The 51,178-nt window shown below is 75.5% G+C and carries 45 protein-coding genes; 31 read left to right on the top strand and 14 right to left on the bottom strand.

The window, feature by feature from the left end:
* The 5 genes from ICW24_RS17900 to ICW24_RS17880 all read left to right on the top strand — a co-directional run.
* Positions 1-506, top strand: a 506-nt coding sequence (locus ICW24_RS17900; protein WP_226347091.1) for a hypothetical protein, incomplete at its 5' end; no start/stop codon positions are given.
* 102 nt (positions 507-608) lie between these two features.
* Positions 609-782, top strand: coding sequence for a hypothetical protein (locus ICW24_RS17895; protein ID WP_226347090.1), 174 nt, complete (start codon positions 609-611; stop codon positions 780-782).
* A gap of 11 nt (positions 783-793) precedes the next feature.
* Complete coding sequence (locus ICW24_RS17890) at positions 794-1,258, top strand: NUDIX domain-containing protein (protein WP_226347089.1); 465 nt, start codon at positions 794-796, stop codon at positions 1,256-1,258.
* A 238-nt stretch (positions 1,259-1,496) separates the two neighbouring features.
* Positions 1,497-2,060 (top strand): manganese efflux pump MntP, encoded by a 564-nt coding sequence (locus tag ICW24_RS17885; protein ID WP_226347088.1) that lies wholly within the window; start codon positions 1,497-1,499, stop codon positions 2,058-2,060.
* A gap of 58 nt (positions 2,061-2,118) precedes the next feature.
* Positions 2,119-2,835, top strand: a complete 717-nt coding sequence (locus ICW24_RS17880; protein WP_226347087.1) for a B3/B4 domain-containing protein — start codon at positions 2,119-2,121, stop codon at positions 2,833-2,835.
* A 204-nt stretch (positions 2,836-3,039) separates the two neighbouring features.
* On the opposite strand, the gene ICW24_RS17875 is transcribed toward ICW24_RS17880, so the two are convergent.
* From ICW24_RS17875 to ICW24_RS17835, 9 genes are all read right to left on the bottom strand, one after another.
* On the bottom strand, positions 3,040-5,946 hold the full coding sequence (locus ICW24_RS17875; protein WP_226347086.1) for an ATP-dependent RNA helicase: 2,907 nt from the start codon (positions 5,944-5,946) through the stop codon (positions 3,040-3,042).
* A gap of 420 nt (positions 5,947-6,366) precedes the next feature.
* Positions 6,367-8,208 carry an exodeoxyribonuclease V subunit alpha gene (recD, locus tag ICW24_RS17870; protein ID WP_226347085.1) on the bottom strand — a complete coding sequence of 614 codons (1,842 nt, stop codon included), beginning with the start codon at positions 8,206-8,208 and terminating at the stop codon, positions 6,367-6,369.
* Positions 8,205-11,993 (bottom strand): UvrD-helicase domain-containing protein, encoded by a 3,789-nt coding sequence (locus ICW24_RS17865; protein ID WP_226347084.1) that lies wholly within the window; start codon positions 11,991-11,993, stop codon positions 8,205-8,207. Before ICW24_RS17865 ends, recD begins: the two co-directional genes overlap by 4 nt.
* Positions 11,990-15,973 (bottom strand): exodeoxyribonuclease V subunit gamma, encoded by a 3,984-nt coding sequence (locus tag ICW24_RS17860; protein ID WP_226347083.1) that lies wholly within the window; start codon positions 15,971-15,973, stop codon positions 11,990-11,992. Before ICW24_RS17860 ends, ICW24_RS17865 begins: the two co-directional genes overlap by 4 nt.
* Before the next feature lie 178 nt (positions 15,974-16,151).
* The gene (locus ICW24_RS17855; protein WP_226347082.1) at positions 16,152-16,970 is read right to left on the bottom strand and encodes a DUF4190 domain-containing protein; all 819 of its coding nucleotides are present in this window, start codon (positions 16,968-16,970) and stop codon (positions 16,152-16,154) included.
* 156 nt (positions 16,971-17,126) lie between these two features.
* Positions 17,127-18,074, bottom strand: a complete 948-nt coding sequence (locus ICW24_RS17850) for an ABC transporter substrate-binding protein (RefSeq protein ID WP_226347081.1) — start codon at positions 18,072-18,074, stop codon at positions 17,127-17,129.
* Positions 18,075-18,115: 41 nt separating this feature from the next.
* Entirely contained in the window at positions 18,116-18,892 is a 777-nt protein-coding gene (locus tag ICW24_RS17845) for an ABC transporter permease (RefSeq protein ID WP_226347080.1), read from the bottom strand.
* Entirely contained in the window at positions 18,889-19,533 is a 645-nt protein-coding gene (locus ICW24_RS17840) for an ABC transporter permease (protein ID WP_226347079.1), read from the bottom strand. The genes ICW24_RS17845 and ICW24_RS17840 overlap by 4 nt, the downstream gene beginning before the upstream one ends.
* Positions 19,530-20,642: an ABC transporter ATP-binding protein gene (locus ICW24_RS17835; RefSeq protein ID WP_226347078.1), complete on the bottom strand. Its 1,113-nt coding sequence runs from the start codon at positions 20,640-20,642 to the stop codon at positions 19,530-19,532. The genes ICW24_RS17840 and ICW24_RS17835 overlap by 4 nt, the downstream gene beginning before the upstream one ends.
* A 208-nt stretch (positions 20,643-20,850) precedes the next feature.
* Here ICW24_RS17835 and ICW24_RS17830 point away from each other — a divergent pair, with 208 nt between their 5' ends.
* From ICW24_RS17830 to ICW24_RS17785, 10 genes are all read left to right on the top strand, one after another.
* Positions 20,851-22,137 carry an MFS transporter gene (locus tag ICW24_RS17830; RefSeq protein ID WP_226347077.1) on the top strand — a complete coding sequence of 429 codons (1,287 nt, stop codon included), beginning with the start codon at positions 20,851-20,853 and terminating at the stop codon, positions 22,135-22,137.
* Complete coding sequence (locus ICW24_RS17825; RefSeq protein ID WP_226347076.1) at positions 22,134-23,018, top strand: sulfite exporter TauE/SafE family protein; 885 nt, start codon at positions 22,134-22,136, stop codon at positions 23,016-23,018. Before ICW24_RS17830 ends, ICW24_RS17825 begins: the two co-directional genes overlap by 4 nt.
* Positions 23,019-23,147: 129 nt before the next feature.
* Positions 23,148-23,414, top strand: coding sequence for a hypothetical protein (locus tag ICW24_RS17820; RefSeq protein WP_226347075.1), 267 nt, complete (start codon positions 23,148-23,150; stop codon positions 23,412-23,414).
* 399 nt (positions 23,415-23,813) lie between these two features.
* On the top strand, positions 23,814-24,137 hold the full coding sequence (locus tag ICW24_RS17815) for a hypothetical protein (RefSeq protein ID WP_226347074.1): 324 nt from the start codon (positions 23,814-23,816) through the stop codon (positions 24,135-24,137).
* 79 nt (positions 24,138-24,216) lie between these two features.
* Positions 24,217-25,014 carry a purine-nucleoside phosphorylase gene (locus tag ICW24_RS17810; protein WP_226347073.1) on the top strand — a complete coding sequence of 266 codons (798 nt, stop codon included), beginning with the start codon at positions 24,217-24,219 and terminating at the stop codon, positions 25,012-25,014.
* A complete protein-coding gene (locus ICW24_RS17805; protein ID WP_226347072.1) occupies positions 25,011-25,973 on the top strand; it encodes an NUDIX hydrolase in 963 nt (320 codons plus the stop codon). Before ICW24_RS17810 ends, ICW24_RS17805 begins: the two co-directional genes overlap by 4 nt.
* 234 nt (positions 25,974-26,207) lie before the next feature.
* On the top strand, positions 26,208-27,536 hold the full coding sequence (locus tag ICW24_RS17800) for a S1C family serine protease (RefSeq protein ID WP_226347071.1): 1,329 nt from the start codon (positions 26,208-26,210) through the stop codon (positions 27,534-27,536).
* 92 nt (positions 27,537-27,628) lie between these two features.
* On the top strand, positions 27,629-28,267 hold the full coding sequence (locus ICW24_RS17795; protein ID WP_226347070.1) for a hypothetical protein: 639 nt from the start codon (positions 27,629-27,631) through the stop codon (positions 28,265-28,267).
* A 162-nt stretch (positions 28,268-28,429) separates the two neighbouring features.
* Entirely contained in the window at positions 28,430-29,341 is a 912-nt protein-coding gene (locus tag ICW24_RS17790; RefSeq protein ID WP_226347069.1) for an alpha/beta fold hydrolase, read from the top strand.
* A gap of 415 nt (positions 29,342-29,756) precedes the next feature.
* Positions 29,757-30,734, top strand: coding sequence for an acyltransferase family protein (locus ICW24_RS17785; RefSeq protein WP_226347068.1), 978 nt, complete (start codon positions 29,757-29,759; stop codon positions 30,732-30,734).
* Between the two features lie 254 nt (positions 30,735-30,988).
* Here the strand turns inward: ICW24_RS17785 and ICW24_RS17780 are convergent, their stop codons facing one another.
* The 4 genes from ICW24_RS17780 to ICW24_RS17765 form a co-directional block, all read right to left on the bottom strand.
* Positions 30,989-31,255 (bottom strand): HPr family phosphocarrier protein, encoded by a 267-nt coding sequence (locus ICW24_RS17780; RefSeq protein ID WP_226347067.1) that lies wholly within the window; start codon positions 31,253-31,255, stop codon positions 30,989-30,991.
* Positions 31,256-31,371: 116 nt separating this feature from the next.
* Positions 31,372-33,546, bottom strand: coding sequence for a PTS fructose transporter subunit IIABC (locus ICW24_RS17775; protein ID WP_226347066.1), 2,175 nt, complete (start codon positions 33,544-33,546; stop codon positions 31,372-31,374).
* A 102-nt stretch (positions 33,547-33,648) separates the two neighbouring features.
* Positions 33,649-34,719 (bottom strand): 1-phosphofructokinase family hexose kinase, encoded by a 1,071-nt coding sequence (locus tag ICW24_RS17770; RefSeq protein ID WP_226347065.1) that lies wholly within the window; start codon positions 34,717-34,719, stop codon positions 33,649-33,651.
* 49 nt (positions 34,720-34,768) lie between these two features.
* Positions 34,769-35,539: a DeoR/GlpR family DNA-binding transcription regulator gene (locus ICW24_RS17765; protein ID WP_226347064.1), complete on the bottom strand. Its 771-nt coding sequence runs from the start codon at positions 35,537-35,539 to the stop codon at positions 34,769-34,771.
* A gap of 269 nt (positions 35,540-35,808) precedes the next feature.
* Between ICW24_RS17765 and ICW24_RS17760 the strand changes: the two genes are divergently transcribed.
* From ICW24_RS17760 to ICW24_RS17750, 3 genes are all read left to right on the top strand, one after another.
* A complete protein-coding gene (locus ICW24_RS17760) occupies positions 35,809-37,506 on the top strand; it encodes a phosphoenolpyruvate--protein phosphotransferase (protein WP_226347063.1) in 1,698 nt (565 codons plus the stop codon).
* A 287-nt stretch (positions 37,507-37,793) separates the two neighbouring features.
* A complete protein-coding gene (locus ICW24_RS17755) occupies positions 37,794-39,011 on the top strand; it encodes a hypothetical protein (RefSeq protein WP_226347062.1) in 1,218 nt (405 codons plus the stop codon).
* A gap of 225 nt (positions 39,012-39,236) precedes the next feature.
* Positions 39,237-39,467, top strand: coding sequence for a hypothetical protein (locus ICW24_RS17750; protein ID WP_226347061.1), 231 nt, complete (start codon positions 39,237-39,239; stop codon positions 39,465-39,467).
* Here the strand turns inward: ICW24_RS17750 and ICW24_RS17745 are convergent.
* The gene (locus ICW24_RS17745) at positions 39,451-40,137 is read right to left on the bottom strand and encodes a GNAT family N-acetyltransferase (protein ID WP_226347060.1); all 687 of its coding nucleotides are present in this window, start codon (positions 40,135-40,137) and stop codon (positions 39,451-39,453) included. The genes ICW24_RS17750 and ICW24_RS17745 overlap by 17 nt on opposite strands.
* Positions 40,138-40,241: 104 nt before the next feature.
* On the opposite strand from ICW24_RS17745, the gene ICW24_RS17740 reads away from it, so the two are divergent.
* From ICW24_RS17740 to ICW24_RS17680, 13 genes are all read left to right on the top strand, one after another.
* On the top strand, positions 40,242-40,547 hold the full coding sequence (locus tag ICW24_RS17740; RefSeq protein ID WP_226347059.1) for a putative quinol monooxygenase: 306 nt from the start codon (positions 40,242-40,244) through the stop codon (positions 40,545-40,547).
* A gap of 34 nt (positions 40,548-40,581) precedes the next feature.
* Entirely contained in the window at positions 40,582-40,884 is a 303-nt protein-coding gene (locus ICW24_RS17735; protein WP_226347058.1) for an urease subunit gamma, read from the top strand.
* Between the two features lie 22 nt (positions 40,885-40,906).
* A complete protein-coding gene (ureB, locus tag ICW24_RS17730) occupies positions 40,907-41,275 on the top strand; it encodes an urease subunit beta (protein ID WP_307781373.1) in 369 nt (122 codons plus the stop codon).
* A complete protein-coding gene (locus ICW24_RS17725; protein WP_226347057.1) occupies positions 41,268-42,971 on the top strand; it encodes an urease subunit alpha in 1,704 nt (567 codons plus the stop codon). Before ureB ends, ICW24_RS17725 begins: the two co-directional genes overlap by 8 nt.
* Positions 42,958-43,740, top strand: coding sequence for an urease accessory protein UreF (locus ICW24_RS17720; protein WP_226347056.1), 783 nt, complete (start codon positions 42,958-42,960; stop codon positions 43,738-43,740). Before ICW24_RS17725 ends, ICW24_RS17720 begins: the two co-directional genes overlap by 14 nt.
* Positions 43,733-44,641 (top strand): urease accessory protein UreG, encoded by a 909-nt coding sequence (gene ureG / locus ICW24_RS17715; RefSeq protein WP_307781372.1) that lies wholly within the window; start codon positions 43,733-43,735, stop codon positions 44,639-44,641. The genes ICW24_RS17720 and ureG overlap by 8 nt, the downstream gene beginning before the upstream one ends.
* Positions 44,631-45,380 carry an urease accessory protein UreD gene (locus ICW24_RS17710; protein ID WP_226347055.1) on the top strand — a complete coding sequence of 250 codons (750 nt, stop codon included), beginning with the start codon at positions 44,631-44,633 and terminating at the stop codon, positions 45,378-45,380. The genes ureG and ICW24_RS17710 overlap by 11 nt, the downstream gene beginning before the upstream one ends.
* A 174-nt stretch (positions 45,381-45,554) precedes the next feature.
* The gene (locus tag ICW24_RS17705) at positions 45,555-45,914 is read left to right on the top strand and encodes a PadR family transcriptional regulator (RefSeq protein ID WP_226347054.1); all 360 of its coding nucleotides are present in this window, start codon (positions 45,555-45,557) and stop codon (positions 45,912-45,914) included.
* Positions 45,911-46,630, top strand: a complete 720-nt coding sequence (locus tag ICW24_RS17700; protein ID WP_226347053.1) for a hypothetical protein — start codon at positions 45,911-45,913, stop codon at positions 46,628-46,630. The genes ICW24_RS17705 and ICW24_RS17700 overlap by 4 nt, the downstream gene beginning before the upstream one ends.
* A 258-nt stretch (positions 46,631-46,888) precedes the next feature.
* Positions 46,889-48,337: a purine-cytosine permease family protein gene (locus ICW24_RS17695; RefSeq protein ID WP_226347052.1), complete on the top strand. Its 1,449-nt coding sequence runs from the start codon at positions 46,889-46,891 to the stop codon at positions 48,335-48,337.
* Between the two features lie 46 nt (positions 48,338-48,383).
* Positions 48,384-49,299, top strand: a protein-coding gene (locus ICW24_RS17690; protein ID WP_226347051.1) for an IS5 family transposase whose coding sequence is annotated in 2 segments (ribosomal slippage) — positions 48,384-48,758 and positions 48,760-49,299 — 915 coding nt in all. Because the reading frame shifts where the segments join, the coding sequence is not laid out codon by codon here.
* Between the two features lie 49 nt (positions 49,300-49,348).
* Positions 49,349-49,546, top strand: coding sequence for a hypothetical protein (locus tag ICW24_RS17685; RefSeq protein WP_226347050.1), 198 nt, complete (start codon positions 49,349-49,351; stop codon positions 49,544-49,546).
* Positions 49,547-49,742: 196 nt separating this feature from the next.
* On the top strand, positions 49,743-50,657 hold the full coding sequence (locus tag ICW24_RS17680) for a hypothetical protein (protein WP_226347049.1): 915 nt from the start codon (positions 49,743-49,745) through the stop codon (positions 50,655-50,657).
* Positions 50,658-51,178 lie beyond the last annotated feature (521 nt).

Below are 51,178 nucleotides of genomic sequence, written 5' to 3'. Positions count from 1 at the left end.
ACCCCATCATCGATCCGGGCAGCATCGGCCAACGTCATGGTCATCAGGTGTCTCGCTTCTCCGCCCCGTGCAGAGGGAAGGAACTCAGAAGTGGTGTCTCACCTCAGCCTGACGCACAGGGCGCCGACGAGCCCGAACGGATCGAGGCGTACCGGGACATGGAGCGAGCCCTGTCGGGGGTCGGCTACACGGTGCTCGGCCTGGCCTGGCGCCCAGAAGCGGCGAACGGAGGCGAGCTTGCGAGCCGCAGTGAGCGCGACAGAAAACTCCGAGCGGCGAACGCAGGCGAGCGTACGAGCCGCAGTGAGCGCGACCGAAGGCTCACCCGGGCGCGGGCGGCCGACCTGGCGGCGGCGGCCGGTCCGAGCCTCGAGCGGATCCGGAGTCATCCGGTGCGCTCGGGGCGGGCCGCGATCGAGATCCACGCCGACGTGCTCGCCCTCGAACGGGCGGTGACGGGGTGGGACCGGGCGAACCCCCGCGGCGGGCGCCGACCTCCCGCCTGAGGCACCTGGTCCCGCGTCGGGCGGGGGCCGCCGATGGCGCGGCCGGGCCGAGCGCCGAGGACGCGCGGGGGTGGGCGCCCGTCATCGCCTACGGTGGGCGCCATGAATCAGTCGGTGTCCCGGGAGAAGGAACCCTCCCCGTTCGCGTGGATCTTCAGCGGCGCCCTCGGCGTCGTGCTCGGTGGAGCGGCCTGGGCCGCGGCGCGGGCCGCCCTGCGGCGCAAGGACGGCGGCCCTGACGTCGTCGCCGAGAAGCGTCCCGACCGCCGGCCCTGAGGCGGTCGTCGGTGAGCGCCTGGACGCCGCCCGGCATCCCCGCGTCGGCGGGTGCCCTCGTCTTCGACCGCCGCGGGCGGCTGCTCGTGCTCGAGCCCACGTACAAGTCCGGGTGGACCGTTCCCGGCGGCGTCCTCGAGGCCGGCGAGACCCCGTGGGAGGGGTGCCGCCGCGAGGTGGCCGAGGAGACGGGGCTGGACGTCACGTCCGGCCGGTTGGCCTGCGTCGACACGCGCCCCGCCAAGAAGGGCCGGCCCCTCGGCCTGCGTTTCCTCTTCCACTGCGGAGTCCTGCCGGACCGGGCCCTGCGCCGCATCACGCTGCAGGCGGAGGAGATCGCCTCGCACCGTCTCATGCGCCCCGAGGACGCGCTCGAGGCGCTGCGGCCCCCGGTCCGGCGCCGCGTGGGCGCCGCCCTGGCCCACGACCGTTGCGTCTACCTCGAGAACGGCCGCGAGATCGACGGGGTCGGCTGACCCTCGCGCAAAGTCGACCGCCTCCGGCGAGCCTTCGGTATCGTGGAGGCCGAACGAAGGGGAGTAGTTCCGATCGCCTCGACAGCGGGGCGTGGAGCGTGCGTCGACACACTGGTGGGCCCGGCCCACCCGGCGCACCGTCCGCTCGGCGCGGGTGAACGAGACCTTCGACACCGTACGTGTGTCGAAGTCGCGATCCCGCCTTCGGCCGCCGTGAGACGAGAGGTCTTCGCGCCGCATGTCCCCGTTCACCGTCCTGCTCATCGCGCTCGGCGTGTCCGCCGACGCCTTCGCGGTCGCGCTCGGCAAGGGCCTGACCCTGCCGCGGGTCGACCGCCGCTCGGTCCTGGCCATCGCCGCGACCTTCGGCCTCTTCCAGGCGGTGATGCCGCTCGTCGGCTGGCTGCTCGGCGCCGCGTTCGCCGACTACATCCGGGCCGTCGACCACTGGATCGCCTTCGCGCTCCTGGCCGGCATCGGCCTGCACATGATCTGGGCCGCGGTCCGGCCCGAGCACGAGGACGACGAGGCGCCGGGTCGCCTGCGGCGCCGCGACCTCACGGTTCTCGGCCTCGCGACGAGCATCGACGCCCTCGTCATCGGGGTCAGCCTCGCGTTCATGGAGGTCGACATCCTGCCGACGGTGGCCGTCATCGGCGTCACGACGTTCGTGCTCAGCGCCGTCGGGGTGGCGCTGGGGCGCCGGATCGGTTCGCGCCTCGGCCCGCCCGCCGAGATCGGCGGCGGGCTCATCCTCATCGGCCTCGGCGTGACCACCCTCCTCGAGCACCTGCGCGCCTGACGAACCGCCCACCCGGCCCTCGACCGGCGGGTGGGCCGGCCCCGGATAGGTTGCCGGGGTGACGTATTCCGACTGGCTCGCCGCGGCGAGCATCTCCGAGCAGGTCGGCGACCTGCGCCCCGACTACCGCTGCGTCCTCGTCACCGCCACGGGCCTGACGCCCGGGCCGTCCGACGACGTGAGCGAGGCCCTGCTCGCGGGAGCCGAGGGCGAGGCGCGCGCGGCGATCGGCGACGGCAAGGCCGAGGACCTGCCCCACATCGCGGCCTGGCGCGAGGCGTTCCGGGCCTTCGGGGCCAAGCCGCAGCGCACCCGCAACAGCGCGGAGGCCCTGCTGCGGCGGGTGGAGGACGGGCTGCCGCGCATCAACCGGCTCGCCGACGCCTACAACGCCGTCTCGATCCGCCTCGCCACCCCGCTCGGCGGCGAGAACCTGCGCGCCTACTCGGGCCCCCTGCGGCTCGTCCGCGCGACCGGTGAGGAGGACTTCGGCACACTCGCGTCCGGCGCCGAGACGATCGAGCACCCCGAGCCCGGCGAGGTCGTCTGGCGCGACGACGTCGGCGTCACGTGCCGGCGCTGGAACTGGCGGCAGTGCTACCGGACCCGGCTCGAGCACGACACCGTCGACGCGGTCTTCATCGGCGACGTCCTCGACGTGGAACCGGGCGATTCCGACGCCCGCGCGGAGCAGGTGCGCGACGCCCTCCTGGAGGCGCTGCGCCTCGTCGGGCCCGACGCCACGCTGGAGGCCCGCGTCCTGTCCGCCCGCTGACGCAGGATCCGTGGGGTCGGCGCGTACCGACACCGCGCCCCGGGTGCCGTGGTGCGCACGACGTCCCGCCCACCCCGGCCCGGATCGGGCGTGGGGGCAGCGTCCTCTCGGTCGCACGCCCGTTCGGCCCACCGCTCCCCCAGTCCGGTCGCGTCAGCGCCCGGCGCGCCGGGTGCGGGCCGTGGCCGGGCCTCAGGGGTCGCGTCAGCGCCCGGCGCGCCGGGTGCGGGCCGTGGCCGGGGCGCTCCACGGGTCCTCCGGCCACGGGTGCTTCGGGTAGCGGCCCCGCATCTCGGCCCGGACCTGGGCGTACGGTCCGGCCCAGAACGACGCGAGGTCGTCGGTGATCGCGAGCGGCCGGCCCGCGGGTGAGAGCAGGTGGAAGAGGATCGGCACGCCCGCCACCGTCGGCGTCGCGGCCCAGCCGAAGCACTCCTGCAGCTTGACGGCGACGACCGGGCGGCCGACGGCGGAGGCGGGGCCGACCGCGGCAGCGTCGTCGGCAGGGACCCGGGTACCGGCATCGGCGGAGGCAGGGTCCGCTGCGGCGGCCGGGTCGGGAGCGGCGGTAGCGGCGGCGGCAGAGGTGGCGGCGGCCTCCTGGACGGCGGTCTCCGACGCGGGCACGGCCGGGTAGTCGATCCGCACGCGGGACCCGCTGGCGACGGTGAGTCGCTGCGGGGCGAGGTCGTCGAGGCGGGCCGCGTCCGGCCAGGGCAGGAGGCGGCGGAGCGGGTCGAGCAGGTCGATGCGGTCGGCGCGTCCGCCGTCGGCGAGCGCGTCGATCTCGGGGCCCAGCCACTCGTCCGCGCGGCGCAGGAGCGCGGCGTCGCGCACGTCGGGCCACGGCTCGCCGACGTGGGCGTGCAGCAGCGCGAGGCGTCGGCGCAGCCCGTCGGCGGCCGGGGACCACGCGAAGAGTCGCAGGCCCCACCGCGCGAGGGCGGCGTCGACCGCCGCGCGGGCCACCTCCCGGCTGGGCCGCACCGGCGCCGACGACAGCTCGATCGCGCCGAGGGCGCGCACCCGCCGCGCGACGACGCGGCCGCCGACCGCGTCGGCGGAGGATGTCGCGCTTCCTCCTCCCGGGGCCGCGTCCGTCCGCCACTGCGCGCGCACCTCGTCGGTGAGCAACTCCGCGCCGGCCAGGTCGCGGGCCTGCTCCGACAGCGGGGCGGCGGACCGGACGACGGCGCCCGTGCCCGCCGCGGCCCGGCCCTCGGCGCGGGCGACGTCGGCCACGGCGAGCCACTCGTGGCCGGTCAGAGGCCCGTTCGGCACCGCGGCGCGCGTGCCCGACGCGAGCAGGTACACGCCGTCTCCGCCCGCCGAGCCGACCCGCCGCGCCATCCGATCCGGGAAGGCGAGGGCGACGACGAGGCCGACGGCGTCGGAATCCCGCCCGGCCCGGGCCGTGTCCGGCGCGGACCCGCCCGACCGGCTCGACCGCACGACGTCGTCGGAATCCCGCCCTGCGCCGGCCGCGTCCGGCGCCCACCCGGCCGACCGCCCGTCGTCGGCGGGCTCCTTCGCGAGGCCCGCGAGGCGGCGGGTCTCGTCGCGCCAGCGAGCGGCGCCGGGCGCGCGTCCCCGCCCGAGGTCCGCGAGCAACCGCGGCAGGTCGGCGCCCTCGGGCCGGTGATCGTCCGACAGGGCGGCCACGACCGCGGCCGCCGCGGGGGCACCGACGACGGCCGCGCCGTCCAGCAGGGCACGCGCGAGGCGGGGATCGGCGGGAACCCGCGCGAGCCGGCGGCCCAGGGCCGTGACCCGCCCGTCGGCGTCGGCCGCGCCGAGACCCCGCAGGACGCGCTCGGCGTCGGCGATCGCCCCGGCCGGCGGGGCGTCGGGCAGGGCGAGGCCCTCGCCGCGCGGTGAGCCCCAGCAGGCGAGGGTGAGCGCGGCCCCGACCAGGTCGGCGGCGGCGATCTCGGGGGTGACGTGGGCGGGCAGCGCGGCGAACGTCGTCTCGTCGTAGCAGCGGACCGCGATCCCTGGTCCGAGCCGCGCGGCCCGGCCCGCGCGCTGCACGGCCGCGTCGCGCGAGGCCGCCACGGTGACCAGCCCCGACATCCCCCGCGCCGCGTCGCGCCGCGGCTCGCGGGCGAGTCCCGCGTCGACGACGAGCCGGACGCCGGGGACGGTGAGGGAGGACTCGGCGAGCGACGTCGACACGACGATGCGCGCCGGCTCCCCCGGCGCGCGACCGCCGGTGACCCGGTCCTGCGCGGCCGGGCCGAGGCGACCGTGCAGCTCGAGGATCTCGACCGACCCATCGGCCGTCGCCGTGCCGGTCTTCCCGGTGGCCACCCCGCCTGTCGCCTCGGCCAGTCGCCGCGCGACGTGCGCGACCTCGGCCACGCCCGGCACGAAGACGAGCGCGTCGGGCGCCTGCGCCAGGCCGAGGTCGGCGGCCGCGCGGGCGTGGGCGTCGAGGGTCACCCGGGCGACGTGGTCGAGGAAGGCACGCGAGACGCCACGCGCGTCGGTGCGCGGGATGTCGCCCGGGGCCCACCGGATCGTCAGCGGGTGCAGCGCCGAGGGGCAGTCGATCACCGGGGCCGCCCTGCTCGCCGTGCCCGTCCCGAGCAGGGCCGCGAACCGGGGCGCGTCGAGCGTGGCCGACATCGCGACGAGGCCGAGGTCGTCGCGCAGCTCGCGGACCTCGACGAGCATTCCCACGAGCAGGTCCGTCTCCAGACCGCGCTCGTGCACCTCGTCGAGGACGACCGCCCCGACGCCCGGCAGGTCGGGATCCGACAGCAGCCGCCGCAAGAGCACGCCGGGGGTGCAGAACTCGACGCGCGTCCGCTGGCCGACCCGCCGCTCGCCCCGCACGGTGAAGCCGGCGACGTCGCCCGGCGCCGTGCCCGTGAGTGCCGCGAGCCGGCGGGCGGCCGCGCGCACGGCGATGCGCCGCGGCTGGGTGACGACGATCCGCCCGGGGACGACCCCGGCCACGATGGGCGGTCCGAGCGTCGTCTTGCCCGTGCCGGGCGGCGCCTGGACCACCGCGACGCCCCGCTCCGCCACCGCCGCGGCCAGCGCGCCGGCGGAGTCCGCGAACGGCAGCCCCGCCCCGATGCGCGCGAGGTCGAACGGGGAGCTCATCCGCCCAGTCTCGCCCACCGTCGTCGGGCCGACGCGACCTCGCCCCACCGCCACGTGCGACGCAGGCGGCGCGGCCGCCGGCGACCGACCCTCGGACCATGCCCATCCGGCTCGGCCATGCCACCTCACCGGCACAGGGAAGCGGGCCGGGCACAGTCCACCGAACGGACGGCGCCCGACCCGCGGACCATGCCCATCCGGCTCGGCCATACCACCCCATCGGCACAGGTGAACCGCGTCCGCATAGTCCACCGAACGGTCGGTGCCCGACCGGGCGCCGTCCGACCCACGGCACCCTGTGCACCGGTGGACCATGCCCGTCCGGCTCGGCTCTGCCACCTCATCGGCGCAGGTGAACCGGGTCGGCATGGGCCGCGGAGTGGGCGGGGCGGTGGTGGGACGGCTTGAGTCGGACGGTGGTCAGCCGGGGCCGGCGAGGCGGCGGCGCAGGCCGGTCGCGCGCTGGACGCGCCGGTCGACGGCGGCGCGCACCCCGTCCTCGCTGCCGACGATGGTCACCCGGGACTGCGCCCGGGTCAGGCCGGTGTAGAGCAGTTCGCGGGTGAGCAGGGCCGATTCGGGCCCGGGCAGCAGGATGGTCACGTGGTCGGCCTGGCTGCCCTGGCTCTTGTGGACCGTCATCGCGTGCATGGTGTCGACGTCGCCGAGGCGCGCCGCCGCGAGGGTGAGCCGCCCCTGCGCGCCGTCGAACACGGCGACCGGCCCGCGGCGGCCCGGCCCGTCGTGGTCGGGGGCGCGCAGCACGACGCCGGTGTCGCCGTTGAACAGCCCCGAGGCATAGTCGTTCGCGGTGACGAGCAACGGGCGACCGTCGTACATCGGGTCGTAGGACACGATGCCGCCGAGCTCGGCGAGCCACTGCTCGACGTACCGGTTCCAGGCGGCCACACCGTACGGCCCGCGCCGGTGCGCACACAGGAGGCGGTGCTGCGCGAGGAGCCGCAGCGCCGTGTCCGCGTCGCCGGCCACGGCCGCCTCGCGCAGGTCGAGCGCGTGCCGGACGAGCCGCGGGCGCAACGTGTCGGCGGTCGCCTCGAGCAGGGCCCGCCCGGCGTCGGCCGGGTCGGCCCCCTCCGGGGCGTCGGGCACCTCGACGAACTCGACGGCCGGATCGCCCGAGCGGAGCAGGGCCAGCACCCCGTCGCCGTCGCCGTCGCGCACCGCGTCGGCGAGGGCGCCGATCCCGACGCCGAACCGGTGCCGCACGCGCAGGCGCACGACCGGAGACCGGTCGCGGTCGGCGAACCCCGCGACGAGGTCCGCGAGCACGGCGCCGGCGTCGACGGAGGCGAGCTGGTCGGGGTCGCCCACGAGCACGAGCCGCGCGCCGGGCCGGAGCGCCTCGAGCAGACGCGCCATCATCGTCAGCGACACCATCGACATCTCGTCGACGACGACGACGTCGTGCGGGAGCCGGTTGGACCGGTCGTGCCGGAACCGCGTCCGCCGCCCCGGCAGCGACCCGAGGAGGCGGTGCATGGTGCTCGCCGGCAGCGAGCCGAGGCGGTCACGGTCGGCCGTCGGCAGCCGGGCCGTCGCCGCCGCCGTGGCCTCGCCGAGCCGGGCGGCGGCCTTGCCCGTGGGTGCCGTGAGCGCGATCCGCAGCCGACCCCGCTCCCCGCCCGCCCGCTCCGCCTGCTCGGCGAGGACGGCGAGCAGGCCCGCGACGGTCGTCGTCTTGCCCGTGCCCGGCCCGCCGGTCAGCACCGTGACCGCCTGCCCCGCCGCCCGCCGCGACGCGTCGCGCTGCTCGGCGTACCCGTCACCCGGGAACACGCGCTCCAGGGATTCCTCCAGCGCCGCGTCGGCCGCGGCGCCGCCGAGCTCCGGCGGGGTGCCCGCCCGGTCGAGGAGGTCGTGGCAGACGGCGACCTCGTCGCGGCGGTAGCGGTCGAGGTAGAGCAGGCCGAGGTCGAGGCGGACGACGCCCGCGGCGAGCAGCGGCGACGCCGCGACGGCCGCCCGCCACGCGTCGGGTTCGGGCCAGTCGAAGGCCGGCTCGACCTGGGGCACCGTGTCGAGGTCGACGCACACCGACCCGAGGCGGACCCCGCGGGTCGCGAGCGCCACCGCGAGCCGCACGGCCTCCGACTCCTCGCCGGCCAGGGCGCACAGCCGGTCGGCGACGTGGACGTCGGAGGCGGTGAGGATGCCCGCCGCGTTCGCCCGGCCGAGCACGCCGGTCGCCCGCAGGGCGAGGCGGCGGTCCTGGGCAGACGTGACCTCGAAGACCTCGCTCACAGGACCCCTCCCGGACCGTCGAACACGTCGGAGCACTCGAGCACGAGGGCCGCCGGCGGGCGCCAGGAGAAGACGCCGCACGGCTGCCCGTCGACCACGGGCGTGTCCGGCCCGCACATCCCGCGCACGTACAGGTACAGCACCCCGCCGAGGTGCCGCTCCGGGTCGTAGTCCCGGACCCGCCAGCGCAGGTAGCGGTGCAGCACGACGGCGTAGAGGAGGGCCTGCAGCGGGTAGGACGAGTGCCCCATCGCCTCTGCGAGCGCGGCGGGACGGTACGTGTGCGCGGTGAGGGGTTCGTCGATCGGGCCGAGCCAGTTCGTCTTGTAGTCGGCGACGAGGTAGCGCTCCCCGACGCGCAGGACGACGTCGAGGGAGCCGGTGAGGTAGCCGCGCAGCTCCTGCTCCCCCATCGCACCCGCCTCGAGGACGTCGGCGTACGCGCGCACCGGGTCGCCGGGCGGCAGGTGGCGCCGCAGCGGCTCGGCGAGCGCCGCCAGGCGCACGACCGGCGCGCCGGCGCGGGCGAGGTCGCCCCCGACGAGCGGCATCTCGAACTCCATCTCGCACAGCCGGTCGCGCCGGCCGACGTCGGCGAGCGTGACGCCGGGGGCGAGGGGGCCGAGCGGGGTGCGCACGACCGCGGCCAGCGCCTCGGCGAGGGCGGACCGGTCGAGGTCGACGGGCCAGCGCAGGATCGCCTCGTGGATGCGGTCGGTCAGCTCCTCGCGCAGCCGGGGCGAGGTGGCGTCGGCCTCCTCGAGCACCTGGTGGACGAGGGAGCCGAACGTGGCCCCCACGGGCAGGTCCGCCATGGGCGAGGCGACCGCCTCGGCCGCGGCGCCCACCGTGGCCGCCGGCGGGGACGACTCGGACGACTCGGCGGACTCGGCGGACCGGGACGGCGAGGCCGGCGAGGGTGGCGAGGCCGGTGAGGCCACCGACGGGTCGAGCGTGCCGGCGGAGCCGGAGTCATCCCAGGGGCGAGGGGCGTCTCGCCCGGCCCCGGGCACGATCTGCGCGACCTCCGGTTCGTCCTCGCGGGCCGGGTTCTCCGGCTCGGAGCCCACCTGACCGGCGCCGTCGGTCCGGCCGGCCACGGCCTCCTCGTCACCAACCCGCGTGAGGGCCGTGTAGGAGGTGCGCCGCCAGGCGGGGTCGATCTCGCGGCCGAAGGTGCGCAGCTCGAGCCGGGCCGGGCCGCCGGCCTCGCGGCGCACGGGCACCGGTTCCTCGAGGACGAGTTCCCAGGCGGGGCCGCCGAGCTCGCGCCACGCGTCGAACATGGCGCGGGCCCGGTCGTCGGGCGGGACGGGGGCCGCGTCGGGTACGTCGGGCGTGCCGGGGGCGCGCCCGAGCAGCATGCGGTGCAGCGGGGAGGGTGGCGTGTTCGTCGTCGGCGACCACCACGTGACGACCTGCGACTGGGCCCGCGTGAGGGCGACGTAGAAGAGGCGCAGCGACTCCCCCGCCTCCTCGGCGAGGGCGCGGGCCACGTGGTCGCGCCGGCCGGGATGGGCGCCGCCGACGTCGAGGCACCGGTGGCCGTCGGGCCCGTGGAAGCGCGGCAGGGGCGGGTCGTCGCTCACCCAGCGGTCGAAGAGGAACGGGGCGTAGACGACCGGGTACTGCAGGCCCTTGCTCCCGTGGATGGTCGAGAGCTGCACGGCCGACGCGTCGCTGTCGAGCCGGCGGGTCCGCGCGCTCGCGGTCTCGACGATCTCCTCGGTCATGCGTTCGCGCAGCCATGTGATCGTCGCGACGAGGCCCAGGGAGTCGGACAGACCCACCTCGTGCAGCGCCTCGCCCACGTGGCGCAGGTCGGTGAGGTCGCGTTCGCCGCCGACGTGGGCGAGCATCCGGGCGGGCAGGCCGTCGGCGGTGGCCGACTCGAGCACGGCGGCGATGCCGCGGGTGGCGAAGAGCGCCGCCCACCAGCGCATCCGGGCCGCGACGGAGTCGGTGAGGTCGTCGCCGCCGGCGTCGAGCCGGGCCGCCGAGTAGCCGACGAACGGGGTGAGGGCCGCCGCGCGCACCCGGGCGGAGCGGTGGGGCTGCTCCATCGCCTCGAGCACGGTCAGCCACGTCGTCGCGGCGGGCGTGCGGAAGACGCTCCCCCCGCCCGCGACGACGGCGGAGATCCCCGCCGCCCGCAGCGCGGTCTGCGCGATGGCGAGCTGCCGACCGGTGTGCGCGAGCACCGCGACGTCGCCCGCCGCCAGCGGCCGGCCGTCGAACGTGGCGCCCGAGCCCAGCAGCCGCGACACGTCGCGGGCGAGGTCGCGGCCGACGATGTCGCGGGCCGTCCCGATCCGCATCTGGGTGGGCCGGCGGCCCGTGGGAGGCGGGCCCGGCGCGATCCGCACCCGCAGGGGCGCGCCGGCGGGCGCCCCGACGAGGCGTCCGCCCGCGTGGTTCGGCGCCGCGCGCACTCCTCGGACCTCGATGTCCTCGTCGCCGAGGCGCGCCCCCGCCCACATGGCCTGCAGGGCGTCGACCAGGGGAGCATCGGCCCGGCGGTCGACGTCGAGCGTGCGCCGGTCCCCCGCGGTCGCCGCGGCGGCGAGGTAGGTGACGACGTCGCCGCCGCGGAACGCGTAGATCGCCTGCTTCGGGTCGCCGATGAGCACCATCGTCGCGTGGCCGCTGAAGGCGCGGTCCAGGACGGCCCACTGGACGGGGTCGGTGTCCTGGAACTCGTCGACGAGGACGACGCTCCACCGGCGGCGCATGCGCGCGCGGGCCGGGGCGTCCTCGTCGGCGAGCGCGTCGGCGAGCTGGCTGAGCAGGTCGTCGTAGCCGAGCACCCCGAGCCGGCGCATCCGCCGCGCCATCTCGTCGCGCACGAGCCGCGCGAAGCCGACCCGGCGGGCCGCGACCGACCCGGGCGCCGGGTGCGCGGGCTCGATCCGGGCCTGCGGGTCGGCGTGCACCGCCCGGGCGATGGCCAGCGCCTCGTCGCGCGAGAACGCCGGCCGTGCCGAGCTGCCCGCGAAACCGCGCACGTACAGGTCGTCGACGACCTCCACGAGCAGGTCGTCGAGGTCCTCGACGAGCCGGGCGGAGGGGTCGGTGTCGCCCGCGACGCCGAGGCTCGCGAGCACGAGGCGGCAGAACTGGTGGGTCGTCGCGATCGTCGCGGCGTCGAACGCGCCCAGGGCGGCCCGCAGCCGGCGATGCCGCGCCGCGACCTCGGCGGGGTCGGCCGCGAGCAGGACGTCGACGAGCGGGTCGTCCGCGCGCGCGGCGGCCGACGGCCCGTCGAGCCCGTCGGTCTCCTCCGGCGGGTCGCCTCCCGCGGGGTCGTGGGCCTGCGCGGGGTCGTCCGGTTCAGGGAGGTCGTGGGCCTCGAAGAGTGAGTCGGCCCGGGCCAGGTCGTCCCTTGCGGCGCGCCCGTCGGACCTCGGGACGATGTCGGTCGCCGCGAGCACGTCGGGTCCCACGTCGGGTTCCGCGACGGCGTCGGTCTGCTCGGCCACGGGGGCCGTAGCGGTTCGGCCCGGCCGGTCCGAGCGAGCGTCCCGCAGCGCGCGCTCGGCGCGGGTGAGGGACTCGCGCACCCGTTCGCGCAGCTCCTGGCTCGCGGCCCGCCCGAAGGTGACGACGAGCATCTCGTCGAGCGTCGCGACCCCCTCGGCGACGTACCGGGTGACGAGCGCGCCGATCGTCCACGTCTTCCCGGTCCCGGCGCTCGCCTCGAGCAGGACGGTGCCCGTGGGCAGCGGATCGGTGATCGCGAACGGGGCCAGATCATCGCTCGCCGTCGTTTCCTGTGCCCGGTTCATCGCACCTCCTGGGCCGCGAGGACCGGCTCCCACACGCGCAGGGCGTACCGGCCGAGGCGGTGGGGCGCGGTGTTCCAGTCCTCGCCCGGGCGCGGATCGGTGAGCAGCACCTCGAGCGGCGCCTGCGGGCCGTGGACGCGCACGTGCCAGGCGTCGGCCGCCTCGCCGGGGATCCCGCGGCCGTTGTCGCGGCCCACCCACTCGTCGCGGGCGGCGGCCTCGGCGTCGACCCGCTCGCCGCGGGCCCCCCGGGCGTGGGCCTCCGCGTACGCGAGCGCGGTCCGCGGCGGGATCGGCAGGGGTTCGAGGCGTCCGCGGTCGTAGACGTCGACGAGGTCGAGCAGCGCCGCCCGGGCGGTCGCGGGGTCGATCGGGCCGGCGACCGCGGTGACGGCGCGGCGGCCGCGGCGGCCGAGCGCGTGCGAGGTGTAGGCGATCGAGTCGTCGGAGGCGGCGAGCGCGAGCAGGGTGATCCACGCCTCGAGCCGACGCTTCGCCGAGACCGAGGAGTACGAGACGGTGACGTGCCGCGCCGCGCCACCGGACCCGGTCGGCGTGCCGTACACGTGTGGCACGGTGCCGGAGAGCCGGCGGCCGCCCCCGAGGTCGACGTCGACGTCGACGCTGCCGGGGGTGCCCACCCGCAGCCCGTTCGCGGTCGTGACGACCGCCCCGATGACGTCGCGCACGTCGGCCAGGACCGGGTCGGCGAGGCCGCCGGGCGGGAGCAGGCCGCGCAGCCTCTCGGCCCGGACGGCGACGTCGGGGTGGACGCCGGCGAGCGCCGCGCCGAGCAGGCGGTCGCCCACGGCCCACTTCTCGAGGGAGTCGAGGTCGACGGGCATCGCGTCGAGCGGTTCGTCGCCCTCGAGCGGCGCGGTGACGTCGAGGCGCCCGCGCAGCACGTGGCGGGCGGGGTGCGCGAAGAAGGCGAGCAGGTCGTCGAGGTCGACGTCGGTCACCGGCGTGGCCGACAGCGGCTCGGTCAGCAGCGGCGGCACGGGGGTCCGCTCGCCCGCCATGGCCCGCGCGCCGGCGAGGGAGGCCGCGTCGAAGCTGAACGGGCCGGGCGCACCGAGGGCCCCGTCGACGAAGTTCTCGGGCGCGAACGGCTGCAGCCGGTGGCGCACGACGAACGACGGGGAGTCGACCTCGCGGCCGTCGGCGTCGAGCTCCGGCGCGATCGTCTCGCGGACGGCGTCGACGGCCTCCCCGAGCGGCACGGCGGGCGGGCGTGGCGACCCCGCGTGCTCGCTCGCGCCGGTGTAGGTGACGACGAGGTGCTCGGTGGCGGCCATGATCGCGTCGAGGAGCAGCTGCCGGTCCTCGCTGCGCGGATCCCGTTCGCCCGTCATCGGATCCCGGGAGAGCGCGTCGTCGCCGTCGACGGTCTCCTGCCGGGGGTAGACCCCGTCGTCGAGGCCGAGGAGGGCGACGACGCGGTGCGGCACGGAGCGCATCGGCACCATCGTCGCCACGGTGAGCGTGCCGGTCCGGAAGTTGGCCCGGGTGGGATGACCGGCGAAGCGGTGGGCGAGGAGGCCGCGGACGTCGGCGAGCCGCAGCCGCGTGTCGGGGCGGCTCGCCGCCGCGACGGCCGCCAGCTCACGCTTGAGCTGCGCCACCTGCCACGTCTCGGTGAGCGGCACGTCCGCGAGGTCGCGCACGCCCTCACGCAGCGCGTCGGTCCAGTCGGCCGCGGTGCGCGCGGCCTCGAGCCGGTCGACGACGGCGTCGAGGCGGTCGAGGAGCTCCGCGAGCCTCCCGACGAGGTCGATGTCGCCACCGCCCACGTCGTCGACGGGCAGCGCGGGCAGCAGGTCGGCGGGCACGTTCCCGCCGCCCCGCACCGGATCGGCGCCGGGCTCGTCGGCGGCGCCGGCGGAGCCGCCGAGCCCCTCGTCGGCCGCGCTGCCGGTGCCCGAGACCCCGCTCACGGCCGCACCGTCGCCGCCGCCGACGGCCTCCCCGGCCGGGTCCTGACCGCCGTCGAGCGCCTCCCCGGCCGCACGGGCGCCGACCCCCTGCCCGGCCGCGCCGCCGACGGCGTACCGCTCCTCGTCCGGGCCGCGGTCCTCGCCCGTCGCGACCCCGAGCAGGAGCCGGTCCAGGCCGAAGCGCCACGTGTTCTGGTCGAACCGCTCGAGGTCGAACGGCGCCCGCGAGCGCGCGTCGCGCCCCCAACGGATCGCGGCCTGGTCGACCCAGCGGGCGATCCGGTCGAGGTCGTCGTCGTCGAAACCGAACCGCCGCCGCACGGGCGCGCTGCCGGCCAGGTCGAGGACGTCGCCCGCCGTCATCCGCCCGCCCACGAGCCCGAGCAGGTCTGCGGCGAGACGCGCGAGCGGGTTGGTCGCGGTGAGGGACCGGTCGGCGAGGCGCACGCGCAGCCGGTGGGCGGGGTGCCGCGCGCCGCGTCCACCCCCCTCGTCGACCCCGCCGCCGAGCCCGAACGCGGCCTGGACGAGCGGCGCGTACGCCTCGATGTCGGGGCACATGACGATGATGTCGCGCGGCTCGAGCGTGGGGTCGTCGGCGAGGAGACCCACGAGGACCTCCCGCAACACCTCCACCTGCCGGGCCGGGCCGTGGCACGCGTGGATGCGGACCGACGCGTCGCCCGTGGCCGGGACCCGCGCCGCCCGTTCCTGCGGCGTGGGCGGCCGGCCCGCGCGCAGGTCGTGCTGGAGCCAGCCGAGGATCGTGCCCGTGCCCGGCGCCGCGTCGGCGCCCGACGCCTCTGCGACGTTCGGCACCTCCTCGACCGCCTCGACCGGCCCGATCACCGCCGCACGCCCAGTCGTAGTGGCAGGCGTAGGCGTAGGCGGGCGGTCCGCCGGGCCCGGGCCGAGCGGCCCCGCCCCGGCGCGGGCCCCGGCGTCCGCCCCGGCCTCGGCCGCGGCGAGGGCGAGGGATCGCTGGAGCTCCCGCGCGTCGCGCCCGAGCGACGCGAGCAGCGGGTGGGCGACGAGCTCGCCGGTCCGGTCCTGGGCGCGCCGGATCGGGCCGATCGCGCACTCGGGCTCGATGGCGCGCCACACCGCCTCCGACGCCTGCGGCAGCCACAGGTGCACGTCGCGGTGCCGGGCGAGCGCGGCGAGCAGTTCGATCTCGGTGCGCGCGATGCGGGTGTGCCCGAACAGCGACAGCCGGCCCGGCAGCGCGAGCGGGGCCTGCGCACCGGGCGACGGCCCCTCGGCCCCGCCCGCCGCGAACCCGCCTGCTCCGGCACGCAGACGATCGAGGGTGTCCTGGTGCCGCACGTCGGGCGGGGGTCCCTCGACCCGGTCGAGCAGGCGCCGGTACAGCTCCGGCTGCCACGCGAGGTCGGGGTCGAGGGGGGCACCCACGCCGTCGAGCGACCGGCCCTCGCGCCAGTCGGTGAGCAGGGTGGGGCGCTGCACCCCGTACGAGGCGAACAGGCCCGCGAGCCGCCGGGCCAGCGAGTACCGGCGGCCGGCGCGGATCTCGTCGACACCGTCGACACTGTCGACGCCGTCGGTAGCGGGCCCGAGGCCGTGCCCGAGGTGCCGGGCGATCGGGGCGCACCACGACGCGTCGAGGCTCTCGTCGATGACGCTCAGCAGGGACCACACGAGCCGATCCGGGTCCCACGGGTCGTCGCGCTCCCGGCCCGTGAGCATCGAGACGAGCGAGGCCGGGCTGAGGAACCGCACGCCGGCGCACACCCCGCCCGGCGCGAAGCCGACCGCACCGACCGCGCCCACCCCGGGCGAGCGCGCTCCGCACGTCTCCGGCCCGGCCGGCGCCCCGTCGACCGCCGCCTCGCGCGCGACTCCGGCTCCGGCCCCGGCTCCGAGCCGGTGCGAGAGGCGTTGGGTGAGCCATCGCTCCACCCCGCGGGCGGGCACGACGACGACCTCCTCCTGCAGAGGGTCGGCCACCGGCACCGCGAGCAGCTCGGCGAGCGCGTCGGCCAGGATGTCCGTCCGCTCCGCCCGCACCACATGCCAACTCACGAGAAGGAGACTAGGCGCCGCCACCGACAAGGTCGCCGAGGCCGGTCCCGACCGGCCGACGCGCCGTGAACGCGGGGCGCGGCCGACCCGGTCACGGCACCCGCGAGGGCGGCCACCGCACCGGTGACCGCCCTCGACCCCGAGCGGAACCGTCCGCCGCCCGGATGATCCGTTCGACTCAGGCCTCCTGCTCGTCGGCCGGAGCCGACACACCCTCCTGCTGGGCGAGGTCGTCGAGGCACCGCTGCACCTCGGTCTGGCTCGCACCCTGCGACGCCTCCTGGAGGCACTGCTGGAACCCGGGCTGCATGAAGAAGGTGCCGATCATGGCGACGAGCGCGCCCGCGATGATCATGCTCAGCACGCCGAGGACGATGCCGCCGATCGCCATGCCGGTGCCGCGCGCCCGGCCCTTGCGGGCCTTGACGACGGCGACGATGCCGACGATCACCGCGACGAGGCCGAGGATCGCGCCGAGGACCAGCCACGAGCCGAGGAACCCCAGCACACCGAGGACGAGGGCGGTGATGGCGAGGGCGGCACTGGGGCGCGGAGCCCACGGGTCGCCGGCGCCGCGCGGGTCGCCGTAGCCGCCCTCGCCGTAGCCGGCGCCGGGGCCGCCCGGGCCGTACGCGCCCTGGTCGTACCCGCCCTGCCCGTAGCCACTCTGGCCGTAGCCACTCTCGCCGTACCCGCCCTGGCCGTAGCCGCCCTGCGCGGGGGCGTCCTGGGGTCGACCGCCCCGGCCGGACTCGTCGTACTTCCCGTAGGCGGGCTGCGGCGATCCGCCCGCGTCCGAGCCGCACCGGCCCGGCTCGGCGTACGCGCCGTAGCGCGGCGCCTCGCTCGAGCGGGGCCCCTGCTCGTCGGGGCGCGGGGTGTCGGCGCCGCCCCGGCCGGCCTCGTAGCGCGGCATCTCGCTCGTCGCGTCGTAGGGCGGCGGGGTCGAGCCGCCGTCCCCGCGGTCGGGGTGGTCGTATCGGCCGTTGTCGCTCACGGTGTCTCCTGGTGGTCGTCGAGGGCAGCGGTCTGCTCGCGGGCCCGGTGGCACCCGAACCAGGCCGGTTCGGACGCGACGCCGGGCGGGACGCGGACGCCCCTTCCCGACCAGCGTACGCAGCTCATCCGCCCACCGGCCGGGAGCCGCGCGGGCTCAGCCGCCGAGACCGTTCTTCTGGAGGAACTCGTCGGCCACGTCCTCCGCGTCCTTCTTGTCGATGACGACCTGCGTGACCATCGCCGCGAGCTGCTCCGTCGTGAGCTTCGCCGACACCGCGTCGAGGGCCTGCGTGACCTGCGGCGTCGAGGCCGACGCCGCCATGAGGGGCACGACGTTCTGCGCCGCGAACATCGACTTCGGGTCCTCCAGCGGCACGAAACCGTTGGCGGCGATGTTCGGGTCGGTGGTGAAGAGGTTCGCGGCCTGGACCTGGCCGTTCTTCAGTGCCTGGACGGTGAGCGGGCCACCGGAGTCGAGGGCCTTGAACTCCTTGAACGTCAGGTTGTAGATCGACTTCAGGCCGGGCACGCCGGTCTCGCGCGTCTTCCACTCCGCGGGGCCGCCGAGCACCATCTGCCCCGCCACGGGCGCCAGGTCGGCGATCGTCTTGAGCTTGTACGTGTCGGCCGTCTCCTTCGTGACGACGACGGCGTCCTTGTCCTCGGCGGCCGACTTCGCGCCGACGGTCATCCCCTGCGGGAGGACGGACTTCAGCTCGGTGTAGACCTCGTCCGAGGTCGTGCCGGAGACCTTCTTGCCGGCGTCCTTCGCGAAGTACTGGGCGAGCACGCCCGTGTACTCGGGCACGAGGTTGATCGACCCGTCCTTGAGGCCGGGGATGTACGTCTCGCGGCTGCCGATGTTCGGCTTCGTGCTCACCTGCATCCCCTTGGCCTCGAGGGCCCCGGCGTAGATGTCCATGAGCAGCTCGGACTCGGGGAAGTTCGCCGAGCCGACGACGATCTGGCCCGACGCGGCGGTCGTCGCGGAGGCACCGGCGAGCGGGTCGTCGCCGCCGCCTCCCCCGCAGGCCGAGAGGGCGGTGACGCCGCCGAGAGCGGTGGCGGCGAGGGCGGCGAGCGCGGTCCGGGAGCGGGTCATGACGGTCTCTCTTTCGTTCGGTCGACCAGAGGTGGGTGCGGTCAGGAGGCGGACGCGCCTGCGTCGAGCCGGTCGCGTTCGGTGCGGGACGCCGAGGCGCCGGAGTCGGCGTCGCGTTCGCGGCGGGCGCGGCGCGTCCGGCGACGGGTCCGCCCGCTGATCCCGGGTGAGACGGCGTAGCGCTGCGCGAGCCCGAACACGAGGTCGCACAGGAGGGCGAGCACGGCCACGAGGATCGCGCCGGCCGCCATCTGCGGGAAGTCGCGCACGGCGAGACCGTCGATGAGGAAGCGGCCCAGCCCCCCGAGCCCGGCGGTCGCGGCGATCGTCGCGGTGGCGACGACCTGCAGCAGCGCCGATCGCAGCCCGGAGAACACGAGCGGGAGCGCGCACGGGAACTCGACCCGGAGCAGCACCTCCCGGCCCGTCAGGCCCATGCCCTTCGCGGCGTCGCGCGCCGCGGGGTCGACCTCGTCGATGCCGGCGTACGTGCCCGAGAGGATCGGCGGGATGGCGAGCACGACGAGGACGAGGAGGTTGGGCAGGAGGAACGCGACGTCGCCCGTCAGTCTCGGCCCCAGCAGCAGCACCATGAGGTAGAGGAGGCCGAGGGTGGGGATGGCGCGCGCCGCGCCGGCGAGGTTGACGACGGCGAAGCGGCCGCGGCCGGTGTGGCCGACGTACATCCCCGCCGGGATCGCGATGAGCGCCGCGAGGGCGAGCGCGACGACCGAGTACTGCAGGTGCTCGAGGGTGCGGCTGACGATGGCGCCCGTGTTGGCGGGATCGAACAGCCACCCGAAGATCCGGGAGATCACGACGCCCTCCTGTTCCGCAGCCACGGCGTGAGCGCCCGGCCGGCCGCGAGGATGAGGAGGTCGAGCGCGAGCGCGAGCAGCACGCAGGCGACGATGCCGACGACGATCGGGGCGAGGAACGCCCGGGCGAAGCCGTCGGTGAACAGCGACCCGAGCTGGGAGACGCCGATGATCGCGGCCACCGACACGATGCTCACGTTACTCACGGCCGCCACGCGCAGGCCGGCCGCGATGACCGGCACCGCCAGCGGCAGCTCGACCCGCAGCAGCCGCGAGAACCGCTTGTACCCCATCGCGGTCGCCGAGAGCAGGACCTCGTCGGGCACCGCCGCGAGGCCGTCGGCCACGGTGCGCACGAGCAGCGCGATCGTGTACACGGTCATCGCGACGAGCACGTTGATCGGGTCGAGGATCTGCGTGCCCAGCAGGAGCGGCAGCAGGATGAAGATCGCGAGCGACGGGATCGTGTAGAGCAGCCCCGTGCCGAGGATGAGCGGCGGGTAGAGCCAGCGGTAGCGGCGGGCGAGATAGCCCAGCGGCAGGGCGATGGCCAGCCCGAGCACGAGCGGCACCGCCGAGAGGTACACGTGCCAGGCGAGGAACACCCCCACGTCGTCGAGGTGGGAGAGGAACCAGGTCACGACGCGCCGCCCTCGGTCCGATGCACGCGCTCGGCCTCGATGGCCTCGACGACCCGGCCGGCGGGCACCGTCCCGATGAGGGCGCCGTCGGGCGAGACGAGGACCCCGCGCCCCGACGGCGACGACAGCGCGGCGTCGAGCGCCTGCCGCAGCGATCCGTCCGCCCGCGCGACGGTGCCCCCGCGGTTGAGGAAGTCGGCCGAGGCGGGCGCCGCCATCTTGGCGGGCTCCACCCAGCCGGCGGGGCGACCCTCCTCGTCGAGGACGAGCAGCCAGCGGGCTCCCCCGGCGGCCGCGCGCGCGTCCTCGACGCTCGCGCCCAGCGGCACCGTCGGCTCGTCGTCGGCGCGCACCTGCCCTCCGGTGAAGGCGAGCGCCCGGTACCCGCGGTCGCGACCCACGAAGTCGGCGACCATGTCGCTCGCCGGCTCCGCGAGCAGCACGGCCGGCGACGCGATCTGGGCCAGGCGCCCTCCGACGTCGAGCACGGCGATCCGGTCACCCAGCTTGACCGCCTCGTCGATGTCGTGGGTGACGAACACGATCGTCTTGCCCATCTCGGACTGCAGCCGGAGGAACTCGTCCTGCAGCCCCTCGCGCACGACGGGGTCCACGGCGCTGAACGGCTCGTCCATGAGCATGACCGGGGGGTCCGCGGCGAGCGCCCGGGCGACGCCCACGCGCTGCTGCTGTCCGCCGGAGAGCTGGTTGGGGTAGCGGTCGGCGAACGCCGGGTCGAGGCCCACCCGCTCCATGAGCTCCATCGCGCGGGCCTTCGCCTTGCCGCCGTCCCAGCCCAGCAGCGTGGGCACGGTCATGATGTTCTGCACGATGGTGCGGTGCGGGAACAGCCCGGCGTGCTGGATGACGTAACCGATGCCGCGGCGCAGGCGGGCGGGGTCGACCGATCCGGAGTCCTCGCCGTCGATGGTGATGGTCCCGGACGTCGGCTCGATCATGCGGTTGATCATCCGCAGCGACGTCGTCTTGCCGCAGCCCGAGGGCCCCACGAGCACGGTGATCTCCCCGGTCGGGGCCCGCAAGCTGAGGTCGCCGACGGCCACCGTGCCGTCGGGGTATTCCTTCGTGACGGAGTCGAACTCGATCATCCTCCGGCACCTCGCTTTCGGGTTTGCCTGAGGCGCAACGGAATGCGGCCGGGACGGTCGTCGGGCCGGGTGGCGCGACGCGGACGGTCTGGGTCGGATGGTCGAACAAAGGTGCGGGTCAGCTTTACACACTGCCCCGGGCCGGACAACAGGGTGCCCCCGTGTCGGCCCTGCCGCGCGCGACGGCGCACGGGATACCGTGAGCCGGGTGAGTTCGCAGCCGGGCGACGCCGCCCTCCTCGACCGCGCGGCGACGCAGCGGCGGGTGGTACGCACCCTCGCGAGCGCCCAGGTGTTCTCGGGGCTCGGCAACGGCTCGACCCTCGCGCTCGGGTCGATCCTCGCCGTCGACCTCGGCGGCTCCGACACGTGGGCCGGGGCCGTGACGACGTGCATGACCCTCGGCACGGCCCTCGCCGCGATGCCGTTGTCGCAGGTCGCGCTCGCGCGCGGGCGCCGCGTCGCGCTCACGGGCGGTCTCGGCCTCGCGGTGCTCGGCACGTTCGCCATGGTGGCGGCCGTCGTCACCCGCCAGTTCGGGGTCCTCCTGCTCGGGTCGCTGTGCGTCGGCCTCGCCGCGGCCGTCAACCTGCAGGCCCGGTTCGCGGTCACCGACCTCGCCGAACCGGCCCGCCGCGGGCGCGAGCTGTCCTACGTCGTCTGGGCCATCACCGTCGGCGCCGTCCTCGGCCCCAACACCGTGCGCCCCGGCGCCGCGCTCTCCGACGCGCTCGGGCTGCCGCCCCTCGCGGGCCCGTTCCTCATCTCGGCGGCCGGCATGGTCGTCGGCGCCACGATCGTCGCGGTCGGGCTGCGCCCCGACCCGCTGCTCCTGCGCCGCGAGCTCGACGACGGTGGCCGCCGCCCGGAACGCCTGCGCTGGTCCGACGGCCTGCGGGTCGTCGCCGCCCACCGCACCGCGCAGGCCGCGCTCGCCACCGTCGTCGCCGCGCACGCCGTCATGGTCGCCGTCATGTCGATGACGCCGCTGCACATGCAGCACCAGGCCGGCACGCTCGCGCACCATCCCGACACGATCAGCCTCATCGGCCTGACGATCTCGCTGCACATCGCGGGCATGTACGGCCTGTCGCCGCTCATGGGGTGGGCCACCGACCGGTTCGGCGCCCGGGGCGTCGCGCTCGGCGGTCTGACCGCGCTCCTGGCCTCGGTCGTCGTCACCGGCGTGTTCGCCGACGCGATGCCCGTGGTCACCGGCGGCCTCGTCCTCATCGGTCTCGGCTGGTCGGCGGCGACCGTCGCCGGCTCCACCCTCCTCGTGTCCGCCCTGGCCCCCGCCGACCGGGTCCCGGCCCAGGGCTTCTCCGACGCGACGATGTCGCTGTCGGGCGCGGTCGCCGCGGCCGCGGCCGGCCCCGTCATGGGTCTGGTCGACTACCGCGGGGTGAGCGCCGTCGCCGGGGTGATCGCCGTCGCGGCGGCGTTCGCCGTGCTCGCCCTCACACGGCCTGCGGCACCGGCGCCGGCCCCGTGATCGCCACCGATCCGGGCACGATCCTCGCCGTCGTCGCGGCGGGACTCGGCGCGGGCATCCTCACCTCGAGCGTCGGCGTCGCCTCGCTCCTCAGCTTTCCCGTGCTCCTCGCGATCGGCCTCCCGCCGGTCGTCGCGAACGTCTCGAACACCCTGGGCCTCATCGCCGCGGGCGTCTCGGGCTGCCTCGGGTACCGGGAGGAGCTGAACGCCGACCGGGCCCTCGCGGCGAAGGTCATCGCGACGAACGCCGTCGGGGCTCTCGGCGGCGCCGCGCTGCTGCTGGCCCTGCCCTCCGAGGCGTTCGAGCGCGTCGTCCCCTGGCTCATCCTGCTCACCTGCCTGCTCGTGGCGACCCAGCCGTGGATCTCGGCGCGGGTCCGCGCGCACGTCGCGCGGCGCGCGGGGGCCGGCGGGGTCCTCGACCGGGGCTCCGGCCACGACGTCGACCACGGCTCCGGCCAGGCGCCGGAACACGTTTCCGGGCGCGGCTCCGCGCGCGCCGCCGACCACGGCCACGCCCCGCGGACCGCCATGTCCCCGGCGACGACGTTCTTCGCCACCCTCGTCGGCGTGTACGGCGGCTACTTCGGCGCCGGGTCGGGCGCCATGATGGTCGCCGTCCTCGGCTTCGGGCTCGACGTCGAGCTGCGGATCGTCAACGCCCTCAAGACCCTGTCGGTCTTCGTCGGCAACGTCGTCGCCGGCGTCGTGTTCGCCCTGATCGCCGACGTCGACTGGAGCGTCGTCGCGTGGCTGTCGGCCGGATCGATCGCGGGCGGCTACATCGGCGCCCGCGTCGCCCGCCGCATCCCCGCCCCCCTCCTGCGCGGCCTCATCGTCGCCGCGGGCCTGGCGGCCGCGGTCTCCTTCCTGCGCTGACCGGGGCCGACGGGCAGGCCGTGCTCCCCTGCCGAGCCCGCGCCGCACCCGAACCGGGGCTGTGGGACACCCGTCCAGGAGTACGCTCACCGCAGATCTAGGGGGGATCTCACACCACAGGGGGACGTCATGTTCACGCTCACGACCGACTACACGCTCACGACCGACCGCGTCGACGGCGCCGTCGTCCACACCATCACCGACCCGCAGGGGCGGGTCCTCGACACCCGTTCGGCGGCGTGCGCCTACCGCGGCGTGGTCCTGACCATCAGCGAGATGAGCGACCGCGCCGGAGTGTGGTCGTGGCACCTCACCACCGACGGGGCCCGCGCCGCCGCCGACCGCCTCACCCGCGTCCGGCCCGAGGTGCACTTCCGCGCGGTCACCGCGGCCTGATCGCGTTCCCGATGTTCGCGCCGGGACCGGCTCGGGGGCGGTCCCGGCGTCGCCGACGCACCCGACGAGCGCGCGCGAGAACACGATCCGCGCAACGTTGCGCACAGGCACGACGCCCGACGACTCAGCCAGGGGCGCGCGGCGGTCGATGGGGCGGGCGTGCCGGGGATCACCGGCTCCGGCCGCATGTCGACAACGTCGGAACGCACCGGTTCCGTCGGGTCCCGTTAGGCCACAAGACATGTGATTCGGCGGCGTCCGCCCACTCCCGCGCGGGACCGTCGACGTCCAGGTCGATCGTTCGACTTGGACGACCGAACATGTCACCATCGAATCACCGCGCCACTCGGTGCGGGCACGGAGCCTGGGGAGGCTCCACACGTTCTGGGGGGAACACACATGTCAGTCATCACCGGCATCACGCGCCGCGGGGGCGGCGTCGTCGTTGCACTCGGCCTCGCCGCCGTCCTGTCGGCGCCGGCCACGGCCTCGGCCGCCACGATCTCGGGCCTCGACCCGTCCAAGTACGTGCTCGCGACCGAGACGCCCGCGCTCAAGGCGCCCGTCACGAAGGCGCCCGCCGTCACGGTGTCCGCGAAGGCGCCGACCGTCAAGAAGTCCGTCAAGGCCCCGGCCGTCAAGGCCAAGAAGTGCGCCAAGGGCCGCACGGCGAAGCTCGTCAAGGGCGTCAAGGTCTGCGTCACGACGACGCGCACCCGCTGACGACCCGGCACCTCGCGACGCGTCCGGCCCGGCCCCGCTCTGCGGCGGCCGGGCCGTCGCGCGTCGTAGGGTTCGGAGCATGAGCGACAACCCCTACGACCTCGCCGAAGAGGCCGCCGCCCGCCTGCGCGAGCGGCTCGGCCTCGACCGCATCGACGTCGCCCTGGTGCTCGGTTCGGGCTGGTCGTCCGCCACCGAGGTCCTCGATCCGATCGCGTCGTGCGAGCTCGCCGACCTGCCCGGGTTCAGCGCTCCCGTCGTGCCGGGCCACGGGGGCCGGCTCATCGCCGTCCGCACGCCGGGCGGACGGGTCGCCGCGATCTTCACCGGCCGGACCCACCTCTACGAGGGTCGCGGGGTCGACGCCGTCGTCCACGGCGTGCGGACCGCCGCGGCCGCGGGGGCGAGCCGGATCGTGCTGACGAACGGCTGCGGCGGGCTCGACCCGAACCGGCCGCCCGGCACGGTCGTCCTCATCGCCGACCACCTCAACCTCACGGGCGCGACCCCGCTGCGGGGCGCCCGCTTCGTCGACCTCAGCGAGGCCTACTCGCGTGATCTGCGCGACCTCGCGCGGCGCGTCGAGCCCGGCCTGGGCGAGGGCGTGTACGTGCAGTTCCACGGCCCGCAGTTCGAGACGCCCGCCGAGGTGCGCATGGCGGGCATCCTCGGCGGCGACCTCGTCGGCATGTCGACGACGCTGGAGACGATCGCCGCGCGCGAGGCCGGCATGGAGGTGCTCGGGCTGTCCCTGGTCACCAATCTCGCCGCGGGCCTCTCACCCGTCCCCCTCGACCACCACGACGTGCAGGAGGCCGGCCAGGAGGCGGGGCCGCGTCTGCAGCGCCTCGTCACCGGACTGCTCGAGGTGCTGTGACCGACCCCCGCCCCGCCTGGCTCGGCGGGCTGCGCGCCGCCGTCGAGACCCACCGGCCGGACTGGTTCACCGACTTCGAGCCGCCGCCCCGGCCGCCCCGTCGGTCGGCCGTGCTCATCCTGTTCGGGGACGCCGACCGGCCGGGGCGCACGGGCCTGGACGTCGTGCTCACCGAGCGCGCCCCGAACCTGCGCACCCACGCGGCCCAGGTCGCCTTCCCGGGCGGCCACGTCGACCCGGAGGACGACGGGCCCGTCGACGCGGCCCTGCGGGAGGCGGCCGAGGAGGTCGGCCTCCGACCCGACACCGTCGACGTCGTCGACGTCCTGCCGTCGGTCTTCCTCGGCCCGAGCGGCACCGCGGTCACCCCCGTCCTCGCGTGGTGGCGCGAGCCGCACCCGATCGGCGTCGTCGACCCCCGCGAGGTCGCCCGCGTCGTGCGCGCCCCGCTCGACGAGCTCCTCGACCCCGCCCACCGCTTCACCGTCGTGGGGCCGCGGGGGTACCGGGGCCCCGGCTTCGCTGTCTCAGAGCGGCGAACGGAGGCGAGCTCGCGAGCCGCAGTGAGCGCGACAGACAATCCAGAGCGGCGAACGGAGGCGAGCTCGCGAGCCGCAGTGAGCGCGACAGACAATCCAGAGCGGCGAACGGAGGCGAGCTCGCGAGCCGCAGTGAGCGCGACAGACAATCCAGAGCGGCGAACGGAGGCGAGCTCGCGAGCCGCAGTGAGCGCGACAGAGAATCCAGAGCGGCGAACGGAGGCGAGCTCGCGAGCCGCAGTGAGCGCGACAGAGAATCCAGACCTCTTCGTGTGGGGGTTCACGGCCAAGCTGCTGGACGTGGTGCTCGACCTCGCGGGCATCGCCCTGGCCTGGGACGACACGGCGGAGCGGGCGTTGCCCGATCACCTGCTCGAGGCGTACCGCCGCGACCCGCGCGTGCGGTGGACGCGCGACTGACGCACCCCCGGCTCTCGCGGGGAGCCCCGCGCGCCCCGCCCTCCGATCTCCCGCACCTCCGCGGACCGCCCCGGCACTCATAGCGTCCTCACAGGAAACGCATACGGCTCTCATGCCGTCCGGACAGGGCCGGCTCAGCTCCCGTCGTCACGGTGGAGCCATCGGCGCCCACCGCCCGATCCACCCGATCGGCCACGCCTGCGCGCCACCCCGATCCGGCAGGAGACGACAGCCATGGCCACGCTCTTCCGCGGCGACACCCACCGCGCCACCGACACCACCACGACCCACCCCGAAGGCACCGACCCCGTCACCGGGGGCCGCACCGCGTTCGGCCCCTCGGCGAGCGACGGTCGCGATCCCGCTGCCCCCGCCGGGCCGTCGGGCCGGTCCGCCCGGCCGCGGGGCCGGCGTTGGGCGGAGCTCGTCGCGGCCGCCGCGATCGCCGCTCTCGTCTCGACGGGGACGACCCTGGCCGTGACCTCCGACGACCCGGCCACCGGTGCGGGCACGACCGCGAGCGCGGGCACGGCCGCCGCGCTCACCTCCGCCGGGGCGTCGCCGTCCGGCAGCGGCGTCGACTGGAGCAAGGTGGCCGCCGCGACCTCCCCCGGCGTCGTCGCCATCGGCGTGACCACCGCGCAGGGCAGCGGCGAGGGGTCGGGCGTGGTCTGGGACGCGCAGGGCAACATCGTCACGAACAACCACGTCGTCGCGGGCGCGGGGCAGGGCGCGAAGATCGAGGTGCGGATCGGCGCGCAGAAGAGCTACGCGGCCACGGTCGTGGGCACCGACCCGACGACCGACCTCGCCGTCATCCGCCTCACCGATCCGCCGCAGGACCTCACGCCCGTCACCCGGGCCTCGGCCGGCTCGGTCGCGGTCGGCGACCCCGTCATGGCCCTCGGCAACCCGCTCGGCCTCGCGGGGACGGCGACGACGGGCATCGTGTCGGCGCTCGACCGGCCCGTGACGACGCAGGTCGCCTCGGCGAACGAGAACTCCGCGTTCGCCCCCGACACGAACGGCTCCGGGGAGGTCGTCACGGCCGCCATCCAGACGTCGGCCGCGATCAACCCGGGCAACAGCGGCGGCGCGCTCGTCGACGCCTCGGGCCGGCTCGTGGGGATCAACTCCTCGATCGCGCAGCTCTCGGCGGGACAGTCGCCGTACGGGTCGCAGCAGGAGTCGGGCAACATCGGCATCGGTTTCGCCATCCCCGTCGGCGAGGTGAGCACCATCGTGGGCCAGCTCATCTCCTCCGGATCGGCGAAGCACGCGACCGTGGGCATCGGCGTGGCCGACGCGGAGGTCGCCTCGGACGGCGCCACCGTGAGCGGCGCCGGCATCCGCTCGGTCACCGCGGGCAGCCCTGCCGCGTCGGCCGGGCTGAAGGTCGGCCAGGTCGTCACCGCCGTGGACGGCCGGCCCGTCGACTCCGCCGACGGCCTCGTCGGCCGCATCCGCGGCCTGGCCGTGGGCCAGAAGGTGACCCTCACCCTCATGGACTCCGCGGGCGCGACGAGCGAGGTCGCCGTGACCCTCGGCTCCGGCAGCCGCTGATTCACATCGTCCCCACAGCTGCGTCAGCGCCGGTCACAGGACCGCCGCCGATGGTGAAGGCGTAGGACATCCACACCACCTCAGGAGCGAGCATGAAGACCAGGAACACCATCGCCACCGTCCTCGCGGGGGCGGGCCTCGCGGGCGGCATCGCGTTCTCCGTCCCGGCCCTCGCGGAGACGACGCCGACCCCCAACCCGACGTCGTCGACGTCCGGATCGGCCGACGCCGCGGCCGACCAGGGACCCGCCCAGCGCTTCGCGGCGGCCCTCAAGGGCCTCGTCAGCAGCGGCACCCTCACCCAGGCCCAGTCCGACAAGGTCGCCGCGGCGCTGAAGCCGGCCGACGGCGAGGGTCCCGGTGGCCACGGCGGTCCCGGCGGGCGCCACGGCCACGGCCCGGGTGGCGGGATGGGGATGCGCGGCGGGGAGGCCGTGCAGGCCGCCGCGGCCAAGGCCCTCGGCCTCACCGCCGAGCAGCTCCGGACCGAGCTACAGACGAAGTCGCTCGGGCAGATCGCGGACGAGAAGAAGGTGTCCCGCGCCACCCTGACCGCGGCGCTGAAGTCGGCGATGACGTCCGAGTTCACCGACGGCCTCGACGAGCGCATCACCCGGATGCTCGACGCCAAGGCGGGCGACCGCCCGGCCCGGCCCGGGCAGGAGAGCAACGAGCAGGGCGGGCAGACCAGCCCGGCTCCGGCCCCGACGACCTCCGGTTCGTCGACCTGAGGCGTCCCGCATGACGACGGGGGTCCCGCACACGCGGGGCCCCCGTCGGCGCGTGCCGGGACACTGCGCCCGCGGTCGCGCTCCCGGATGCGGCGGCCGCGGAGACGTCCGCCCACCCGGCCCGGAGGGCAGACTGTCGGTGTCCCGCGAGAGGAGGAGCGCGTGTTCGAACGCTACGAACCGTTCGACGTCGACGTCGGCGAGGTGCGCATCGCCGGCCGCCGCAGCGTGGGCCCCGCCGGGCTCCCGCCCGTCCTGCTCCTGCACGGCCACCCGCAGACGCATCTCATCTGGCACCGCCTCGCCGACGAGCTGGCGGAGCACGCCGACGTCGTCGCGGCCGACCTGCGCGGCTACGGCGCCTCGGGCAAGCCGGCCGGCGGCGGCGACCACGCCGCCTACGCCAAACGCACGATGGCGGCGGACATGGTCGCCCTCATGCAGACGTTCGCCCACGACCGCTTCCTCGTCGCCGCCCACGACCGCGGAGCCCGGGTCGCGGCGCGCCTGGCGCTGGACCACCCGGACGCCCTCACCTCCGCCCTGCTGCTCGACGTCGCCCCGACGAGCCTCATGTACGCCGCCACGGACCGCGCCTTCGCGACCGCGTACTTCCACTGGTTCCTCCTCATCCGCCCCGAACCCCTGCCGGAGCGACTCCTGGCGGCCGACCCCCGCGCCTACGTCGAGGGCGTCCTCGGCGGGCGTCACGCGGGGCTCGCCCCGTTCCCGCCCGAGGTCGTCGACGCCTACGTGCAGGCCCTCGCCGCCCCGGGCACGGCCCACGGCATCTGCGAGGACTACCGGGCGTCGGCGGGGATCGACCTCGAGCACGACGAGGCGGACCGCGCCGCCGGAGCGCGCACCCCGGTGCCGCTGCGGGTGCTGTGGGGCGCCCACGGCGTCGTCGGGCGGTTCGAGCCGCTCGACGCCTGGCGCGGGTGGGCGCACCAGGTCAGCGGCCGGGCCCTCGACTGCGGCCACTACCTCCCCGAGGAGCGTCCCGACGACGTCCTCGCCGAGATCCTCGCTCTCCTCGTCGCCGGAGCACCCACCGCCTTGCCCCAACCCTGACGTTTCGTTAGGTTATGAACCGAACCTCACGTCGCGTCATGGTCGCCGCCACGGGACGAGGACTCGACGACGCCGACCTGCCGGCGTCGCTCCTCGCCCGTCGTCCCGTCGACACGGGTCGACGGAGGTCGACGTCCGGCGGGGGCCGGCCGTCACGCACCGGCACAGGGGGACCACCATGGCGACGTCAGCACCGGCGACAGCACGGCGGCGTCGCACTGCGGCCACGGTCCAGGTGGCCGCGTCCGGGCGGCGCCCGCCCGGCTCCGGCTCGCCCCACCGCGCCCCGCGGGGGGCGTCGACGGGCGGGCCCCACCCCGAATCCCCTCGTCGCCCGACCGCGGCCGACGCCCCCGCACCCCCGGCCGGCACCCTGGCCGCCGAGTTCGACCCGCGCGCCAACAGCCTCGGCCTCATGCGCCTCCTGCTCGCCGTGATCGTCGCCGTCGCCCACGCGGGCGCGATCGGCTTCGGCACCCAGCCGCACCTCGGGGCCACCGAGGTGGGGGCGATGGCCGTCGACGCGTTCTTCGTGCTCAGCGGGTTCCTCGTCACGCGCAGTCTCATGCGGCTGTCGATGGGCCGGTACGCGTGGCACCGCTTCCTGCGGATCATGCCCGGGTTCTGGGTGTGCCTGCTCGTCACCGCTCTCGCGGTCGGGCCCGGCCTCGCACGGCTCGAGGGCCGGGACCCCCTCGCGGCCCTCACCGGGTCGCCCTCGACCCTGAGTTACGTCCCGGCCAACGCCCTCCTCTTCGTCACCGACTGGTCGGTGGGCGGACTGCCGTCGGGCACGTACACGCCCGGGGTCGTCAACGGCGCGCTGTGGACCCTCTTCTACGAGGCCACGTGTTACGTCGGGATCGCGGTCCTCGGCGTGCTCGGCGTCCTCCGCCGGCGCCGGTGGGTGCCCGTGCTCGGGGTCGCCCTCATCGGTCTCGTGGTCGCGGTGGGCGAGGTGGCCGGCCTCGACCTGCCGGGCGACCTCTTCCTGCGCTTCTTCCTCGCGTTCGGCCTGGGCGCCCTGGGGCACGTCTTCGCCGACCGCATCCCGATGCGCCGCAGCCTGCTGCTCCTCGCCGCGGCGGCCCTCGCCGTGTCGCTCGCGACGACGACCCAGTACCTCGCGTTCGGCGCGCTGCCCTTCGCCTACCTGTGCCTCTACGCCGTGGTGCGGACGCCCTGGCTGCGGCACGAGCCGCCCGCCGACCTCTCCTACGGCCTGTACGTCTACCACTGGCCCGTGCTCGCCCTGCTCGCCACGGCCGGGGCCACCGCCCTCGGGCGGCCGCTGTTCACCGTGCTCGGTCTCGCCCTCGCCCTCCTCGCGGCGGCGGCCTCCTGGTACGCCGTCGAGAAGCCGGCCCTGTCGCTGAAGAACCTGGGCCGCTGACGAGCCGGCGGACCGCGGCGCTCGGTGTCGAAGAACCATTCGGGCCGGGTCGACGAGGGGCCGGACCGTGCCCCGATCTCGACGTCGCTGCGGCGCAACGTCTTTCGATCGGCCCCTCACGCGGCGGGGTCATCGACCCGGCCCGAATGGTTCGTCGATCCGGCGCCCGCTCCGTCTGACCGGCGAGTCCCCCGCCGACGACAACGCCGGCCCGCCTCCGGACGGAGGTGGGCCGGCGTCGGCGTGCGGGTGGATCAGACGGCGTCGAGGTCGGACTCGATGAGCGCGGCGATCTCGTCGACGGCGGCCTGGTCGTCGGAGGTGACGACGAGGCGGGCGCCCTTCTCGGCGCCGAGCGTCATGATCATGAGCGCCGAGGCGGCGTCGACGGCCTCGTCGTCCCCGCCCTCGAGGACGAGGTCGATGTCGGCGTCGTACTTCTCGGCGGCCTCCGCGACGATCGCGGCGGGACGGGCGTGCAGGCCGACGGCGGAGCCGACGGTGACGGTCTTGCTGGGCATGATGCCTGCCTTTCTCGGGGGTTGCGGACAGTCAATCAGGGGTGGGTGCCGCGCGGGCCGCGAGCCCGCCCGGGCCTGTCGTCGGGCCCGTGGGGCTCTGCCGGACGCCGCCGGGCTCAGGCCCGGGCCGCGACGGTGGCGTCGGCGTCGGCCGGGGAAGGCTCGGTGCGGTTGCGGCCGATCGCCTTCGCGGCGAGGACGCAGGCGCAGGCCACGAGGGTGCCGGCGACGATCGCGAGGACGAAGCCCCACAGCGGCGAGATCGCGAAGAAGACGAAGAACCCGCCGTGGGGCGCGCGGGAGTCCACGCCGATCGCCATGGAGATCGCGCCGGTCACGGCGCCGCCGGCCATCATCGACGGGATGACGCGCAGCGGGTCGGCCGCCGCGAACGGGATGGCGCCCTCGGAGATGAACGACGCCCCGAGCAGCCAGGCCGCGGTGCCGTTCTCGCGCTCCGCGATCGTGAACCACTTCCGTCGCACGACCGTGGCCAGCGCCATCGCGAACGGCGGCACCATGCCCGCGGCCATGACGGCGGCCATGATCTGCAGGGTGGCCGGGTTGCTCTGGTTCAGGCCGGCGGCGGCGAACGCGTAGGCCGCCTTGTTGACGGGACCGCCGAGGTCGAAGCACATCATGAGGCCGAGCACGACGCCGAGGAGCACCGCGGAGGTGCCGCTCATGCCGCTGAGCCAGCCCTGCAGACCCTCGTTGATCGCCTTGAGCGGCAGGCCGAAGATCATGAGCAGCCCGCCGGCGACGAGTGACGCGATGAGCGGGATGATGACGACCGGCATGAGCCCGCGCAGCCAGCGCGGCACGTCGAAGCTCGCGATCCAGTAGGCGACGACGCCGGCGAGCAGACCGCCGAGGAGGCCGCCGATGAAGCCCGCCCCGATGAGGACGGCGACCGCGCCGGCGGTGAAGCCGGGGGCGATGCCGGGCCGGTCGGCGATGCCGAAGGCGATGTAGCCGGCGAGGGCGGGCACGAGGAACGCGAAGGCGGCCGCGCCGAGCTGGTGCAGGACCGACCCGATGTACACCGCGAGGGGCGCGGCGCCGCCGTAGGCGGCGGGCAGGTCCCACAGGCTGTGCTGGAGAACGGTGTCCTCCGAGACGTCGACGATCTGGTAGCCGCCGACGAGGAACGCGAGGGCGATGAGCAGACCGCCCGCCGCGACGAACGGGATCATGTAGCTCACGCCGGTGAGGAGCACCTGCTTGACCTTGGCGCCGAAGCTCAGCCCCCCGGCGCCGGCCGCGCCGGTCGACGCGGCGGCCGCGGCGTCGCCGCCCTGGACGCGGCGCCCGTTCGGGTCGTCCGCGACGGTCAGCGCCTCGCGGATCATGACGGCCGGCTCGTTGATGGCGCGCTTGACGCCCGACTCGACGACCGGCTTGCCGGCGAACCGCTCCCGCCCCTTGACGCCCACGTCGGTGGCGAAGATGACGGCGTCGGCGTTCGCGATGGTGTCGGCGGCGAACGGGGTCGTCGCGGAGCTGCCCTGCGTCTCGACCTGGACGTCGACCCCGGCCTCCTCACCGGCGGCGACGAGGGAGTCGGCGGCCATGTACGTGTGGGCGATGCCGGTCGGGCACGCGGTGATCGCGACGATGCGGCGCTTGGCGGCCGAGGCGTCCGATCCGGCCGCGGGTGCGGCGCCCGCCGCGTCGCGGCCGCGCTGGGCGCCCGGCGCGTCGTCGCCCGGGCGGGCGGCCGTGGCGCCGGTCGCCGCGGTGGCACCGGTCGCCGCACCCGTGGCGGTACCCGTGGCGGTCGCGCCCGGTGCCGTCGCGCCGGCCGCGCCCTCGGTGGGCTTGGGCGACACGACGTCGGAGACGAGCCGGACGATCTCCTCGCGGCTGCCCGCGGCGCGCAGGGCGGCGAGGAAGTCCTTCTTGACGAGCGCGCGGGCGAGCTTCGTCAGCAGCTTCATGTGGTCGGCGCCGCCGCCCTCGGCGGCGGCGATGAGGAAGACGAGGTCGGCGGGGCCGTCCTTGGCCCCGAAGTCGACGGGGCGGGACAGGCGGGCGAAGCCGAGCGAGCCGGTGCGCACCGCCGCCGAGCGGCAGTGCGGGATCGCGAAGCCGCCGGGCAGGCCCGTGGCGGACTTGCCCTCCCGGGCCATCGCGTCGGCGACGAGCCCGTCGACCTCCGCGCGGTCGGCGGCGGCGACCATGCCGGCGAGGGCGGCGATGACCTCGTCCTTGGTGCCACCGAGGTCGGCGTCGAGGGCGACGAGATCCGGCTCGATGAGGGGCAGCTCGTGCGCGTCGGGCACGCTCATGTGAACTCCTGGTGCTGGGGCTGGTGGTGGTCGGGGTGAGCGGGTATCGGGGTGGGCCCGCACCGGGCGGTCGGCCCGGCGGCGGGCGGTCGGGGCGCCGGCTCAGGTGGTCGGCGGAACGGCGGCCTCGCGGGTCGATGCGGGCGGAGCGGTCAGCGTGGTCGAGGTGTCGGAGACGGCCGTGGACGCGGCGCCGGGCTGCGGCCCGCCCGCTGCGGCCAGGGCGGTGACGACGACGCCGTCGACGTCGAGCTCCGCCGGCGAGGGGAGGCCGGTCCCGGGCAGGGCCGCGGCGGCGGACCCGTAGGCGACGGCGCGGCGCAGGCGGCCGGGGGCGTCGAGGCCGTCGAGGTCGGCGAGCACGTAGCCGGCCACGGACGAGTCCCCGGCCCCCACCGTGCTGCGGGGCACGACGGGCGGCGGGGTCGCGTGCCACGCGCCGTCGGCGGTGACGAGCACGGCTCCCGCCCCGCCGAGGGTCGCGAGCACGGCGGGCACGCCGCGGCCCACGAGCGTGGCGGCCGCCTCGACGACGGGCCCCAGGTCGCCGCGGGCCGCGCCCGCCTCGAGCCGCGCGCCGTCGGCGCCGGTGAGCTGGGCGAGCTCCTCGCCGTTGGGCTTGAGCAGGTCGGGCGTCGCCGCCGGGAAGGCGTCGGCGAGCGCGAGCAGCGGCGCGTCGGAGGTGTCGACGGCCACCTTCGCCCCGCCGGCGCGGACCGCGGCGAGCAGCGTGGCGTACCAGTCGGCCGGCGCCCCCGGCGGGAGCGAGCCCGAGAGCACGACCCACTCCGCGCCGCGGGCGGCCTGCGTGAGCGCCTCGAGCAGCCGGTCGGTCGTCTCCGGCGACAGCGGCGCGCCGGGCTCGTTGAGCTTCGTCGTCTCGCCGTCCGGCTCGGTGAGGGTGAGGTTGGTGCGGGCCAGGGTGGGCACCGGCACGGCGCGGTGAGCCACCCCGAGCTCGGTCAGCGCCGCGAGGAGCGGGTCGCTCGGCGCCGCGGGCAGCACCGCGACGACGTCGCGCCCGGCGAGGTGGACGACGCGAGCGACGTTGACGCCCTTGCCCCCCGGCTCGACGGTCACCCCGGAGAGGCGGTGGACGCCGCCGCGGACCAGAGGGCCGCCGACGGACGCGGTGCGGTCGAGGCTCGGGTTGGCGGTGAACGTGACGATCATGGGTGGCCCTTCGGGGTGTCGGGTCGGGGTGGTCGTTGCGACGACGTGGTCATGCGACGACCACGTCGATGCCGTGGTCGAGCAGGGCCGCGCGGTCCTCGTCGCGGATCCCGGCGTCGGTGACGAGGACGTCGATCTCGTCGACGCGGGCGAACGAGCGCAGCTGCTCGCTCCCGATCTTGGAGGAGTCGGCGAGCACGACGACGCGCCGCGCGGCCCGGACCATGGCGGACTTGACGGCGGCCTCCTCGGGGTGCGGCGTGGAACAGCCGTGGGCCACCGTGAGCCCGTTGGTGCCGAGCATCGCCACGTCGACGCGGGAGGACGCGAACGCGGCCACGGCCTCGGCGCCGACGGTCGCCTGCGTCCGCCCCCGGAGCCGCCCGCCCACGAGATGGACCGGACCGCGGTGCCCGGGCCCGAGGGCGATGGCGGCCGCGGGCGAGTTGGTCAGCACCGTGAGGTGGGGGTCGCTCGGGAGGACGGCCGCGAGCTGCGCCGTCGTCGTGCCGGCGTCGAGCACGAGCGAGGAGCCGATCCCCGTGGGCACGTGAGCGAGGGCGGCGCGGGCGATGCGGAGCTTCTCGGCCGCGTGGGCCCCGGCCCGTTCGACCACGTCGCGCTCGACGAGGCCGAGGCTCTCGGTGGGGACGGCGCCGCCGTGCACGCGGCGCAGGAGGCCGCGGGCGTCGAGCGCCGCGAGGTCGCGGCGGATCGTCTCGGTGGTGACCCCGAAGGCGTCGGCCGACTCGGTCACCGACAGGCGCCCCTGGGCGTGGGCCGTCTCGACCAGGGCCTGCTGACGCTCTTGCGCGTACATGGCGTCGACCGCTCCTTTGCGTCGGATGCCTGCGATGGGCCCTCGCTGGGCTCGGACGGGGCGTTGGCGGCCTCGGGCGACCTGAGCCGATCCCGAGCAAAACCACATCCGTCTGTGTGGATTTATAGCCGAACATATGGACTTGTGTCCAGCATGTCCCTAAGCTCGTCCGCAAGCACCCGGCCGGACCCCGTCCGTCGGCCCGCCCCCGCCGCCCGTCACCCCGGGCGGACTCATCCCGACCTCGACGCGGAGGCACCCGAATGAGCATGAGCACGACGACCACCCCCCAGCAGGCCCGGACGGTCACGGGAACCGGTGTCGTTCCCGGCATCTCGTACGCCCCGGTGGCCTGGAAGCGCGACCGCCCGGAGACGACCCCGCGGTCCACCCCGGTCGCGCCGGAGGACCGCCCGGCCGAGGCGGAGCGCCTCACCGCCGCCGTCGCCGCGGTGGCCGACCGCCTCGAGGAACGCGCCTCGACGGCCACGGGGGTCGCCTCCGAGGTGCTCGCGGCCACGGCCGCGCTGGCCCGCGACCGGGGATGGCGCAAGGCCGCGACGAAGCTGGTGAACGCGGGCACCGGGGCCGAGGAGGCGACGATCGCCGCGATCGCCCAGTTCATCGCCACGTTCGAGAAGCTCGGCGGCCTCATGGCCGAGCGCACGACCGACCTGCGCGACATCCGGGACCGCGTCGTCGCGCAGCTCCTGGGGCTGCCCGAGCCGGGCGTCCCCACCCCCGACCACCCGGTCGTGCTCTGCGCGGACGACCTCGCGCCGGCCGACACGGCGGGCCTCGACCCGGCCCTCGTCGTCGCCCTCGTCACCGAACTCGGCGGCCCGACGAGCCACACCGCGATCATCAGCCGCCAGCTCGGCATCCCGTGCATCGTCGCGGCCACCGGCCTGCGCGAGCTCGAGGAGGGCACCCTCGTCCTCGTCGACGGCACCGCCGGCACGATCACCGCGGGCATGGAGCAGGAGGCGGCGCGCACCCTCGTCGAGGCGGACGCCGAGCGCCTGCGGGCGGTGCGCGAGTGGCGCGGGCCGGGCCGGACCGCCGACGGCCGCGAGGTGGAGCTGCTCGCCAACGTGCAGGACGGCGCCGGCGCAACCGTCGCGGCCCGCAGCGAGGCCCGCGGCGTGGGGCTGTTCCGCACGGAGCTGTGCTTCCTCAACGCCGACAAGGAGCCGGACGTCGCGACCCAGTCGGTCATCTACGCAGAGGTGCTCGACGCGTTCGGCGAGGCCAAGGTCGTCGTGCGCACGCTCGACGCCGGCTCCGACAAGCCCCTGCGCTACGCGACGATGCCGAACGAGGAGAACCCCGCGCTGGGCGTCCGCGGCATCCGCACCGCCGGGCGCGACGAGGGGCTGCTCACGCGGCAGCTCGACGCCGTCGCCCGGGCCGCGGACTCCCGCTCGGGCGCGGCGCGCGAGAAGGTCTGGGTCATGGCGCCGATGGTCGCGACCATCCCCGAGGCCGCCTGGTTCGCCCGGCTCTGCCGCGAGCGCGACCTCGTGCCCGGGATCATGGTCGAGGTGCCGTCGGTGGCCCTGCTCGCGGACCGGTTCCTCGAGCACGTCGACTTCCTGTCGATCGGCACGAACGACCTGTCGCAGTACACGATGGCCGCCGACCGCATGTCGCCCCACCTCGCCACCCTCACCGACCCGTGGCAGCCGGGGGTGCTCACGCTCATCTCGATGACGGCCCGGGCGGGGCAGGCGGCCGGCAAGCCCGTCGGCGTGTGCGGCGAGGCCGCCGCCGACCCGCACCTCGCGTGCGTCCTCGTGGGGCTCGGGGTCACGTCGCTGTCGATGGCCGCGTCGGCGATCGCGACGGTGGGCGTGCAGCTCGGCGGGGTGGACGTCGCCGCGTGCGAGCGGGCGGCGGCCGCCGCCCTCGCCGCCGACGACGCCGCCGCCGCCAAGGCCGCCGCCGTCGCCGCGCTCGACGGCTGAGGCCCGGCCGGAGCCGGCCGAGTCGGCCCCGGCGTCCACGGCCGCCCGTCCCCTGTCCGGGGCGGGCGGCCGTCGCGCGTCGGGGCCCTCGCCCGGGGGCGGCGAGGGCCTGCACGACGGGCGGAGGCAGCGGGTTCGGTTGTGCGGCGCGGCCGTTCGGACGGCCACGGCGGGCACCCAGTGCCCTCCCAGGTGACGTGCAGCGCGCCTACGGTGTGCGCAACGCGGCAGACGCCGCGTCTGACCCGGGCGCGGGGACGCCCGGACGGACCAGGGGAGACATCGACATGAGCACACGTTCGTACGCCGCGGGAGCCGCGGCCCTCATCACCGCGGGGGTGCTGACCTCGGGGGCGGCGACCTCCGTCGCCACCGCCTCGCCCGCTTCGCAGACCTCGCCGGCCTCGCAGACCTCCGCGGCCACCGCCCCGGCCAGCGCCACCGGATCGACCACGGCGGGCATCGCGGGCCCGGCGGGCGCGCAGGCCGAACCGTCGCGCCCGACGCGTCGGGCCGCCAAGCCGTACCGCCTGTCCCTCGTCGCGCCGGCCCGCCTCGCCGACGGGACGTCGACGCGGGCCGTGGACACCGTGGCCGTCGGGATCGGCGACACCGGCCTCGTGGCCGGGAACGCCGGCACCGCGGACAGCCCGGCGTGGACCACCGTGCCGTTCGTGCACACGGGGTCGGCCCGCTGGCTCGACGGGGACGTCGACGAGACGCCGTACGACGCCCGCGTGACCGCGGTCTCGCCACGCGGCGCGATCGCCGGCCGCGTCAGCCCGCCCGGGGCCTTCGTCGTCCGCTGGCCCGGGGCGGTGCGGCCCGAGCGCGTGGCCGCGGGCGACAGCTCGGCGTTCCACACCGTCTTCGACCTGTCGGCCCGCGGCGCGATGGTGGGCTGCGCCTCGATCTACCGCGTGGGCGCGTTCCAACGATGGGACGCCCGCGGCGCGGTCTCCTCGCCCGCGAGCGACCGGTTCGGCAACTGCGAGAACGCGGCCATGGCGAACGACGGCAGCGCCGTGGGCACCATGTCGGCGCCGATGATGAAGAACGACGGCATCTACCCCAACGCCGTGTCCATCACGGCGCGGGGCGTGACCCGTCTACCCATGCCGAGCCCCACGACCGTGAGCACCGCCGACGCGATGTCGCCCAACGGTCGATGGATCATCGGCCGCACCGGCCCGGCCGGGGCGGAACCGACCCGGCCGGTGATCCTCTCCCGCACCGCCCTGCCCCGCGCCCTGCGCGGCGCCGGGATGCTCGTGCCGAAGGCGGTCAACGACGCCGGCGTCGTCGTCGGGAGCCACTACGGCCACGCGGCGACGTGGTCGCGGAACCGCCTCGTCGACCTCACCTCCCAGACGGCGGGCCTCCCCCGCGGTTGGGTCCTCACCGACGCCGTCGCGATCAACGCGCGCGGCGACATCGCCGCCAACGCCCTCGATCCGACCACGGAGCGCACGGTCGCCGTGAAGCTCACGGTGAACCGCCGCTGACCGATCGGTCACGACAGGCGGCGTCGCCGGCCACGGACGACACCGTGGCCGGCACGCGCACGCCGACGCGATTACGACCTCACGGTCAACCCGGCGTCGCCATCGGTCCCACGCTGCACCGGGACACCCACCTCGGGGCCACGGTGACCCCGGCCGGCGCCCCGGCCACGACCGCCCCGGGGGCCCTCGCCACCGTCCGCCTGCCCCGGCGCCACCGCCGTCTTCGTGCCCCGCGACGTCGACGACTCCGGCCGGATCGTCGGCTCCCGCAGCGGCCGCGCCGTGGGCTGGCGGTGCAGGCGGCTGTACGACCTCACCGCCCTGAGCACGGGCCTCCCGCGCGGGCGGGTGCTCACCGACGCCGGCGCCGTGAACCGGCGCGGCGACGTCGCGCTGAACGCCCTCGATCCCGCGACGGGCCGCTCGGTCGCCGTCGCGCTCACCCGGACGAACTGATCACCCCGGACACTTCCGTACCGGCCTGGCCGGCCGGAGCGGACCCGTCCTGCGGGCCGGCGCCGGTGAGGCCGAGGACGGCCTCGACCTGCGCGAGACCGGGGTCGCGCAGGCCGACGCAGTCGTGGCGCCACCAGGCGTCCGGGTAGACGAGGCGACCGCTCATCCAGTCCTCGTGGCCGGGCAGGAGCACGACCTGGCACGCGGGCGCGGGCGTCCGCCGCGAGGCGGGCTCGATGTCGTGGGCGGCGGCGGGTGCGAACCCGTGGGCGCCGTAGTAGGCGGGGTCGCCCTCGAGCGCGAGCAGCGGGGCACCGCCGGCGCGGGCCGCGTCCACCGCCGCGACGAGCAACCGCCGGCCGATCCCGCGGCCCTGCCGGTCGGGCGCGACGGCCAGCGGCGCCAGCAGCCACAAATCGACGAGGGCCCGGCGCGCGTCGAGCCACGCGTGCGACAGGCCCACGTGTCCGACGACCCGGCCCTCGTCGCCCCTGGCCTCGCCCGTGCCGTCGCCCTCCACCGCGACGAGGGACGCGCGGACCAGGTCGGACGCGGCGACGTCGGCCCAGACCCCGGCGACGCCGGCGCCCTCCGCCGGCCCGAAGGCGGCGCGCAGGAGCGGGTCGACGTCGTCGTCCGGGCGGGCGGGGCGGAGGGTGACGTCGCTCATGGCGTCATCCTCCCGCGCCCGCCCGAGCCGACGCCCGGTCGCGCCGGCCGGGTGTGCCAGGGTGAGACCGCCCGACCCCAGACCCCGATCCGAGAAGGTGTGCCGTGTTCCAGCTGTGGAGTGCCGTCCAGGTCAAGGCCGATCGCGTCGAGGAGTTCCTCGCGGGGATGCGTGAGCACGCGGCCCGCTGCGTCGAGCAAGAGCCGGGCTGCCTCGGTTTCCAGGTCGTCGAGCTCGACGCCCACGAGCGCCGCTACGCCTACCTCGAGACCTACACCGACCGCGCCGCCTTCGCGGACGACCACGGCAACTCGCCGCACTTCGGCTTCTACCGCGAGCTCGCCGCGCGCGTGCTCGTCGGCGACGGCCGCCTCGAGACCGGCGACGTGATCATCGACGGCGCCAAGTAACACCCCCGACACATCGGCGAACTAGCGTCGGCACGTGCACCTGTCCCCCGCCGACGTCGAGAAGCTGCTGCTGTCGGTCGCCGGCATGGTCGCGCGCGACCGGCTCGCGCGCGGCGTCAAGCTCAACCACCCCGAGGCCGTGGCGCTGCTCTCGACGTGGGTGATCGAACGTGCCCGGGAGGGCCGAGGCGTCCCCGACGTCATGGAGGCGGGCCGCGAGGTCCTCACCCGCGACGACGTCATGCCCGGCGTCGCGGAGATGATCGCCGACATCCAGGTCGAGGCGACGTTCCCCGACGGCCGCAAGCTCGTCACCCTCCATCACCCCATCGCGTGACCGACGTGCCCAGGAGGATCTCGTGAGCGCCCGCATCGTCCCCTTCGACGACGACACCCCGTCCGCCCCCGGCGCCCTCCGCGTGCGGCCCGGGACGATCGAGATCAACGCCGACCGCGGCCCGGACCGGCGGCGACGGCTCGTGCTCGTCAACACCGGCGACCGCCCGATCCAGATCGGCTCGCACCTGCACCTGCCCGACGCCAACGACGCGCTGAGCTTCGACCGCGACGCCGCTCGCGGGTTCCGCCTCGACGTCCCCTCGGGCACGTCGGTGCGCTTCGAGCCGGGCGTCTCCCGCGAGGTGGACCTCGTCGCCCTCGGCGGCTCGGGCCGCGTGCCGGGGATCCGGCCCGGCAAGTCCGAGGCGGAGGTGGCCACCCGTGGCTGAGCTCACGCGCGCCGCCTACGCGGCGCTCTACGGTCCGACCGTCGGCGACCAGGTGCGCCTCGGCGACACCGACCTGTGGGTCGAGGTGACGGAGGACCGCACGGCCGGGGGCGAGGAGGCGGTCTTCGGCGGCGGCAAGTCGATCCGGGAGTCGATGGCCCAGGGCGTGACGACCCGGGCGCAGGGCGCGCCCGACACCGTCATCACCAACGTCGTCGTGCTCGACCACTGGGGCGTGATCCGGACGGACGTCGGCCTGCGCGACGGGCGCATCGTCGGGCTCGGCCGCGCCGGCAACCCCGACGTCGCCGACGGTGTGCACCCCCGCCTGCACATCGGGCCGAGCACGGACGTCATCGCGGGCGAGGGGCGCATCCTCACCGCCGGCGGCATCGACATGCACGTCCACCTGATGTCGACCAGCCAGGTCCACGAGGCGCTCGCCACCGGTCTGACCACCCTCGGCGGCGGCGGCACCGGCCCGAGCGAGGGGTCCAAGGCGACGACGGTCACCCCCGGGTCGTGGCACCTGGGGACGGTGCTGCGCGGCCTCGACGCCCTCCCGGTCAACCTCCTGCTCATGGGCAAGGGCAGCACCGTCAGCGCGGAGGCGCTAGCGGAGCAGGCCCTCGGGGGGGCCGCCGCCTACAAGGTCCACGAGGACTGGGGCTCGACCCCGGCCGCGATCGACGCCGCCCTGCGCGCCGCCGACGAGCACGGCCTCCAGGTCGCGCTGCACTCCGACAGCCTCAACGAGGCGGGCTACGTCGAGTCGACGCTGCGGGCCATGGGCGGGCGGTCGATCCACGCGTTCCACACCGAGGGCGCGGGCGGCGGCCACGCCCCCGACATCATGACCATCGCCTCGCACCCCAACGTGCTGCCGGGATCGACCAATCCGACGCTGCCGCACACGGTCAACACGGTGGCCGAGCACCTCGACATGCTCATCGTCTGCCACCACCTCAACCCGGCCGTACCCGAGGACCTCGCGTTCGCCGAGTCGCGGATCCGGGCGACTTCGATCGCCGCCGAGGACCTCCTGCACGACCTCGGGGCGCTGTCGATGACGAGCTCCGACGCGCAGGCGATGGGCCGCGTCGGGGAGGTGATCATGCGCACGTGGCAGGTGGCGCACGTCATGAGGGCCCGGTACGGCGCGCTGTCCGGGGCGCAGCCGGCCGACAACGAACGCGCCCGGCGCTACGTCGCGAAGTACACGATCAACCCGGCGATCGCTCACGGAATCGAGCACGTGGTCGGGTCGGTCGAGGAGGGCAAGCTCGCCGACCTCGTGCTGTGGGACCCGCGGTTCTTCGGAGTGCGGCCCGACGTCGTCCTCAAGGGCGGGGCGATCGTCTGGGGCGCGCTCGGCGACCCGAACGCCTCGATCCCCACCCCGCAGCCGGTGCTCATGCGTCCGGCGCTCGTCGCGGGCGCGGGGCCCGCGCTGTCGACGACGTTCGTCTCGCCCGCCGCCGCCGAGTCCGACCTCGCGGCCCGGCTGGGGCTGTCGCGCCCGTTCACCGCCGTGCGCCCGACGCGGGCCGTGGGGAAGGCCGACATGGTCAACAACGCCGCGACCCCCGACATCCGCATCGACCCCGAGACCTTCGCCATCGAGGTCGAGGGCGAGCTCGTCACGCCGCAGCCCGCGACGGAACTGCCTCTCGCGCAGCGCTATGCGCTCTTCTGAGCCGACGGCGCCGAGCCTGGGGCCCACGGTCGGGTCCGGCGCGGCCCGGGCCGACCTCGCCCGCCTGCTCCTCGCCGACGCGCGGTTGCCGGTGGGCGGGCACGCGCAGTCCGGGGGCCTCGAACCGGGTCTGCTGTCGGGTCTCGACGCGACCGACCTGCCCGCCTACCTGACGGCGCGGCTCGCGACGGTGGCCCGGACCGACGCCGCGACCGCCGTCGTCGCCCGCGCCGCCGCCCTCGCCGCCGGGCGCGGGGCCCCCACGTTCTCCGCCGACGAGGTCGCCACCGCGTGGGCGGCTCGCACGCCGAGCGAGGTCGTCCGCGCCGCCGCGCGGCAGCCCGGCCGCGGGATCCACCGACTCCTCGCCCGGCTCCTCGCGGACGGCCCCGAGGAGGCCGCGGCTGCGACCGCGGGCCCCGGCCGCGCGGTGGTGGCGTGGCTCGAGGAGCTGCCGCGGGAACGCCGGTACCGGCCCGTCGCCCTCGGCGCGCTCGCCGCGCACCTCGGTCTCGGCTCCCGCGCGACGGCGCAGGTCAGCGCGTACGACGACGTCCAGACCGTCGCCTACGCCGCCCCCAAGCTGCTCCCCCTCGACCCGCTCGACCCGGTCGGGTGGACGCTAGGGGCGGCCCCGGAGCTCGCCGAGCTCGTCGACGCCGTGGCCGGCGTCACGCACCCCGACGACATCCCGTCGGTCGCGGCACCCCATCTCGACGCGTGGCACGCCCACCACGCCCGCTCGACCAGGAGGCTGTTCCATGCCTGAGTCCACCCGCCCGTTCCGCCTCGGCATCGCCGGGCCCGTCGGCACCGGCAAGTCGTCGCTCATCGGGCTGCTCTGCGCGCACCTGTCCGACCGGTACTCCCTCGGCGTCGTGACCAACGACATCTACACCGACGAGGACGCCCGGATGCTGCGCGCTGCGGGGGTGCTCGACCCCGAGCGCATCCGCGCCGTCGAGACCGGCGCCTGCCCCCACACGGCGATCCGCGACGACATCACCCCGAATCTCGCGGCCGTCGAGGACCTCGAGGCCGACTTCGCCCCGCTGGACCTCGTCCTCGTCGAGTCCGGCGGCGACAACCTCACGGCGACGTTCTCGCCAGCGCTCGTCGACGCCCAGATCTTCGTGCTCGACGTCGCCGGCGGCGGTGACGTCGTCCGCAAGGGCGGGCCCGGCATCGCCCGCGCCGACCTGCTCGTCGTCAACAAGACCGACCTCGCGCCGCACGTGGGCGTGGACGCCGCGCTCATGGAGCGGGAGGGCCGGCACGCCCGCGACGGGCGCCCGGTCGTCGCGCTGTCCCGGCTCGACCCGGCCTCCGTCGAGGCCCTGTGCGGGTGGGTCGAGGCGATGATCGCCGCGCACGCCGCCGGCGACCACACCCCGATCGACCCCGGCCCGATGGCGCCCCACTCGCACGGTCCCGACGAGCCGGCCCACGCCCACGGGCCCGCCGGACCCGGCCACACCCACGGGCCGGACGACCCCGCCCACGGGCCGGACAAGCCCGCCCATCGCGACGGCCGGGGCGGGACCGGACACCTGCCCGGCCGGGCCGTCCCCGCCCACCGCCACGGCCCGTCGGAGCCGGTGCACCTGCACGAGCACGGGCCCGCCGTCACCACCTCGCAGGCTCCGGCGGCGGGGGCGCATGCCCGCTGACGCGGCCATCCGGCTCGACGTCCGCCTCGAGGGCCACCGGGTACGGGTGGTCACCCGGTCCGACCTCCTGGCGCCGCGGGTACTCGCGACGAGCGCCACGTCGGCCCGGGTCACGCTCGTCGCGACGACGGCGCTGCTGCTCGGCGGCGACGAGGTCGACCTGCACGTGTACGTCGGCCCGGGGGCGACCCTCGACCTGTCGGACATCGCCGCGACCGTGGCCTACGACGGGCGCGGCGCCGCGTGCCGGTGGTCGGCGCGGGTCGAGGTGGCGCCGGGAGCGCGGTTCGTCTGGCGGGAGGAGCCGTTCGTTGTCGCCGACGGCGCCGACGCCTCCCGGGAGCTCGTGCTCGACGTCGCTTCCGGGGCCCGCGCGTGGGTGCGGGACACCGTCGTCCTCGGCCGGCACGGCGAGCGCGGGGGCGACCTCGTCGCATCGACCGTCCTGCGCGTCGACGGCCGGCCCGCTCTCGTCGAGACCCTCGACCTGCGCGCCGCCCGCGGAGCCGGGCCGGCACTGCGCGACCTCCCCGGCGTCCTCCGCCGGGACCGGGTCGTCGACCAGCTCACCATCGTCGGCGCCGACCTCCCCACCCCATCGACGGGCGCCGACGTGCCGGGCCTCGTGACGCTGGACCCGGAGGGACCGGCCCGCCTGCTGCGGTGGACGGGGGCCGACACCCACCTCTCGCCGATCGGCGCGATCCTGGCCGGGGGCCCGGGGTGGTGCCGCGGCTGACGCCGATCGCTCGACCCCGCCGCGCAACGCTCATCGACTCTCGTGCGCCGCGTTGCCCCCACGAGTGCACGGCCGTCGGCCTTGACCCAGCCCTTCGCGTGCGTCGGCGCTCCTCCCCTACTTAGACACGCAACCTATATAGACAGACTCGCTAAATAGGGCTACTGTCTAGTCATGCCCACTCAACCCTGGCCGAGCGAGTGGCTCCGCGGACTTCTCACTCTGGCGGTCCTTCGCGTCCTCGCCGACGGACCCACCTACGGCTACGCCATCGCGACGACGCTCGAGGAGCAGGGGTTCGGCGCGATCAAGGGCGGCACGTTGTACCCGCTGCTCAGCCGCCTCGAGGCCGCCGGCCACGTGAGCACGCGGTGGGAGGCCGGCGACGGCGGGCCCGGGCGCAAGTACTTCGCCCTCACACCCGCCGGAGCCGACGAGTTCACCCGGCGCACGGCCCGGTGGACCGAGTTCGCCCGGCACACGACGCAGTTCCTGACCACGCCCGACGCCGACCCACAGGGGGACCGACGATGACCACCGACGACCGGAAGTGGATCGAGGAGATGATCCTGCAGCTGCGCCTACGCGACGTGCGCGGCGGCGCCATCGGGGACGCGGTGGCGCAGATCGAGTCCCACTGCGCACTCAGCGGGGAGTCGGCGGCGGAGGCGTTCGGCGACCCCCGGGACTACGCCCGCTCCCTCGACTTCCCCGCCCATGAGACCGAGCACACCGACCTCGCCGGGTGGGCGCGCGTCCTGGTCCCGATCCTCGCCGGCGTGGCCGCGCTCGTCCTCGTCGGCGCCACCGCGGCCGCCCTCCGCCGAGGCGCGGACGTCGAGGTGGGGTGGGGCTCGCTCGTCTCGCTCGCCGTGTGGATCGGGCTCGTTGCGCTGCTCGTGCGCCACACGGAGTTCTTCGTGCACCGGGTCGCGGTAGGCGCCCTCGCCTTCGCTGTCGCGCTCGCCGTGCTCGTGCTACCAACGATCCTTCTGCCGGAGACCGCCTTCACCGTCCCCGCCCCACTCGCCGCGGCGCTCACCCTCGGCCTCCTCGCCTACGCGATGATCGCCCAGCGCCGGGAGCGCCACCGCCTCGTCGACCCGGTCACCGACCCCGTGGACGGCCGGGACCGCACCGAGCCGAGCGGGCGGATGTCCCGGCGCGCGCAGGACGCCCTCATGGCCACCGAGTGGCACCTGGTCATCGCCGCCGTCGTCATCGCGTCGATCGCCTGGTCCGTGGGCTGAGCGCGGTGATCCGCGGGCGCGGTGGCCCGGCAGAGCGCACGGCACGCGGGGCGCCGTGCGCGGGGTCCTTCGCCCGCCTCCGCGAGGATCCGGAGCACAGCGCTCGGGGGCCGACACAGATCCGCAACATACGGGCGCGCAGCGGTACCCGCGCGTAACGCGCCGCGCCCCGCGGCCGAAACATGCCCTTCCTACCGTCGAGACAGACGTGAGGGACACGACGACGTGGCCCCTTCCTCATTCTCCGAAGGACATTCGATGGCCACGATCACCACCGAGCCGGGAACTCCCGATCTCGACGCCTCCCGGCTCGGCGCGTCCCGAGAGACGCTCGAGGACTACACCCTCCGCTTCGCCCCGCGCAGTTATCGACGATGGACGCCGGCCGTGGTCGGCACGTCCGCTCTCGGCGGCATCGCCTACCTGGCCGACTTCTCGATCGGTGCGAACATCGGCATCCAACACGGCACGACGAACGCCCTGCTCGGCATTCTCGTCGCGGCGGCGATCATCTTCGTCACGGGTATCCCGCTCGCCTATTACGCGGCGCGCTACAACGTCGACCTCGACCTCATCACCCGCGGCTCGGGCTTCGGGTACTACGGGTCGGTCCTGACGAACATCATCTTCGCGACGTTCACGTTCATCTTCTTCGCGCTCGAGGGCTCGATCATGGCCCAGGGGCTGCAGCTCGGGCTCGGGGTTCCGCTGTGGTTGGGGTACGCCGTGTCGAGCCTCATGATCATCCCTCTCGTCGTCTACGGGATGAAGGTGCTCTCGACGCTGCAGGTGTGGACGACGCCGCTGTGGCTCGTGCTCATGGCCGCGCCGCTGCTCTACCTCGTGCTCACGCACCCGGAGTCGGTCCCGCAGTTCTTCGCCTACGAGGGCGAGTCGGGCGTCGGCAGGGTCTCGTTCGCCGCGATCATGCTCGCCGCCGGCGTCTGCCTCTCGCTCATCGCGCAGATCGCCGAGCAGATCGACTACCTACGGTTCATGCCCCCGAAGACCCCCGAGAACGCCCGCCGCTGGTGGACCGCCGTCCTCGTCGCCGGGCCCGGCTGGGTCGTCTTCGGCGCTCTCAAGCAGGCCATCGGCCTCTTCCTCGCCGTCTACCTCATCGGTCACGTCGCCGGCGGCGCGGAGGTCGCGAACGAGCCGGTCCACCAATTCCTCGCCGTGTACGACCAGATGATGCCGGGCTGGGTGGCCGTGGCCCTCTCCGTCGTCCTCGTCGTCCTGTCGCAGGTGAAGATCAACGTGACGAACGCCTATTCCGGTTCGCTCGCGTGGACGAACTCCTTCACCCGCGTCACGAAGCGCTACCCCGGCCGGCTCGTGTTCGTCGTCGTCAACGTGAGCATTGCCCTCGTGCTCATGGAGGCGAACATGTTCGACTTCCTCAACACGATCCTCGGGTTCTACGCGAACGTCGCCATCGCGTGGATCGTCACGGTCGCCACGGACATCGCGGTGAACAAGTATCTGCTCGGCCTCTCGCCCACAACGCCGGAGTTCCGCCGGGGCATGCTCCATGACGTCAACCCCGTCGGGTTCGTCTCCGTCCTCGTCGCCGGTGGGGTGTCGATCCTCGTCTTCTTCGGCGGCCTCGGCGCCGCCCTCCAGCCATTCAGCCCGATCGTCGCGGTCCTCCTCGCCGTGGTCTGCCCGCCGCTGCTCGCCGTCGCGACCAAGGGCCGCTACTAGGGCGTGTCTCCCATATGGCGGTTGGGGGGCGCGGCAGTGTGGGGTCGTGAGCAGGCAGAGATCGCGGTTCGAGGCGTTCAGTGATGAGGAGTGGGCACGGATCGAGCCGCTGCTCCCGTCGAACGAGGGTCGTAAGGGTCATCCCTTCGGCCACAACCGCAAGGTGGTGGAGGGCATCGCCTACCGGTACCGAACCGGGATCCCGTGGCGCGATCTGCCCCGCGAGGTGTACGGCCCCTGGCAGACGGTGTGGAAGCGCCACCGCCGTTATGCCGCGGACGGCACCTGGGACCGGGTGCTGGCGCAGATCCTGACCGAGGCCGACGCTGCGGGAAAGATCGAGTGGACGGTGTCGGTCGACGCCACGATCGCGCGCGCCCACCAGCACGCTACGAACACCAAGCGTCCCGAGCAGGACACAGGGGGCGTCGTCGAACTACAAGAAATCTGCCGTCGAGGAGGTTGAACCCGCAGGTCACGGCGTTGGACGCTCTCGCGGTGGGCTGACCACGAAGATCCATCATGCCGTGGACGGCAAGGGTCGCCCACTGGCGATCGTGGTCACCGGAGGACAACGCAACGACGGCGCGATGCTGCTCGAGGTCCTCGCCGACATCAGCGTTCCCCGGCTGGGCCGCGGCCGGGCACGCACCCGGCCCGACGCCGTGATCGCCGACCGCGCCTACTCCACCGGCGTCATCCGGGCCGAGTTACGCCGTCGCCGCATCACCGCGGTCATCCCAGCCAAGAGCGACCACATCGCCGCACGCAAGCGGCGCGGCAGCGCTGGAGGCCGACCACACGCCTTCGACGCCGAGGCCTACAAGGACCGCAACGTCGTCGAGAGGTCCTTCAACAAGTCCAAACAGTGGCGTGGACTGGCCACCCGCTACGACAAGCTCGCCATCACCTACCGCGCCGCCGCCACGATCCTCGCGATCATCACCTGGCTGCGCACATAAGGGAGACACGGCCTACCTGCGCCGGACCGACGACGGCATCGAGGCCCCCATGTTCGACGCGTACGGCAACCCGTCCGGCGAGCAGCTCGACTGCATCGCCTGCGGCCAGACGTACGAGCGCCCCGACGTCACCGCCGACCCGGAGGGCCGCGGCGCCGTCTGCTCGCTGTGCCTGACCACCGATCGCACCGGTCTGCTCGTCCTGCCGGCCCAGCAGGCCGCGCCCCGACCCGCCGAGGCGCACTGACCGGCGGCCGGCGCCGGATCCCTCGCCCCCGCCGGCCGCCCCGCACCGCGGCTCCTCCCCACCCAGGGAGGAGCCGCGGTCGCGTGTCGCGCCGGCGGGGCGGCCGAATCGTGAGATGTCACGACGTACCGGCGGGCTTCGGTGGGCCGCAGCATGGATCGACATCTCACGATGTGACGGGCCGTACGGTGGCGGCATGCGCCTCATCGAGATGGACGTGACGACGACGACCCTGGAGCAGCGGGACCCGGCGCGGCTCCGCCCGGGGCGGCCGCTGCCCGACGGGGCACGGTTCGAACTCGCCGCCCACGCCACCCCCGAGTACTTGCGGTGGCTGTACGCGACCGTCGGCGGGCCGTGGCGCTGGTCCGACCGGCTCGCCTGGGACCGGCAGCGGTGGGCCGACGAGCTCTCCCGCCCCGGCTCGGAGGTGCACGTGCTCACGGTCGACGGCACCCCGGCGGGTTACGCCCAGCTCGCCGCGCTCCCCGACGCTTCCGACGCTTCCGACGCTTCCGACGCTTCCGACGCTTCCGACGAGAGTGCCGCCCCCACGGGGCCCGAGGCGCCCGGGGGGTCGTCGGCCCCCGGGACAACCGCCGGGACATCGGCCCCCAGGGCACCCGAATCCACGGCCAGGACACCCGAATCCCCTGCCAGGTCGTCGGACCCCGGCGCACCCGATGCACCCTCCGCGTCAGCAGGACCCGGCACGCCCGACGCCACCGCCGGCTCGACGGACAGCGGAGAGCGCAACGCCCCGGGACGCGGCACGGCCGTCGAAGTCCTCTACTTCGGGCTGGCGGAGTGGGCCATCGGGCGCGGGCTCGGCGGGGCCATGCTCACCGATGCGCTCCGGGCCGCCTGGTCGCTGGCCGACCGCCACGACCTCCCGGCCGTCACCCGGGTCTGGCTGCACACGTGTGACCTCGACGGCCCCCAGGCTCTCGCGAACTACACCGCGCGCGGCCTCGAGGTGATCGACGTGAGCACCAAGCCCGAGCGGGCACCGACGGCCCCCATCGGCGCCTGGGCCGCCTCGACGACCTTCGACCCGTTCGGCGTCGCCGGCGAGGACCCCGACTCCGGCGCCCCCCGCGTCACGGCCTGACCGCTCGCGCCCCTCAAGGCCCGCGACACGAGGGCAAGAACCATTCGGGCCGGGTCGACTCGGTGCTTGCTACAGCAATCGCAGGTCAGGGGCACGGGGGGTGCGCAACGACGGCATCGACCAGGCCCGAATGGTTCTTCCTCCGCGCCCCACACGGCCACGCCCCCACCAGGTCATCCTCCGCCGGCACCTCCAGCTCGGCGTCATGCCGCTGCCGAAGTCCGCGACGCCGGAGCGTCAACGCCAGAACCTCGACCTCGCCGGCTTCGAGCTCACGCGCCGACCCCCGCGCCCCACACGGCCACACCCCCACGCGCCGACCCCGCGCACCCGCACGACCAAGGCCCCGTGCGTCGGCCCGACATACGACGCCACCAAGAACCATCCCGGCCGGGTCGCCCCGGAAGATGTCAAGCAGTCTGAGACACGTCTCGTTACGCGGTCTGTATGAGGGCCTCCGGTGATGGCTGGTTGATCCAGGCCGCCTCGGGCAGCTTGGGCGCGACCGGGCGGCGATTACC

Origin of the sequence: Agilicoccus flavus (assembly GCF_014857905.1) — a bacterium.
In the GTDB taxonomy this organism is placed as follows: Bacteria; Actinomycetota; Actinomycetes; order Actinomycetales; family Dermatophilaceae; genus Agilicoccus; species Agilicoccus flavus.
This window is presented reverse-complemented; position numbering and strand designations above follow the sequence as displayed.

Excerpts from the sequence above, each read along its gene's own strand:
- ICW24_RS17760 (WP_226347063.1), top strand. The coding sequence starts at position 35,809 with ATGAGCACGACGACCACCCCCCAGCAGGCCCGGACGGTCACGGGAACC.
- ICW24_RS17775 (WP_226347066.1), bottom strand. The coding sequence starts at position 33,546 with ATGAGCGTGCCCGACGCGCACGAGCTGCCCCTCATCGAGCCGGATCTC.
- ICW24_RS17710 (WP_226347055.1), top strand. The coding sequence starts at position 44,631 with ATGCCCGCTGACGCGGCCATCCGGCTCGACGTCCGCCTCGAGGGCCAC.
- ICW24_RS17745 (WP_226347060.1), bottom strand. The coding sequence starts at position 40,137 with ATGAGCGACGTCACCCTCCGCCCCGCCCGCCCGGACGACGACGTCGAC.
- ICW24_RS17765 (WP_226347064.1), bottom strand. The coding sequence starts at position 35,539 with ATGTACGCGCAAGAGCGTCAGCAGGCCCTGGTCGAGACGGCCCACGCC.
- ureG (WP_307781372.1), top strand. The coding sequence starts at position 43,733 with ATGCCTGAGTCCACCCGCCCGTTCCGCCTCGGCATCGCCGGGCCCGTC.
- ICW24_RS17795 (WP_226347070.1), top strand. The coding sequence starts at position 27,629 with ATGAAGACCAGGAACACCATCGCCACCGTCCTCGCGGGGGCGGGCCTC.
- ICW24_RS17835 (WP_226347078.1), bottom strand. The coding sequence starts at position 20,642 with ATGATCGAGTTCGACTCCGTCACGAAGGAATACCCCGACGGCACGGTG.
- ICW24_RS17755 (WP_226347062.1), top strand. The coding sequence starts at position 37,794 with ATGAGCACACGTTCGTACGCCGCGGGAGCCGCGGCCCTCATCACCGCG.
- ICW24_RS17770 (WP_226347065.1), bottom strand. The coding sequence starts at position 34,719 with ATGATCGTCACGTTCACCGCCAACCCGAGCCTCGACCGCACCGCGTCC.
- ICW24_RS17800 (WP_226347071.1), top strand. The coding sequence starts at position 26,208 with ATGGCCACGCTCTTCCGCGGCGACACCCACCGCGCCACCGACACCACC.
- ICW24_RS17680 (WP_226347049.1), top strand. The coding sequence starts at position 49,743 with ATGCGCCTCATCGAGATGGACGTGACGACGACGACCCTGGAGCAGCGG.
- ICW24_RS17700 (WP_226347053.1), top strand. The coding sequence starts at position 45,911 with ATGACCACCGACGACCGGAAGTGGATCGAGGAGATGATCCTGCAGCTG.
- ICW24_RS17850 (WP_226347081.1), bottom strand. The coding sequence starts at position 18,074 with ATGACCCGCTCCCGGACCGCGCTCGCCGCCCTCGCCGCCACCGCTCTC.
- ICW24_RS17695 (WP_226347052.1), top strand. The coding sequence starts at position 46,889 with ATGGCCACGATCACCACCGAGCCGGGAACTCCCGATCTCGACGCCTCC.
- ICW24_RS17820 (WP_226347075.1), top strand. The coding sequence starts at position 23,148 with ATGTTCACGCTCACGACCGACTACACGCTCACGACCGACCGCGTCGAC.
- ICW24_RS17875 (WP_226347086.1), bottom strand. The coding sequence starts at position 5,946 with ATGAGCTCCCCGTTCGACCTCGCGCGCATCGGGGCGGGGCTGCCGTTC.
- ICW24_RS17780 (WP_226347067.1), bottom strand. The coding sequence starts at position 31,255 with ATGCCCAGCAAGACCGTCACCGTCGGCTCCGCCGTCGGCCTGCACGCC.
- ICW24_RS17885 (WP_226347088.1), top strand. The coding sequence starts at position 1,497 with ATGTCCCCGTTCACCGTCCTGCTCATCGCGCTCGGCGTGTCCGCCGAC.
- ICW24_RS17685 (WP_226347050.1), top strand. The coding sequence starts at position 49,349 with ATGTTCGACGCGTACGGCAACCCGTCCGGCGAGCAGCTCGACTGCATC.
- ICW24_RS17785 (WP_226347068.1), top strand. The coding sequence starts at position 29,757 with ATGCGCCTCCTGCTCGCCGTGATCGTCGCCGTCGCCCACGCGGGCGCG.
- ICW24_RS17705 (WP_226347054.1), top strand. The coding sequence starts at position 45,555 with ATGCCCACTCAACCCTGGCCGAGCGAGTGGCTCCGCGGACTTCTCACT.
- ICW24_RS17865 (WP_226347084.1), bottom strand. The coding sequence starts at position 11,993 with ATGAACCGGGCACAGGAAACGACGGCGAGCGATGATCTGGCCCCGTTC.
- ICW24_RS17895 (WP_226347090.1), top strand. The coding sequence starts at position 609 with ATGAATCAGTCGGTGTCCCGGGAGAAGGAACCCTCCCCGTTCGCGTGG.
- ICW24_RS17815 (WP_226347074.1), top strand. The coding sequence starts at position 23,814 with ATGTCAGTCATCACCGGCATCACGCGCCGCGGGGGCGGCGTCGTCGTT.
- ICW24_RS17810 (WP_226347073.1), top strand. The coding sequence starts at position 24,217 with ATGAGCGACAACCCCTACGACCTCGCCGAAGAGGCCGCCGCCCGCCTG.
- ICW24_RS17720 (WP_226347056.1), top strand. The coding sequence starts at position 42,958 with ATGCGCTCTTCTGAGCCGACGGCGCCGAGCCTGGGGCCCACGGTCGGG.